Here is a 54,845-nt window from a genome sequence, read left to right as displayed (position 1 = left end):
AAAAGTACGTACGTATGAATCGTAAAGATGGAACGGAAATCGATCAGTGCCACATTCTGCTGCATCTCAATCCAACTACTTAGTATGATTCCACTGATTGCAAGTAAGATGAGTACTCCGACCTGTCGACGTGTCAGTGAGACATACGTCAAAACGCGCATGCCTTCACGGATCACGAATGGTAGGAGAACGAGGAGTGCTGCGACCGGTAAGATGACCGGGTCACCGCCTTGCTGAATCGGCATCGACCGGGTCAAATAGCCAAACAGAAAAAAGAAACCACATACGAACAACAATAATCCGAACGCGATACTCGCATTCACCGCTTTGTTCATCTTACTTCCCTCACTTTTTAGAATAATGAATTATGAAGAAACGGTACTTTGATGCCAAATACCCGCTGCATCAAGTCGGACCCGATGTCTGCCGTCGAGTTCCATCTCGATCGGACTGATCTTCGCCGTCTTCGGTGAGAACAACCATGTCCGTCCTTCTGGGACGAGCAAAATATGCGTTCCATCCACGACCGGTCCGAGGAAGTTGAGTGACGCGCCATTGAGCGGACGTTCCCGTCGCTCGAGAACGCCGATTTCTGCTAACTGCTCACCCACTTCAAGCACATCTTTCACCGTCAGACTCATCTCACCGATTCCGAGGATGTCGGATACATCAAACGTCAATTTCGCTTTAGATGGATTGATTTGATGCCGCGCGATCAGTTCCAAGACATTTTCATCTGAATCATAAAAATAGCAGGAATGCGAATCCGTGAAGTCAAAATAAATCTCATCCTGTCCGTCTTCGATCAAGAGTGGTGTCCGCTCTACGAGCCACGCTTTACCTTGTTGGAAGACGTTTTCCGGAATGTTGAACGCCATATGGTACTGCGTATCAACATCGTCCGTCAGTTGATATGTCAGCTGATCGGTACCGATTTGCATCGTAAACGACTCATTCGTTTCCGAGACGAGCGGAAATCCGATCTGGTTTATGTAAAAAGCCTTCATCGCCGGTAGATGGCGTGTCACAAGAATGGTTTTTGAAATGTTCAAGCTGATGACCTTCCTTCATTTGCAGTAAAATTTATCAAAAAGTGATGTACTTTATTTTACCACTAATGGTAAAATCATGACGATATAAAAGTCTGATTTTTCAGATATTTTTATACATGAGAGGATGTTTAGATGAAATTACTAATCGCTCAACCGAAACGCGAGACCGGGCTCGCACAATTCGAACGCGAGATTGCCGCTTATCCTGAAGTCGATCTGATCGTCTATCCGGAAGGATACTGCACGATCGCAGAACTCGATCGCGTACAACATCTTGCCAAACAATTCAGGACAGCCGTTGTCCTCGGTTACAAAGATACGACGAATCTCGATCGCGCCGTCATTATTGATGCGACTGGTACGATTCTTCTTGATCGCGCAAAAACACCAGAAGCTGGACCGCTTTATACACCATCAACAGCAAACGACGGGTCGTTCCGCTATGGATACGTCCTCTGCCGTGAAATCTTCTTAGGAAAAGACGGACTACGCGAGGAATCCGGACTTGATCTCATCTTTAACCCGATTGGCGTCGGCATGTTCAGCGAGGAACAATACGTTGAGTGGTCCGGTGAAGCGCGTATCATCAGTCAGGCGCAACGAGCACTCATGATCGGAACGAGTCATGCCGATGGTTCGTACCGCAACTGTGGTTTTTCGATTCCGATTGCCTTCATCTATGACGAGACCGGTGAACCGTTGCTGTTGTCTCATAACGATACGCGGACACGTCTGTTTGATACGGTCACGCGTCACGTCGAAGTCGTCGGTACACCCTCTTTATCGTAAACGAACACACGCTTCTTCTGACTGGAAGAAGCGTGCTATTCCTTCAGGAGGTGCTCTTATGTCTCAAACAGGTCGTGCGTCATTCTTTTGGAAACGATACTTCTATGTCTTCTTTCCTTTGTTCATCTTAGGCGTTAGTCACGAATCATACCTGGTCGATAATCCGTTAGCTAACCTTGAGGACATCGGCGAGTTCGTCTTCTTCTTTTGCCTTTATCTGTTTAATTTTGCCGTTCTTGCCGCTTTTTTGACGAATCTGTGGTGGTTCTTCCTTCCGACAAAACCCGCTCATTCCGAAACCAATTTTTGATAAGAAACGAGTGTCGCCCGTTCATTGAGCGGTTGACTGACACCGGTCAATCGATAGCCCATCTTCTCATAGAAATAACAGTTACGTGTCTCTTCGCGAATCGTCCGCAGTTCCCATATCGTTGCAGTCGGATAAGCTGCTTCAACGAGCTGTAATGCGCGTTGGGCGATCCCTTCACCTTGACGGGCTGGATCTAAGAACATCGGACTGATCGCGTAGCGACTCGGTGCTTTCGCAACGACACAAATCCCGCCGACGACGACATCGTCGACGATGATTTGATGAAACGTAATACTTGGATGCGTGATCCGGTGAATGACACGATCGATCGATTCGTTCGCCGGATTCGTTGCAAAATCCTGATACCGCTCGAGCGTCTCTGAAAACGCCTCGAGTTGAAGCGTGTGAAGCTTCGGAGCGTCTGTAAGAGACGCTACCTTTAATTGAATATCCACTGAACCTCTTCCTCTCTTACCGGAACCATTCCCAAAATGGCGTGCCTTGCGCGACGATCAAGTAGTCGAGCCATCGCTCGAAGCCAAACGGCATTGCGTCTTCTTCCCATTCCTCGAAATTAAGAAATTCTCCACTCCAGATCCGATTTCCTGCCGGGCGATTCATCTCGTAGACGATCCACTCCCCGTCTGGTCCTGCACCGATCGCTAAGAAGTTTTCGGGACATTCCCACATCTCGCTATACGTCAGGCAATCCTCGATCGAAAAGAGTTCGAATCCATCGTTGTAGGATAACGTTTCGTGCTGGACAGCTTCGCCCCGTTATGTTGACGCAAGAACGCCTGATAGTCGTCTGCCGTCCAGTCAGGTAACAGCGCGAGCTGTTCGTCCGTTGCTCCTCGGTTAAAGATGAAACGTTCTCGGGCAACATATCCTTCTTCTTTTTGGACCTCTAACAAACCGTCGACGAGTCGACCTTTTAATGCTTCTAATGCAATCATGCTCTTCTCCTTAACAATATTCTTTCGTTGGTGTGAACGAGACACCGACATCGTGTCCGCCTAGCTGAACATCCCCTGCTCCCTGTAGCGGTTCAGTTCGCACGGAGGATAAGGCAAGGTGTTTGAATAACAAAGGCTCAAACGTCTCGACGATCGGTTGGAACGTCGCATCGACCGACAAGACGAGATCGATTCGGGCGTCCCGCGATAACGCTTGTGCCTTTCGTTCAGATTGGATATAGCGGACGAGCTCCCGCATCCAGCGTTCCTGCTCCAGTGCTTCCGTGATCCGCGTATCGAGCGTTACGGTGAGTCCACCATTCGTCGTAGCAGCAAAGCCCGTCTTGACGATCGGTTCGACGACGACGTCCGCTTGACGCACTTCGACTTCATCGCCTGATGCGGTCTGATAGATCAATCTTCCGGTCTCGAGCAAGACGGAAGTCTCCTGTGCAGACAATTGTTGTAGCCATTGGTGGATCGCGTTCGCTTGCTGTGCGAATTTCGCTCCGGCTACGCGGAAGTTCAGTTTAAGACGGAACTGTGTCGTCGCTTGCGTCGTCGGGACGATTTGGACGTCTTTTACATTCAGTTCCTCTTGGATGATTGCCGTATAATCCGCCCACGAAAAGGTTTCGCTCGATTGGACGCTTAAGCTAGCAAGCGGTTGTTTTACTTTTAAGGCGTGCGTATTACGTACTTGTCGTCCTAACTCGACAACAGAGACAACCTGTGCCATTTCGTATTCCAGATCAGGTCGGAGCATCGATTGATCGGCAACCGGATAATCCGCTTCATGTACGCTCATTCCTGTTAATCGCTGATAGACATCATCAGCAAGGTACGGCGTGAACGGAGCGAGTAGTCGTGCCGTCGTCGAAAGTGCGAAGTGGAGCGTCGTGTACGCGGCTTGTTTCTCTTGCGACCAGTCAGCTTGCCAGAAACGTTCCCGAGAACGGCGGATGTACCAGTTACTGATCTCATCGACGAGTTGCGCAAGACTCCGCGCTGCTTGAGTCAATTGATAATCGTCCATCGCATCCGTCACGTCTTGCGTCGTCTGTTGGACTCGCGAGAGCAACCATTCGTCGAGACGCGTCCGTTTTTGCGGACGTGAGCTATCAAATCCGTCTAGCTCAGCATACGTCAGATAAAACTGGACGGCATGATCCAGCGTATCGACTAGTTTTGATTTTGCTTCTTGGACGATCCGCTCGGCAAACCGTTTCGCACTCCACGGACTGCTGTCGACGAGTAGCGCCCAGCGTAAGCTATCAGCACTATATGCTTCGATCAATGCCACCGGATCGAGTGCATTCCCACGACTCTTCGACATCTTCTGCCCGTTCTCATCGAGGACATGACCGAGTGCGAGGACACGCTTATAGGCAGGCTGTCCCGTGAAGAGTGTCGAGATCGCTTGCAAGCTGTAGAACCAGCCCCGTGTCTGATCGATGCCTTCGATGACGACATCGGCTGGATAGCGGTTAAGCGTCTGCGTCCGTGACGGATAATGCTGTTGCGCGAACGGCATCGCTCCGCTATCAAACCAGACATCGATGACTTCTGGTGTCCGGTGCATCACTCCCTGACACGTCGGACACGAGACCGATAACGCATCGACGTATGGTTTATGCAACTCGACAGATTCCGTCGATGTCGTCGTCCGGCGTAACAGGTCAGCCTTGTTTTTTGGAACGAACGTCGTGTCACACGCTTCACACTCCCAGACGTTCAGTGGTGTGCCCCAGTAGCGATTACGACTGATGTTCCAGTCGACGAGTTGCTCAAGGAACTTCCCGAACCGCCCTTCCTTGACGTGGTCGGGATACCACGTCACAGACGCATTGTTCGCAAGGAGTTGTTCCTTGACGGCTGTCGTCTCGATGAACCAGTTGTCTTGTGCGTAATAGAGCAGTGGCGAGTCACATCGCCAACAATGCGGATAGCTGTGCGTATAGCGTTTTTTCGCAAACAAGCGTCCCCGTTCAGCGAGCAGCTGGATGATTGCAACGTCTGACTCCTTGACGAATCGACCAACGAGTGGTGGAACGGCATCCGTGTAACACCCAGCAGCATCGACGACATTAACGAATGACAGACCGTTTTCCCGGACGACCCGGTAATCTTCTTCCCCGTACGCTGGAGCAAGGTGGACAAGTCCGGTTCCGCTCGTCGCTTGGACGAAGGACGCCCCGACGACCGTGTGACCGTTCTCTGGCGTCACGAAATCAAACGGTGGTTCATAACGCAAGCCGACGAGTTCCGCACCGAGCTGTTCGGATACGACCTCGACGGATTCTGAGAACAGTTCAGCGACTAACGCTTTTGCGACAATGAATCGCTCTCCTTCAAACGCTACCGTGACATACGTCAATTCCGGATGAACCGCCACCGCGACGTTTGCCGGTAAAGTCCAAGGTGTCGTCGTCCATGCAAGCAGAAATGTCTGCTCCATACCGACGATCGGAAGTTTGACCGTCGCCGATAAGTCCGTCACGTCCTGATAGCCTTGCGCGACTTCATGGGAACTGAGTGATGTCTGACAGCTCGGACAATACGGTGACACACGGTGTCCCTTCGTCAACCAGCCTTTGTCATGGATCGTCCCGAGGATATGCCAGACGCTTTCGATATACTCGTCCTCCATCGTCACGTAAGGATCATCCATATCGACCCAGTAGCCGAGTTTTTCCGTGAAGGAGCGCCACTGTGCTTCGTAGGAGAAGACACTTTCCTTACAGCGTGCGATGAATGCTTCAACACCATAGTCTTCGATCGCTTGTTTGCCGGAGATGCCGAGTTGTTTCTCGACACCGAGTTCGACCGGTAGTCCATGCGTATCCCAGCCAGCTTTTCGCTCGACCCAAAACCCTTTCATCGTCTTATAGCGGGCGACGGTATCCTTGACGGTTCGTCCGAGCGCATGACCGACGTGGGGTAAACCGTTCGCAGTCGGCGGTCCTTCGTAGAATACGAATTCCGCTTCCGTGCGTTGTTCAATCGATCGTGCGAAGACCTGGTCTTGTTTCCATCTGTTTCGGACACGCGCTTCGCGTTGTTGTACGGTTTCTGCTTGATTTTGTGACGTCATCTCTTGTTCGCTCCTTTGTCGGTAACTAAGAGAATACAAAAAAGTCCGCCCCCTTTGACAGGGACGGACTTCACCGCGATACCACCCATATTCCGCCGAGAATGCTTATTCTCGACAGCACTTAGTTGCACACTATCATGCGCATTCCATGTAACGGTGGACACCCGGTCACGCTTACTGAATGGTTCAGCGTGACTTCTCAGAGAGGATCTTCATGATTGATCTGGCTACCGGCTCTCAGCAATCCCGGTTTTCTGTAAGGCAGAGGGACAATCATTACTCTTTCTCGTCAACGAAATGATATGCTCTTGTTGTGGAGAATCTTACCATATGCCTTAAACACTGCACAATAACTTTTTACATTTTCTTGCAAAGGAGTTTTTTGAATGTTACATACTTTCCCAACGCTTAAAACGGATCGTCTCGTCTTACGCGAAGTGTTACCCGAAGATGCTACGAGTGTCCTAGCCTATTTATCAGACGAACACGTCGTCAAACAGATGGGACTCTCCGCCTTTCAATCAGAAGCAGACGCGCTTGAAGAGATTGACTGGTATGCCTCGATTCGTCGCGATGGAACGGGTATCCGGTTCGGGATCGCATTACAAGAAGACGATGTCATCATCGGCAGTTGCGGTTTCTTGAATCAAGCGGAACGCCATCAGCGAGCAGAACTTGGGTTTGAGTTGAGCCCTGCCTATCAGGGACAAGGCATCGCGAAGGAAGCAGCGCTTGCGGTCATCGAATATGGCTTTACAGAACTTTCGCTCAACCGGATCGAAGCACTTGTCCTACCAGCAAACACCGCTTCGCAACGATTGCTTGAACGGCTCGGATTCCAACGTGAAGGGTTGCTTCGTCAATATGAAAACTCGCGTGGTCAGTTCGATGATTTGTATATGTACTCGATTTTGCGGAGTGATTGGTCGTCTTAAAAAGATAATCTGTGAAATATCAAAAGTCGTTTAGATGGGTAAATCCGTCTAAACGACTTTTATACCGTTTTATCGATAAGATCTTGCTTTTAAAAATTCAATGATCGGCAACAGTGTCAGTCCGATTGCGAACAAAACGATCAATAACAGATTCGCTGATTCATGTAAAAAGTAATCGAGACAGATGAATCCAAAAATCAGGACAATCAGGATTTTGTAGCTAACGAAGCCGCTTTCCGTCGTAATCTTTTTGCCGAGCTCATCTTCTGGCACAGGACGCTCGTCTTCTCCTGATCGTGCCCACGTAAAATACGAGAAGAACATGATCAATAGAATCGCCAATTGAACAATCGAGAAGAACGTTACATTATTTTCGATGATCATACTGATGACTGTAAGACTCGCAAGTATCACGAGCGTTACTAAAAATAAAACCGTTTTTTTCTTAGACATCCCATTCCTCCTGTTCTGAAATGAACAGATGATCGACTTGTGTCTGCAAGACTTTGGCGATATTAAACGCTAATTGTAAAGTCGGATCATACTTGTTGTTTTCAATCGCATTAATCGTCTGCCGACTAACCTGACAACGGTCAGCCAGTTCTTGTTGCGATAATTTTGCCGTTAGACGTCGTTCCTTGATGTGGTTTCTCACGTTCATCCCTCCACGACGTGTCAAATTCTTTTTACATATTTACTGTAATGAACTTCCATCATTATGTCAAAAACTTTTGACATAAAAATCATTAAAAAGACACGCTCTCATAACCAGAACGTGTCGTATATGATAGCTCAACCTCGTGGTGGAAATGGATCGTGTCCGTAGGAATCTTTTTCGCGAATCTGCCCTTCTTTGTTATGAATGACAAGCTCCGTCTTCTGTTTTTTCGCAATCCGACGCCCTTCTGCAATCGCTTCTTTCTGTGTAGCAAATCGCTTTGTTGCTCGAGTCGCACCAGCAGCTTTCACTTGATAGCCACCTTTAGGATGTGGCGTGACATGTTGCTCTCGTTTCATCACGTGACCTCCATTTCCTTAATCTATTTCATCTTAATGACACTATTTTAAAGTGCGGTTGCCTCTTCACTTGAATTTTCTACTAGCCTCTCGGGGGATGCAGTATACTAAAAGAAACGTTTGTTGCCTCGAAAGGAGTTGATATCGTGAATCATTTCGTCTGGCAAGTCCGGTTTTTACGCTTTATCGTCTTTGGTATCATCTTCAGTCTGTTCGGTTTAGCTGGTCTTGGTATCCCACTTGTCTGGCATGGTATCACGAAAAACTTGTTACTCGAGCGACCTGGCTACAGTGTTCTATTGACCGCATACCTTATCTTCATCCCGACTCTTTTGATTTTATTCCATGCGCTCCGCATCCTTCGATATATGTCGATGGCTCCTCCGGCTTTTCCGCTCATCACAGCTTCCATTCAATCAATGAAATTGTCTTTTTATATCGTCGCCATTTTAACGGCATGTCTCTTTCCCGTCTTTTTCTATATTGGTCAGATTGACGACGCGCCTGGTCTGATTATCATCGGAATCGGTTTGATTCTTGCTCCGTTGACAATCGGAACGCTACTTGCCTGTATCCAACAATTATTATTACGCTATGTGTTGCCTATGAAATCCTAACGTGAACGACCGAAAAACAAGTGCTCATGATTGTTTTTGTCATTCTAGCCGTTGCTTTTCCTACCTAACACTTTGTTCAATCTCGCTCCTAAGAGCGGGATTTTTTAGTTCGCGTCACATTGATGGCTATCCTGATGTCCCTGTTTCAACAGAATCTTCGATTGGCAACGTAGACATGTCATCAATCGAAATGTAGTTTTTTTTGTGCTGACCGCGTGTCTTCGTAATTCATTTTCATATACATGTCTTGCCTTGATTCGATGATCGACTTCACTTTCCATCTCAATCCCTCTTCCCTCAACTTGTATTTTTTTATCTACTATTTGCCCTGAATCATTCTTAATAAATCCTTTTTTAAGAAAAAACGGTTTTTCTTACGACCTTTTATAAAAAAATCGTCAAAAGGTCCTGTTTAATATGTATTTTAACGACCGATAAATGAATTACAGATAGAAAATATGAGTTGAAAGGACGGTTGCATGTGAAAAACACAACCAAGAACCATTCCATCCGAACACGTCTTTTAGTAATGATCAGTTTGATTTTGATTGCCTTTTTTGTTTTTAGTAGTCTGGCCTTATACTTCAATACGAAACAAACTGCAGTCTCAACGCTAAAAGCGACCGCCGAAAAGGATGCGCTACGCATCAGCAAGACATTCGACACGGCGGCTTACAGCGAATTTCTACAATCGCCTATCACGTCTGAGCAATATGAAACGTTACGAAATGAACTTGATACATTACGTAAGCAAAACGGACTCCTGTATGCATACACAGCACACATCGACCAAAATAAGGTCCGTTTGCTGATTGACGGTCTCCCTAAGAAAGATGCCGCAAAGATTAATGAACCGGCGAGTGGCGCAAAAGTTACTGACATGAAGGACGTATTAAATGGTGGAACACACGCGACGGACATCATTGATGATCCTGTAAATGGACAGTATATGAGTGTCTACGTTCCGTTAAAGGATGCGTCTGGTCAAATCATCGGCATTCTTGGCGTCGACATCGCTGCGAAGGAAGTCGATGCGCTCACAACAGAATTATTAAAACAAAATGCACCGATTTTCATTGGACTTTTACTTCTTCTGTTAACGATCACACTCGTCTTGCTCTACTTCGTCCTCGGTCGAAAATTACGTCCGCTCGAGACGTTACAGAAAGTCGCTGCCTTGATTGCCGAGGGGCGACTGGATCAGGCAAAACAGACGTTGACCGATTTGACGATTGCTTCGAGAGACGAAATCTATGCACTTGCGATCTCGATTCGTGATATGAACGAGATGCTGCGGACGATGATTGTCGACATCAAACAGACGGCCACTCTCGTCTCGACGACGAGTCAATCGATCGACCAAAGTACGTCGGAAGTACTCGACGGTTCCGAACAAATCGCTCATACGATGTCGGAAATCGCGACCGGGACCGAAAGTCAGACCCAAGTCACGCTTTCGTTGAATGACGAGATGAATCGGTTCGCAGCATTGATCGAAACGACCAATCAGTCTGGTGTCGAAATTCAAGGAACGACGGAGCAGATGGCAACACTGACACGAGTCGGACGAGATCAAATGTCCGCTTCCGTCGAACAGATGCGCCACATTCATCAGCACGTCACGCAGTCTGCTGAACAGATTGATCTACTGAAACAGCAATCATCGGATATCCAAACGCTCGTCGGTATCATCCGCGGTATCTCCGAGCAAACGAATCTACTCGCGCTTAATGCCGCGATTGAAGCGGCACGAGCTGGTGAACAAGGAAAAGGATTCGCTGTCGTCGCGACCGAGGTCAAGAATCTCTCAAGCCATGTCGCTAGCAGTGTCAGTGAGATCGCAACAATCGTCACGTCGATTGAAGCCAGTGCGCAGCAGATGCAACATAGCTTCAAGACGACGGTCGAAGCAACTGCAGCCGGTGAACAGATCGTTCTCGATACAGATACGACGTTCGAACGGTTGACGGATCAAGTCACGCACGTCTCAACGGCAACACAGCAGATGACCCAACAGATGGAAGACGTCTTGCAGGCAGAACGGTTCATTCGCAATGCCTTGACGGAAATTGCCGCTGTCGCGGAAGAACATACGGCGAGTAACGAGGAAGTTGCCGCTGCATCTGAACAGATGATCGCGACGATCACGACGCTGCATACGCTCGTCGGTGATTTGAACGATCGGACAGAACACTTAGAACAAGAAGCCCGTCGCTTCGAGATTTAATCTTTCATTTGTTCTTTTCTGGTTATCACTCTATACTGGTGTGAACTTACATTATGAAGGAGTCGAGTCACATGACCCATTATGATGTCATCATCGTCGGTGCCGGATCCATGGGAATGGCAGCCGGCTACTATCTCTCACGGACCGATCAAAACATCTTACTATTAGATGCTCACAATCCGCCGCACGATCAAGCGAGCCACCACGGGGAGACACGAATCATTCGCCATGCGTACGGGGAAGGTGAAGCCTACGTACCGCTCGCGTTAGCCGCACAACGCTTATGGTACGAGTTGGAACAGATCAGCGGTCGGAGCCTGTTTCTGAACACCGGAGTCTTAAACGCTGGTCACCGCTCGTCCCGTTCGATGCAGACGATCATCAGGAGTGCAGCGCAATACAATCTACCGCTTGAGATTCTGACGGCTGAGGAAATGAGAACGCGCTGGTCCGGCTTAACAATGCCCGACGAGTATATCGGTTGTTTTGAACCGACGTCTGGTGTATTGAAGTGCGAGGATTGTATTGAAGCGTATCGCGATCTTGCTGTCGCGAACGGCGTCGACATTCGGACGAATGCGAAAGTGACGACGCTCACTGCCCACGCCACTGGCGTTGACGTGACCGTCGGATCAGACACCTATTCGGCTGACGCGTTGATCGTCGCAGCTGGTGCCTGGTCTGGTCCGTTACTGGAACAGACTGGACTCTCCTTACCGCTGCGACCGGTCCGCAAGACGTTCGCCTGGTTCGAAGCAGCGGAAGAGGTATTTAACGACGCGGTGTTCCCTGCCTTCGCCTTTGATACACCCGCCGGTTATTATTACGGTTTTCCAAGCATCGCTCAAACCGGCCTGAAAATCGGACGCCACGACGGTGGGATTCCCGTTGATCCGAATCAACCACGCCGTCCATTCGGTCAAGAGACGGGTGATCTGGCTGATTTACGACAGTTCACGAATACGTTCATGCCCTCAATCGATACTTTAGCTCACGGCAAAACGTGTCTCTATACGATGACGCCAGATGAGGACTTCATCATCGATTTGCATCCGGACTATCCGCACATCGCGATCGCCGCCGGCTTTTCCGGTCACGGATTCAAGTTCAGCAGCTTAGTCGGAAAAGTACTCAGTGAATTGATCATGGAACGATCGACGACTGAACCAATCGGACCGTTCGCGATTAAACGTTTTACGAAATAAGGCATATGAAACAAAAAAGACCGGCAACGAAAATACGTTGTCGGTCTTTTTTTATCAACGGTATGATGTCACACCGATTCATTCGATTCTTGCTGATTTTTTGAAGCTAGCTTTTCACGCTGTTTTTTCTCATCTTCATTCCACCAGCCGTGGATAAGTAGTACGAGTCCAAGGATCAATGCACTCATCGGGAAATATGTTAAGTAATACTCACCAAGGTTTTCTCCTAGAAATTCTGGAGATAATTCAATATACGCTCGGAACATCTGGACGACGAAGAATAAGAAAAAGCTTGTAATGAGTGCATATGTACCGTAGCGATAACTTGTATTTTTCATATGATGACTCCTTTCTTTATGATGTTCTAGTATAAATCATTCAAGAGACGCATCACATTTCCTCTTTTTTCATTATCATTTTTAAGAATGTTTCCAAAAGCATGATAAGATAGTTTTAGAAACGATTGGATGAAGGAGTGGGACACGACGTGAACTTTAACTTATTCAAAAATCATGTCCGGTTTAAGATTGCGCTCGAATTGATTGATCTCGAAGACGGCTTATCAATCATGCAACTGAATCAACGTTTAACGGATGTACCGCAGTCTACTTTGTACCGGCAAGTCAATGCGATGATGGACGATCAGTTGTTGAAGGTCGTCGCCGTCCAGCGTGTTGGAAAAGTCGAAGAGAAGATCTATGCCTTGAACACAAGCGGCTATCAAATCAGCGAAGCAGACTGGAACAGTGCGACGTACGATGAAAAAGTGAACTTCGTCTCGTTCTACTTCATGTACGTCTTGCAGCAGTACCAGACGTACTTCGAACAGACCGTTCAAACGCAAGGTCAGGACCACTCGACGTTCTCAATCGCGAAATTGCACCTGACAGATGATACCTTCAATGATTTTCAACAGGACATGCGGACACTGCTCGAAAAATATCATCACCTAGAGACAGAAGACCAGGCAACTGAACGGACCGTCTCACTCGTCATCTTGCCGTAAACACGCTCAGTTTCTAGAAGCGTATTTTCACCAAAATGAAACGAGACAACATTGCGAGGGAGAGAAAATAGACCCCATGAAACGGATCAAAGAAAATCTTGATGCAATTGTGCTGGATACGTTGAACGTAAAAGCAGAACAGATTCTAAAGATTGGTGAAGGAGCTTGGCACACTGTATATAAGTTAAAGAGAGTAGATGATCAAGACCTTGTGATTCGCATAAAAAAGAATGAAGCTTATGGGGAGTTGCAACAGATTAATGAACAAGAGCTGACTACAGAGTATGAGTCTACGAAAGCTTACTATTTACACGCCAATACAAGTGATCAAAATGTCTGTCCTGACTTTTATCAGTATTTCATTGAAGATGACACAGTATTTACAGTAGAAACGTTCATGGGTCGTGGAACGGATTTATTGTTACTCGATCAGAATAAAGCCCATTCTTACGGTAAGAAATTAGGGAGAATTTATCACAATATACACAACCAGAAAACCTCTATTGTTGGTTTCGGGGAACTGCACTGGCAAGGGGAAACTTTACGAGGTAGCGATTCAAAAAACAGGGATGAATTATGGCAGGAAGAAAATGAACACGTCTTAACCGCCTTAAATGCTCTCATTCACTCTAGTCTTTGCTTTGATAAAGAAAAAGTCGATAAACATATTCATGCTTTAATTGAGAATAGACGAACTCAGGTTCAAAACATCTCTCTCGTGAATCAAGATGTAACACCAGAAAATTTAATTTTAAGTGATGAACACATTGCAATCATTGACCCGTTTCCAAGATTGGACTTTGATTTGAATTATGCGGCTTACTTCGTTTTTTGTTACAAATTTTTGTTACCAGCCTTTTCAAATGCTCCACGATACATAAATCAAGCGTATCAAGAAAAAAGTAATGTTCTAAACGAAATCGCTGACGGATTCATAAGTGGATATTGCTTTAACGTGGTTGGAGACGAACGCACCATTCAAACTCGACGATTACTGGATGAATATACATTATGGATATTGCAAGAAGCGTATGAGCACTACGACATTCTACATCAGCCTCAACTCACTCATAAAACAACGCAACAGATGGGGAATCGAGAAATGATCACTGCTCGGTTACATCTATGCCTCGAAGAATTAGAAAAATGGTGTATGGAATAAGAATAGAGGCTGACGTAAACTTTAGTCTCTACAAAGATAAAAGAATGATGCTTTACACGCCACTCCTATAGGAAAAGCGCATTTTTGCGCTGTCAGAGACAAACAAGACCCGCTTTCCTGCTTGAATGAAGCAGGAAAACTGGCTTGTGCCTCGCCTGAGGAAAGGGCGTGAGAAAACAAATCATTCTTCTTTTGAGATAGCTTTTTTTATGTATCCCACTTGGTTTCGTCATTTGGAAACGAGTGCTGACGTATCGAGTTCTTCACTTTCGATTACAATCGCCGTTAAACCCGTATCCGTCTTCGTTTCGTGCCATTCTCCTTGATCCCAAAATACGGCTTCCCCACGCTGAACATTTATGTAATAATCCGTTTCTCCTCTCACCCATCCTTCACCCTCTACGATTAACAAAAGTTGCGGCACGACCGCCTGGTGATAACCGACCACGCCATCCTTTTCTAAATGAATGCATCCGATGTGCGTCACTTTTTCCGTCTGCATGATCCGTGACATCACGAAGTTCGAATCGAATTTCGTGATCTTCTTACCAACCTCTTTTTTGAATTGATAAATCTGCATATAATCCTCCTCGACATCATGATTCGTTTGATAGTTCGCCTTTCATCTAAACGATTTGATTCAAATCGCATTTGGAAAATTTTGATAAGAGAAGTTTATCATAGCTCTAACTGATTGAGAACTAACGATGATTCGTCTATGGCATTGACTTTTCTATTTTCATTATTGATAATGGTAATAGAAAAGGAGGGTTTTTCATGAACACAGATTTCTCTGCCTTATCACAAATCGACTGGGAACGATTCCTGCCCCTATTATTGATTTACATCTCCATCAACCTGATTCTACTCAGCTGCGCCTGTATCGATTGGTTTAGACGGAAGGACCGGATCGCGACACCGACTACTTGGTTATTGATCATTCTCCTCGTCCAGCCGATCGGCTCGATTCTCTACTTCGTCCTCGGAAGGAGGATGACAGCATGATTCAGATTTCTCATCTCCAGCTTTCACTTCAACGACGTCTTATCCTAGACGATATTTCCTTTACGATTCACGAACATGAATGTCTTGGACTGATTGGTCCGAATGGTGCCGGAAAGACGACACTCCTGAAATGTCTGAGCGGCATGATCGAGAGTGACCGTGGTTCGATCACGATGTCTTCGCGCTCCATCCGTCAACAGCAGCAATCAATCGGCTACTTATCACAACAGACCGACTTTAAGCCTTGGATGACGTGCGAACAATCATTACGTTTTTTCGGACGCTTGTCGGGGCTTGATCGCGCAACGTTAAATAAGCGGATTCCGGACGTTCTACATGAAGTTGGACTCTACGATCAACAAACAGAAATCATCGAACGCCTGTCCGGCGGCATGCGCCAACGTCTCGGAATCGCCCAAGCCATCTTACATGAACCGACATTTTTGATTCTAGATGAACCAGCTTCTGCCCTTGATCCGAGTGGTCGACATGATATCAATCAATTGATCCTCCGCTTAAAGAAACGGATGACGATCATCGTCTCAACGCACCTCTTAGAAGACGCAAAGACGTGTTGCGATCGCTTCCTCGTCATTAAACACGGAAAATTGCTGGGTCCGCTCGATAATCAACGCAACGTGGATCAATATCGGATTCAAGTCGAGACACTTACAGCTGCCCCTTCGTTTTCTGCGACACTATTTCCACGAGTCGAGATTGATCGAATCAACCCATGCTGCTATCAGTTCTCCGCACAGCAGCCGCTTGACCTCTCACAGTTAGCGACCACTCTGATTCAGCTAGGATGGTCGATTGCTTCGATTGCCTATCAACCGATCGGACTCGAGGAACGGTTCCTCGACATGGTGGCAGACGTATGAGGACGTTTTATACGCTGACATGGACCGAGTGGTTGGAAGCATGGAAAGAATGGAAGATCGTCTGGCTACCGTTATTCTTCATTGCGCTCGGCGTGACGCAACCATTGCTGTTGATGTATATGGATGTCTTGCTTGCACATGTCGGAAGTGCGGACGGAATCATCGTCGATCCGAATCGTCCTGTTCCACAATCGCTTGACGTCTTCAGCGCAACGATCTATGGGCAATTCAATCAGCTTGGCTTGATCGTCCTGATCATGAGCTTCATGGGGCTGCTCGCTTCAGACCGACAAACCGGCATGCAGGATTTCATTTTGACGCGTCCTGTCTCTCGGAATGTCTATCTCCTGTCGAAATGGTTCAGTCACGGGATGATCAGTCTATTCGGGATGCTGATTGGTGCCCTTACGTCCTACTGTTTGACCGTCTATTGGTTCGGATCCCTTTCGCCGCTGCTTGCGCTACGTATCATTCTCGATTTTAGTCTTTGGACGTTGTTCGTCGTCAGTCTGACGCTACTGATCAGCACTTTCTTGCGACGTGCTGTTCCGATTGGTATCCTGTCGCTCGTCGTTTCCTTACTACTTGTTGCACTTCCTTCATTAATGCCAGATGTATTATTTTTCACGCCTGGCGCGCTACTGTCGCTCCCATCGCACACGTCGTTTTTTTCTTCGTCCCATCTAATCGGAATCATTTCTTGTCTCATTTGGATTCTTCTCATACTCGGCTGGTCAGCACTTCGGTTCCGAAAAACGGCTTACTGACCCTCCTCTACAACAAAAAAGGATAACGGAGCCGTTCAGCCGTCCGTTATCCTTTGTTTGGTTGTGTCTTGCGAATCGTTCGTTGCCTTGGATGCACGGCAAGCTTTGCTTGGCGCATCCGTTCGACGGCAGGATCCGTCGCAGCATCAAATGCAACTAGACTCGGGTAATGCCCGACGAGGCGTCCTTGCTCTAAGATCGCGAAGCTGTCGCAAAGTTGCTCGGCAGCTTTAATGTCATGGGTGATGAAGACATATGTTAACCCGTGTAGCCGCTTCAAGTCAGCTAACAATGCGAGAATCAATCGTTTGTTGACCATGTCGAGGCTACTGACTGCTTCGTCTAACACGATCAGACGTGGTTCAGCAGCAATCGCTCGCGCAATCGCGATTCGCTGAAGTTGCCCGCCACTGAACTGCGCCGGATATTTCGTCAGATCCGTCGCCTTGAGCCCGACTTGTTCAATTAGCGTGACGAGACGCTGTTGCCGTGCTTCACCCTTTAAACGAATGAAATTATCAAGCGGTTCGGCGATGATATCGGCAGCCGTAAGCTTCGGATTGACCGCAGCAAACGAGTCCTGGAAGACGACTTGGACGTCACCTTGAAATGGTCGTTTTGTCGCATGGCGATCGACACCATTGAACCAAATCGTTCCGGTCGTTGGGCGTTCGAGTCCGAGCAACAATCGTCCGAGCGTACTTTTCCCGGCACCACTCGACCCGAGCAATCCGAGACAGCGTCCCGCTTCAAGCGTCAATGAGACATCGTGTAAGACGGTCTTTGCTGGTTGAAACCGGCGTTTATAGACGTGTGAGACTTGATCGATCTGCAAGAGACTCATCCGAACGCCTCCCTTCCTAGATGCTGTGCAAGAAGTGACTGAGTATACGGATGTTGCGGTCGATCAAACAATTCAAAAACATCTGCTCGCTCAACGATCCGTCCTTGCTGCATGACGAGGACATCGTCTGCGAGTTCGGCGATCACACCGAGATCATGCGAGATGAGTAACATCGCCGTTCCGTAAGTCGCCCGCATCCGTTCGAGTAATTCAAGAACCGTCTTTTGATTAAAGACATCGAGTGCCGTCGTCGGTTCGTCGGCAATCAAGACGCTTGGGCGCAGGGCAACGACTAAGGCGATCATGATCCGTTGCAACATTCCCCCACTCAGTTCGAATGGATAAGCTTTGAGCAACCGGGCGGCGTCCGTCAGATTGACTTCTTCGAGTGCCGTCATCGCTTGTTGTTTTGCTTCACGTTTTGAACAACGTGTATGGGTCTGAATCGTCTCGATCATCTGGTGCCCGATCGAGTAGACCGGTGTGAAGGCACTCATCGGATTTTGCATGATGAACGCAACCTCACCGCCCCGAATCGTTCGCACTGCGCGTTCTGATAAGGATTGAATTGATGTTCCGTTCAGTCGAATATCGCCAGTGACGTCTGTTGTCTGTGGATTAAGCAGACGCATCAAGGCGAGACTCGTCACCGTTTTTCCGCAACCACTCTCTCCGACAAGACCAAGAATCTGTCCAGCTTGAATTGAGAACGTCACCCCTTCGATCAATGTTACTTGTTGTTTCGTACGGACGGTCAGACCGTCGACAGCTAAGATCGGTTCGATACGGGCACCTCCTCTCATTTCATCGTTTTTGATACACCGAATCGTTCTGCTAACTGTTCTCCTACTAGGTTAAAGCTGATGATGACGAGCATGATCGCAAGTCCCGGATAAATCATCAATTCCGGATTCGTCCGGATGTACGATTTTCCTTCGTGAATCATCGCTCCCCACTCGGCAGTTGGTGACTGAACACCAAGCCCGAGGAACGACATCGCCGAGATATCCATGATCGCCCAGCCCATCTCAAGCGTTCCGATGACGAGCAGCGGTGGTAAGATGTTCGGCAGGATGTGCGTCCGGATGATTTTCCACGAAGACGAACCGTTGACGCGAGCAGCAGCGATGAACGCTTCCGTCTTCAGCGTCATGACCATTCCGCGGAACATCCGCGCGTAGTAGACCCACTGGACGAGCATCAAGGCGATGATGACTTGCTTAAGACCTGGACCGAAGATACCGACGAGCCCGAGGACGAGAATCAAACTCGGAAATGCCATCACACCGTCACACAGTCGCATCAAGAGTTGGTCGACCCAGCCGCCACGGTAACCGGCAAGTGTTCCGACGAACAGTCCGATTGCGAGCGAGGCGATGAAAATCAACACGGCACAGCCGAGTGAAATCCGCGCACCGTAAATCAAGCGCGATAAGAGACAGCGTCCGAGCTGGTCGGTTCCGAGCGGATAGGCTGACGACGGACCATGGAGCTTTTGCGTCAAGTCGACGAGGTTCGGATCATGCGGCGCGATCCATGGCGCGAATAACGTAATGCCTGCCATACCGATTAAGACGAGGGCACAGAGATAAAGAAGCGGCGTATAACGCGACCGGATCATCGTTGCTGGAAGTGGAGTATTCATACCGTCCCTCCTTTTTTCGCTAGGCGTGGATCGAGCACGGCTTGAATGATGTCGACGAGCAAACTGCTACCGATGAAGACGAGGGCCGCGAGAAAGACGTAGCCTTGGATGACCGGCATATCCCGATCAAAGATCGCTTCGATGAAGTAGCGACCGAAGCCTGGCCACGAGAAGACGGTCTCGACGATGATCGTTCCCGTCAGCAACTTCCCGAGGTTCATCCCAAGACCCGTGATCATCGGTGGAATCGCCATCCGGAGAACGTGTTTCCCAAGAATTCGTCCTTCCTTTAAGCCACGTGTACGGGCAAACAAGACGTACGGTTCATTCAATGCTTCAATCACACTGCCACGGAGCAATCGTGTATACAAGGCAATCAACGGAAAGGCGAGCGTCAATGCCGGTAAGATCAAGTGCATCACACTTCCCGTCCCCCCGACCGGGAACCAATCCAGCTTTACGGCAAAGAAGAAGATGAACAGATACCCGAGCCAAAACGACGGAATCGAAGCCCCGATGAAGGCAATTGCCCGACTGAGATGGTCAAAGAAGCCATTCTTCTTGATCCCGGCAAGGAACCCGAGCGGGATGCTGATGACGAGTGCGAGCAGTAGACTCGTTAATGCCAACTCGACCGTCGGTGGTAAGCGGAGCAAGACATCTTCAAGGACCGGTTTTCCGGAAAGATACGATGTTCCGAAATCGAGCTGCGCCAAGCGGATGACGGCATCGAAGTATTGTTTGTAGAACGGTTGATCGAGTCCGAATTCTGCTCGTTTGGCAGCGAGTAGTTCATCCGTCGGTTGGATATGAGCAGCGGATAGATAGGCTTGTGCCGGATCAACCGGTGACAAATGAATTAACACTGTCAGAATCAAGATCGCCAGTAACAAAATCGGGATGACGGATAATATGCGTTTGACGAGGAAGACCCCCATGTCATCCCTCCTTTACTTAATGCCGATCCGAGCAAATGGACTCTCATCCCGGTTCGCCGGGAACTGGAAGTTCGTCACGTCCGACTGATAGATTGCCATCTTCTTCAAGTACGAAATCGGAATCAATGCCCCTTGATCTTGGAGTGATGGCAGAATGTCAGCGTACATCTTCTGACGTTTCGTCTCGTCTGTCGTTTTTAAGACATCTTTGATTTCTTGTAAGAGTTGTTTTTTATTCGGATAAGCCGAAATCGCTTCTTTGAAGCCGAAGCCATCCGTATCAATCAGGTTCACGAACGTATGTGGATCATACGGTGCACCGAAGTTACTGTAGAAGTTGATGTCAAATCGGTTGTCTTTGAAACGCTGGACTTGATCCGGCAGTTCGACAGCTTCCGTCTTCAGCTCGACGCCGATTTTCGACCATTCCGACTGCAACGTTTCGGCCATCGCCTTTTGGACCTGCTCGGCCGCATCATACATCATCCCGATTTGCAGCGGTTGACCATCCTTGACGCGGATCGTTTCACCCTTCGGCAGTTTCCAACCTGCTTCATCAAGGAGACGATTTGCTTCCTTGACGTCATAATCCCGTTGCTTCACTTTCAGGTTCGACGTGTACGGCATGTTCGGTGGCAACAGGTAGTCAGCCGGTGCTTCTATTCCCGACGTGATCCCTTCGACGAGAGCGGCTTTATCAAACCCGTGCTGGAGCGCCTGGCGGACGCGTTCGTCAGACAGACGCTTATTTTTCGTATTCAAGACGAGGAGACGCGTCGCGACTGGTTCGGACATCTCTGTTTTGTAGGATTTATCCGTCTTCAACTGATTGAAGGCATCGATGCTGATCGCCCCTTCACCGTAAATCAGATCAACTTGTCCTTTTTCGAGTGCTAAGACACGTGTCTCTGCATCCGGGATGATGTCGACCTTGATGTGATCGATGTTCGGTTTCGGACCCCAGTAGTTCTTGTTGACCTTAAACGTCGCATACTGATCCGGTTTGTATTCGTCGAGCATCCATGGACCTGTTCCGACTTCTTTTTTGACACCCTTCGACGTATCGCCGTTTTCCGGGAATCCCGCTTCTCCGAGGAAACGGACCGGGCGGACGACCGCGAGCTCTTGAATCGTCGGGTAATAGGCTTCAGATAATGTCAGGCGAAACGTCTTCGCATCGACGGCTTCCGTCTTCTCGATTTTCGTGATGAAGCCAAGCCAGCTATGTAAGGCTTTTTGTTTGAGGATCGCGTCAAAGTTCTTTTTGACGATCGCTGCGTCGAATGTCGAACCGTCCGAGAACTTGATGCCGTCACGGAGCGTGAACGTATACGTTTTTCCGTCTTCAGAAATCTTCCAAGACGAGGCTAAGTATGGCTCGAGCTTTCCACCTTCTCCGTAGTGGACGAGTGGTTCATAGATCATTGACTGTGCGAACAGTTGTGATGGGTTATAAACGTGCGGGTTCATCGTTCCGACGTCGCGTGGCCACGCGAGCGTCAATGTATCTTTATCTTTTCGCTCTCCTGTCGACTCGCCCGGGTTCGAGCAGCCGATCAATAAAGATGTCAAAGACAGGATCGAGACGGTAGAAATTAGTAATTTTTTACGGTTAACGTTCATGGTAGGCAGAACTCCCAACTTGTATTGATAATCATTTTCAATTGTATGAGGGAAAGGGAAGGATTGTCAATGGATAATCCAGATGTTAACTGGACGTATAGGCGCTTTTTGACAGGATTTCCACGCTTAACTGAGTAACATTCTGTGTACGCCTCTTGTTTGTAAATAATTGTAATCAACTGTGTTAAACGGTATCCTAGTTTGTATGCTGCATTTCTTGTCTAACGAAATCAATTGCACGGAAAGGATGATAGGATGTCACGACTGGTTTCCTCCGTCTCGCTTATTTTGCTCAGTCTGCTCTTAGTGTTCCCTTTACTGATGATCGATGGACTGATTTTCTACGTCGGAGATGTGTCCTACGACTCGTTCGTTGGTTGTCTAGTGTTTCTCGTATGTTTCTATCTCGCTAGCCTGGTCGTCAGCGTCGTCTTCGACGGGATGATGCGTGCGCTTGGCGGACTGTTCAAGCGTCGTTTCTCGAACATACTGTTTGCTGTCGTGAACGGTTCCGTCAGTTTGAGCGTTTTACTTTGGATGGATCTATACGTGGAGTCCATTACAATCTCGCTTGCGACAAAAGTCGTGCTGGTATCTGTACATACGGTATTGTTTTACCTGATTCATCAATCGAGCGATTCGACTGCTTCGTCTTCTGAAGTCAGCGCACAACATGAGCCAATCGTCCAAGAAGCCACCCGCTTGTTAGAAGAGGAAGATCCTGTGACATGTGTCGAACAGTTATGTCTCAAGTACCCCGAGCTTCCGAAAAAGGACATCATTCGGATCGTCTATCGTCTTCATGGCAACTAAAAAGACCTGATCGTTTCTGAAGAGATTCAGAAGCGTCAGGTCTTTTGATATTCGTTCATTTCTTCGCCATCTCATAGAACTGATACGTATTCTTTCCTAACGACTTAGCGGCATATAGCGCGGCATCTGCCTGTTGTAACAAGGCTTGCAACTCTGGACGGTACTCACCGTCATACATCACGATCCCGATGCTCGTCGACACCCGGTAGTCCGTTTTCCACTCACTTAACGCGGTGACGATCTGCTCCGCAAGTCGTTCCCAGCCCTCCCTCGAATCAGCATGTCCGAAATGCAAAATGAACTCATCGCCGCCTAGTCGCACGGCTATCGCATCCTCCTGTTCGCGGACGAACTGTCGCAAACGTTGTGCGACTTCTTGCAGGACGATGTCCCCCGTCTCGTGTCCATAGACGTCGTTGACCTGCTTAAAGCCATCGAGATCAAGGAAGAAGACGGCCCCTGTCTGCCCGGGATGCTCCTCGAACTGTTTCGTTAAGTACCTCCGATTGTGCAGTCCTGTCAACGCGTCTTTCCAAGCATGACGCTCGAGCTCCAAATAGTACAAGAAGAGTCGGACGATCCGTTGCAATAACTGGATGTTCTTTTGGTCATACAAGCTAACCCGATTATTGATCGCACATAACGTACCGAACGTCTCCCCGCTCGTTAAGACGATTGGAATACCCAAGTAGGAACGGACGTGAGCCTCCTCCAGACCTTTTCGCCAGTCGCCGAGTTGTTCCGCGTTCGGAATATCTTCGAGGACGACCGGCTGTTTCGTCTCGAAATCAATCAGTTTACATAACTATTGGTTCAATTCAATCTGCATGCCTTCGACCATTGGGATATCCACCTTAGCGTTCGCAATCTTCAGCATCCGTTGTTGTCCTGCTTCGATTGCTGATAAATACAGCATCTGCTCGGGTAGAATCTCTTTCGCGAAATCGAGGACATCATCAGCCAATTCATCAAAATTTTGATACATCTTCAATTCTTCAAATGGTTGATTCATACAGCACCTCATTTCGAAGTCATCTTCTGTAGCGTCTCTGATTTAAAAAACGAAAAGGTTACATTTATTACCACTTTCTCTTTTTTAAGTCACCTAAACCTCTTTTCGTCAAAAGCGTCCAATGTTCCTACTTCCAGTCCTAAATGAGAAAGATTATCATTTTTTTATTTTCGTATAGTTTATAGAAGGTAAAAATTTAGACAGCCATTTGGCTGGAAATTAGCGTTGCGTCTTCCAAAATCGTCTGCTATCATTCTCGGTGAACATGACAATGATAATCATTATCACTTATTGAGAACAGATTAATCACGTAGGTATACATAATCCATCTGCTACTCAATCCGTGATCCATGTTTATCAAATTGAACAAGAGGAGCTGAATCATCATGGGGAAATGGAAAACACCACTCGTCGTGAGTTCGCTTGCTGTCTTATTGGCGGCATGCGGGAACGCAGGAGAAGCAGACACGAAGAAGGACGCAGAAGCACCGAAGACAGTCAAAATCAAGGACGCACACGGAACGGTCAACGTCCCGGTCGATCCGAAGAAGGTCGTCGCACTCGACAACCGAACGTTCGAGACGCTTGCCGCATGGAACGTCGAACTCGCAGCAGCACCAGTCGGACTGCTCCCGGCTGAATCACCATACGCAAAAGACAAGGATATCGTCGATGTCGGCATGCACTTCGAACCGAACCTCGAAGCGATTGCTGGTGTCAATCCAGACGTCGTCATCGTCGGCCAGCGTTTCGCTGATCATTACGAAGACATCAAAAAACTCGTCCCGAACGCCGCTGTCATCGATCTTGACATCGCTTTACCGGAAGACTCCGGTACGCCAGGTGAGTTACTCGTCAAAGGACTTGAAGATACGACTGAGACACTCGGACAGATCTTCGATAAAAAACAAGAAGCGGACCAGCTCGTGACGACGCTTGAGCAATCGATCAAAGACGTTAAAAAATCGTATAACGGACAGGACAGCGTCATGTCGGTCATCGCCTCAGGCGGCGATATCGGATTCTCGGCTCCGATGAGTGGACGTGTCTTCGGACCGATGTATGATCTGTTCGACTGGAAACCAGCCCTCGAAGTCAAACAAAAATCGGGCAACGACCAAGGTGATGAAGTCTCGGTCGAAGCGATTGCTCAAAGTAACCCGGACTGGTTACTCGTCCTTGACCGCGACGCACCACTTGGAAACGCTGAAGGTGCCGTACCGGCGCAAGATGTCATTGACCGTGCGCCTGCCCTGCAGAAAACAAAAGCAATCAAAGACGACAACATCGTTTACGCACCAAAAGACACGTACTTGAATGAATCGATTCAGACGTACTCGGAATTCTTCACTGACATCGCGAAAGCGCTCGAAAAGTAATGGCACACGCACAGCAACAAATGAATGGAAGAGTTGAGCCACCCGCTCGACCTTCCTTTTCTGTCGTTTGGACGAAGCCGTTCGTCTTAACCTTATGTCTCGTCTTAGCGCTCGCGACGGCGTCCCTCTTCACAGGCGTCTATGAACTGCGGAGTGCCGTGAACGATTTCGATATGTTCTGGATCACACGTGTTCCACGGACACTCGCCTTGATGCTGACGGGTGCTGCGATGGCAATGGCTGGACTCGTCATGCAACTGATCACGCAAAACCGCCTCGTTGAACCGACGACGACGGGAACGATCGAATGGGCGGGACTCGGACTGTTAGCCGTTTACTTACTCGTTCCGGCACCGTCGTTGATGATGCGGATGAGCGGTGCTATTCTTTTTGCATTCATCGGAACGATGGTCTTCTTCTGGTTTCTCCGTTCGGTCCGATTACGGTCATCGTTGATCGTTCCAATCATCGGTCTGATGCTCGGAGCCGTCATCTCCGCGATTTCGACGTTCCTCGGGTTGTTTTTCCGTGCCAGCCAAGCAATCGAAGGATGGTTCGTCGGCTCGTTCGCATCCGTTCAGATCGGTCGCTACGAGTATCTCTGGATTATCATCGGAGTCACGGTCTGTATCTTCTTCCTTGCGAGTCGCTTGACGCTCGTTGGGCTTGGCGAAGACATTGCGAAGAGTCTTGGCGTCAACTACAATCGGTTGATGCTGATCGCGACCGGGCTGATTGCCCTATCCGTCGGTGTCGTCGCGACTGTCATTGGCAATCTGCCCTTCCTCGGCTTGATCGTTCCGAACATCGTCTCGATGTTTCGCGGTGACGATCTCCGTAGTAATTTGCCGTGGGTCTGTCTGATTGGGATGGCAACGATTTTAATCAGTGATCTGATTTCACGCACGATCATCCGTCCGTTTGAACTACCGGTCTCGTTGATTCTCGGAACGGTCGGGGCAGCCGTCTTCATCATCATTCTGTTACGTCGACGGAAGACTGGAGGTGTCAGATGAGTACCGCGATTAGACAACAGGAACATACACGAATTCAACCGAACGTTACACGTGAAACCAATCGCCGGGCGTCTGCCTTTCAGTCGAAACGACTCGAGCGCCGCTACTGGATTCTCCTCATCCTGTTCCTTAGCGGCGGGGTGTTCAGCACGATTGGTCTCTTGCTCTACAATAATCCGGTTCCAGTTGATTCTCCGTCCTTTTGGCCGGTCGTCGAACGCCGGATCACGGCAGTCATCACGATGGCGATTGCAGCAATTTGCCAAAGTCTCGCGACCGTCGCCTTTCATTCGATCACGAGCAACCGGATCATCACACCGTCCCTGCTTGGTTTTGATGCCCTTTACTCGACGATCCAGACATCGATGATCTTTTTCTTCGGTGCGGGAGCACTCGTTGGCTTTACCGGCACGAGCGCCTTTTTGACACAGGTCGCGATCATGCTCGCGATGAGCCTCTTGTTATACGGCTGGTTATTGTCTGGTAAGTATGCGAACTTGCAATTGATGTTACTCGTCGGAATCATTCTCGGTACTGGTCTCAACTCGCTATCGTCATTCATGCGAAAGATGCTCGCGCCGTCCGAGTTCGACATCTTACAAGCGCGCCTGTTCGGTTCGGTCACGAATGCCGACGCAGCTTACTTCCCGATCGTCATTCCGGTCGTCCTCGTCGTTGGTCTGTTGCTCTACTTTTCGTCCGGACGACTCAACGTCGTTGCACTCGGAAAAGAGGTCGCGACATCGTTCGGTGTCAATCATCGCGGCAGTGTCATCTACTTCTTGATTTTGATTTCACTCCTGATGTCGATGTCGACGGCATTGATTGGACCGTTGACGTTCTTCGGCTTTTTAGTGGCAACACTCAGTTATCAGGTCGCTGCGACGTACGATCATAAATACGTCTTCCCGATGGCATTCGCGATTGGTTTCTTCGTTTTGACGACTGCCTATTTCTTCATGTATCACATTTTCAACACGCCAAGCGTCGTCTCCGTCATCATCGAACTGTTCGGCGGACTGATTTTCCTTATCGTGTTGCTTAGAAAGAGGTCCCTATGATATCACTTGAACAAGTTAAAAAATCGTATACGGATGAGGTCCGAATCGGTCCAATCGACTTAACGATTCCTAAAGGCGGATTCACGGCGTTGATCGGTCCAAACGGTGCCGGTAAGTCGACGACGTTGATGATGATCGGTCGTTTGCTTGATCTCGATGCCGGACAGATCGAAGTCGCTGGTATGGATGTGACGGGTAGCAAATCGAAAGACTTGGCGAAGATCATCACGATTTTGCGACAGGAAAATCATTTCGTGACCCGATTGACTGTCCGCCAGCTCGTCGGCTTCGGACGTTTCCCCTACGCGAAAGGTCGCTTGACGGCTGACGATGAGACGATCATTTCGAAATACATCGATTTTCTCGAGTTGACGTCGCTTGAGAACCGCTACCTCGACGAATTATCGGGCGGACAGCGGCAACGGGCATATGTCGCGATGGTACTCTGTCAGGAAACGGAATACATTTTACTCGACGAACCCCTCAATAACCTCGATATCGCCCGCTCGGTCCAGATGATGGAGTACCTGCGACACGTCGCTGATACGTTCGGACGGACGATCATCACCGTCTTACACGATATCAATTTTGCCGCGAAATATGCCGATCACATCTGTGCGATGAAGGACGGACAAATCGCCGCCTTCGGAACGGTCGCCGAAGTCATGGATGAAGCGCTATTATCCGAGATCTTTGAGACTCATCTTGAGATTATCGAAGGTCCATACGGTCCGATTGCCGTCTATTGATGCTGATAGCGAGTACCTAATATCTTTTTAAATCAATGAGCAAACGTCACACAGTGATGTTGTTTGCTCATTTTCGTGTATACTCTCCTCTTGAAACCGTCATCCATATTTTGTAACATGAGTTTATGAAAGGGTGACTGAATATGGATGTTTTACTCTACAACTTCATCATGTTTCTCTTCTATTTTCCTTGTTTGATTATTCATGAGTATGGTCATGCGTTCGCTGCACGATGTTATGGTATTCCGATTAAATCCATTGCATTAGGAAAAGGAAAACCATTTTTTCAACTGGGACATTTCTTTATTTCTAGAAAGTACGTTTGGGAAGGGCTATATACTCCGGGCGGCCCTATCAGTACGTTAAATCGCACGCAAAAATCTTTTTATTATCTAGGTGGTGTATTGTTTAACTTCATTTGTGTTGTGATCGGGAGTCTGATCCTTTTTCTATTGCATAATGAAACAATGCATTACATGCTACAAGCTTTCGTACGTATGTCCGCTATATTCGTCATTTTCAATCTATTACCACTTCGTTTATTTAGTGGATTTCCAAGCGATGGATTACAACTGATCTATCTATTTAAACGAAGAGATCATGCACAATGAATTAGGAGGATGATCTCTTCATATTTAATAAAAAAAGACTGGGACTGTGTAGATGTCCTAGTCTTTTTTTATGAGTACATCTAAAACATACCTTGGATTATGATATGCATTTTGATAAAAGATAGTATGTACACATATAGTTACGTTAAGGTATGAGAAACTATAGAAAATCCAAGTGTCTCAAGAAACATTAGATTTATTGAAAAAAGATGGAACATTCGGCATAAACTGATGACTCCCACATACCTTAGTTTATACCACTCCTCAGAATAATTTTGTAAACGCATTCAAAATACTGGTGATTTAGTGGTAACGTACGTCATACTGACTGTAGGTAATAGAAAAGGAGTGTTGAAGATGGAATACAAAAAAGGACTCGAAGGCGTCATTGCCGCTGAAACACAAATCGGTTTAGTCGATGGAACGTTAGGTCACCTTATTTATCGCGGACACTGGGCAAAGGAACTCGCATTATCTTATTCGTTTGAAGAAGTCGCGTATTTCATCTGGAATGGTGAATTCCCGACTGAAGCGGAATTGGTCACGTTCAAAAAGCAGATGACGAGCTACCGTGAACTTCCTTCTTATATTAAGACGATTCTCGATACATTACCGAACGAGATGGATGTCATGAGTACGATGCGAACAGCGATCTCGGCACTCGGTACACCCGCTTTCGCTTGGCCACCGACAATTGATCAAGCGATGCACGTAACAGCACTCTTACCATCGATCATCGCCTATAAATATCAAAAAAATCAAGGTGCTGACTTCATCGAACCGAATCCACAACTTGATCACGTCGCGAATTACATCTATATGATTAAAGGACAATTGCCGAGTGAAGTTGAGATCAAAGCGCTGACGGCGTATCTGATCCTAACGATTGAACACGGTATGAATGCTTCGACATTCGCTTCCCGTGTCGTCGTCTCGACGGAATCGGAAATGATTTCTGGCGTCTGTGCCGCGATTGGTTCCATGAAAGGACCGCTTCATGGTGGAGCTCCGTCAGAAGTCATTGAGATGATTGATGAGATCGGAACAATCGACAACATCGAACCGTGGATCCGAAACAAGTTAGAAAAAGGCGAAAAACTGATGGGCTTTGGTCACCGCGTCTACAAAACACGCGATCCGCGTTCAGAAGCCTTAAAAGTCGTCTCAAAAGATCTCGCGCAAGAGAGCGATTGGTTCAACCTGATTACACAAATGGAGCAAACAGCGATCGATTTACTCGAGGAATACAAACCGGGTAGAAAACTGTATACGAATGTTGAATTCTTCGCGGCAGCCGTCTTAAAAGGACTCGACATTCCGAAAGAACTGTTCACACCGACGTTTACCTCTAGCCGTATCATTGGCTGGACGGCACACATCCTCGAACAATCGCAAGATAACCGGATCTTCAGACCACAATCGTCCTATACAGGACAGATGCCGGAACAAGCAGCTAAGTTTTGATCAGTCTCTAGATACGATCAAAAAATGGACCGATGCCTGACATCGGTCCATTTGCTATGGCGTTTTATTTAACGATTGTCTCTAATGAGAAATCTAGTACTTCCACTTCACACCCTGCCGCTTCTACATCCGGACTACACGCATACGGTCCAATCTTCAAATCCGTCACGGCATGTAAGTGTGCGATCCGGAGTTGCTCTTTGTGCTCTCCTGTCACGTGATACAATGTGACGTCTTGATTGAGGTAATGGAGTTCAAAGACCAGCGGTGCGCCAAACAGCGTATTATCGACGTCCCGACACGACCAATCCGAGTACCCGAAGCTCGTCACGACGGCACCGAGATGTGACGGACCATCCGGAATGAATTCAGCCGACACTTTCACCCAGTGATCATCGTTCACATAAAGCAAAATCCCCGCTTGGTCATATGTCGCATTCGGGTTTAATTTTACTTCGATTCGGCACTTGAATTCCCCGTCCGGAGCATCCTGTAACAACGCATGACCTGTCAGACGGTTAAACTGATAATGGGTATTGCGCCAAAAATCCGTATCCGGATCCGTCATGAAACGTAATGGTGTTTCCTCCTTGATCCGTGTCGGTCGATTGAGCCATTTCATTCATAACACCCTCCTTTTTATCGCCCTCTTAACTTCCGTAACTTTCGATAGCCACGAATGAGCATATCGAGCATACAATCCCTCCTATTTTCGATGAACCCTTAGACGACTGGACGAAGTCGTTGCATATCCTTATATAAAGCTGATCGCTTCAAACGTCTATTCTGTATTAAGTATTGCACATCCGACCGGTTATCGTACATCAGTTGGATATGGAAATAATTAATGTATTCAAGAATCGCAAAGACATACAAAAACAACGTGATTCGTAACCCGTACACTGGAAAATCGGATTGAAAGCGAATCCAATCGAGTCCGAATGCACATGCTGTCAGGACAATCAAAGCCAGATTGAAGACACGACAGTGACGTAATCGTCGGACGACGGGTTTCGGGGTGATCGACGTTCCTTCCTTCTTCAGACGCCTTGACTTGCTGTACCAATACCAAGCTCCTTGAATCAACAACAGCTCAAACAAAAAAAGTGACATCCAAAAGGCACTGAGTTCAAATAACTGCAGTCGAGGAAAGACACGATTACCAAACCAACTCAGCGGTAAAATCGTAATTACTGTGAACAATTCTCCCCGGTACAGATAGGCGAGTCGTTCCGCAACGAGCCGCTTCATGGCGTCACCCATTCGATGCGGAACTTACTTCCTGGACCAATCTGTGCGATCAATGGTTGATCTGCCTCGATCACGCGTCCAAGGACGTTAACTCGCTCATCAGCAGGTAGATTATGTTTCGTGATTTGAACCTCGCCCGCGTATCGCCCGTATTTTTCATTATCGATCGTGATCGTTCCAAGCGGGCGGACAGACGGGTCTTGCGGTGTTAAATCGATCGTCGACGGATTCATCCGCGACTCGACGGACCGAATGACATCCCGCGCTGGATCAAACCGATTCGTTTCTGTCTCTCGTTGTGTCTGCTGTCCGTTCGCTACTGCCCGCAGTACGATGACTCCGGTTTGCTCTGCTTCAAATTGCCGGATCGTTGCCTCCGACAATCGTGGATCTCCGACAAGGATTCGGTCAACGATCGATTGTAAATCGATGTAACTGGCGAATGGTGACGCATGCCGGTGTTCTTCAAGTGTCGGTAACGTCTCAAACAACGGTCCTCGGAGTGTCTCATCACCCGGTATGAACGCTTGGACGCGCAATCCTTGCGCCTGCAACCAGGTATTCTTTTCGTCAAACCACGTCCGGTCGAGTCCCGTTTCCGGTCGCGGATAAAAATTATGCCACGCTTCCGTGTGATCGATTCGCAGACCCTGTGCCTTCATCTCGGTTAATTCATCTGCTGTTAACGTACTGGCGTTCAGCGCAACCATCATTTGGTTCGATAACGTCGCGATTTGCTGCGGACTGATGCCGTAATCAAGACGGAGTCCCGTCACACCCCAGTCCGTTAACGTCGCTGCCGTCTCCCATGTCTTGCCAAGCGTCGCGAGCGACGCTGGTGCGATGTCCGCCACGAGTTCGAAACCGAGCTCACGTGCTAAACGACCGAGCGCTTGCAAGCGTTCGACGTACAGTGAAGAATCGTCTTCGGGAATATGCAGCGATGTAAAGAGCGACGTAAAGCCAACAACACGCATCCGCTGTAGCCACTCGCTCGTCTCGTATGTGATCGGTTCACTTAAATAGATTGATAATCCTTTCATCGACTCACTCCTTCACTTCTCTACTTAGAGAAAAAGCAGCTGATTCCTTCTTTTTGGAAGGATTCAACTGCTGGTTCACACCTTAAATACCGTCTGCCATCTCTTCTTTGAAACCGAACCAGTACGTAAACAGGAATCCTGCCGCGTACGAGATGACGAGACCACCGATGTACGTCAAGTACATACCGTTGTCGATCAACGGTGTCAATGATAACCCGGATACACCGACACCAAGCGCCGTCGTCTTCATCGTTGCTTGGAAGGCACCACCGACTGCTGCGCCGAGACATGCCGTTACGAACGGGCGACCGAGTGGTAACGTAACACCGTATAACAACGGTTCACCGATTCCGAGGAATCCGACCGGAATCGCACCTTTAATGATGTTACGCAGGCGCGGATTGCGCGTCTTGACGAAAATCGCCATTGCCGCCCCGACTTGACCCGCTCCTGCCATCGCAAGAATCGGTAAGAGTGGCGTGTTGCCAATCGTGTTCAAAAACTCGAGATGGATTGGTGTCAATCCATGGTGGAGACCGACCATGACGAGTGGTAGGAAGAAGCCAGCCAGCACGGCTCCGGCGAGTGGTCCACCGACCTCAAGCACGGCATTGATTGCTTTCATGATACCGTCTGACAAGAGTCCAGCAACCGGCATGATCGCATAGAGCGAGGCAAATCCGACAATCAGCACCGTAAACAGTGGCGTAAAGATGATATCGATCGATGCGAACATGAAGCGACGAATGTGTTTCTCAAGATACGTCATCAACCACGCAGCGAAGATGACACCAAACAAGCCGCCCCTGCCTGGAACGAGCGGTTCCCCGTAAATCGTGATGTCCGCAAGCACGGGGTTGAATAGAATCCCACCGGCAATCGCCCCGAGCACCGGTGTTCCGCCGAACTCCTTCGCCGTATTCCAACCGACAAGGATTGCGAGATATGCAAAGACCGTCCCACCGATCAAGAGTAAAATCTGCATCCATGTCTGTGTTGCATCGACACCCGCATTTTTCGCGAAGTTCGCACCACCGTTGATGATACCGGAAGCAACAAGACCCGGAATGAGCGGAATGAAGATGTTCCCGATTCGGCGCAAGAAGCGTTTGAACGGAGATTGTTGTTTTGCTTTTACTTTTTGCCGTTCGACGGCAGCTCGTTCTTCTGGCGTCAAGTTCGGATCAACGGACTCTTCCCCGATTGCGAGTCCCGTCTCGCGACTTAAGTGGTCGGCTACCCGATTGACCGTTCCCGGACCGACGACGATTTGTAACGTCTCGTCATCGATGACCCCCATGACCCCATCAATCCGCTTTAACGCATCGATATCTGCTTGTGTCGGATCCTTTAACGATAAACGAACCCGCGTCATACAGTGCGCAAGCTGCCGGAGATTATCTTTTCCACCGACATGCTCAAGAATCGCGTGTGCCAGCACTTCTTCCTTCTTCATCGTGTTTCCCCCTTAGAGTGCGTCTCGGACGAATCCGTTTGCTTGTTGTAATCGTTCGACGGCTTCCGTATACGAAACATTCGCGAGAATCATGACGATCGCCGTCTTGACGTGCCCGTGCGCTTCACTAAAGATACGCTCCGCCGTTACGGCATCGACTCCTGTTGCCTCACAAATCATCCGCTTCGCCCGGATCTCCAGTTTTTCGTTCGTTGACTGGACGTCGACCATCAGGTTTTGATAGACCTTACCGACACCGATCATCGCTGCTGTCGAAATCATGTTCAAGACGAGCTTTTGTGCCGTTCCAGCCTTTAGTCTTGTTGACCCCGTCAAGACTTCCGGACCTGTTTCGACTTCGATCGCATAACGCGCGTGCCCACTGATGATCGCATCCGTGTTACAAGAAATCGCTGCCGTCACCGCTCCGACTTCCTTCGCGTAATCAAGCCCGCCGATGACATACGGCGTCCGACCGCTTGCTGCGATCCCGATGACCGTATCACTAGCTCCTAGCTGGAGCCCTTTTAAATCGTCGACGGCAAGAGTCCGACTATCCTCTGCTCCCTCGACCGCCTTGATTAACGCGCGTTCGCCGCCTGCAATCAAACCAACGACCATGTCTGGTGAGACCCCGAACGTCGGTACACACTCCGCCGCATCGAGAATACCGAGTCGTCCGCTCGTACCAGCACCGATGTAAATCAAGCGTCCTCCGTTTTTGAATGATGCAATGACATGTTTGACGACTTCCGCGATGACAGGAATTTGTTCCCGAATGACCGTCGCGACCGTTTGATCCTCAGCGTTCATCACCCGTAAGACATCCTCGACTGTCATCTCATCGAGTTGCATCGTCCGTTCATTCCGACGTTCCGTTGCTAATTGATCTAACATCTGCTTCACCCTTTCTCTTCCCTCCCTTTATTATACAATTAAGAAATTTCAATTCAATATTATTTATTTATTTTTGAAATTAAATTTCGGTATATAAAAATAAGGTTTTGTCCTTCTTTTTCAGGCTAAGTCCCTTGATTTCCTGCTTGCTTTAATTTCCTCATTCGAAAAATCCAGTAACGCAGACATTCGCTCACGTCCAATCGTCGCATAGTATCATTAGTAAATAAAAAGCTGATTTTCACCCGTTAGATGCCTAACGGACAAAAACCAGCTTTACATGGACCACTTTTGTACGCCTCATGTTACTCATAACATCATTCGTACTGAAACTTGTATGAGGCTCTAAGAAATTTATTAAAGAAGTCGTTCACTAGAGGCGTAAATCATTTTAATTTCTCTTCCATACTCTCTACTGAACTAGAACTGTCGCTGTACTGTTCTTTCTCCTCAACGAGATATTCGATATCGTATGTACCCGGCTCGATCGTCTCGCTTTGTACCGTTTGTTTGAGAACGACGGTTTCTGATGCTTTGACACGTTTCTTTTGTTGTCTTGTTTTAATCTGTTGTTTTCTTGAATCGAAGACGACATTCCTCGACTTGCTCTAACGAACGACGACATTCAACAAATGTCCAGAACGCGCAACGACATCAAATGCATGGTCTCCTGTGTTCGTCAATTTGTATTCAAAGACGAATCCTTCTTTCGTAGTCCCTGTGAAGGACGTCTCATTCGTCTCACTTCCACTTTGCGGTTGGATCATACAACCGCTTAAACAAAGAATCATGAGGATCAACAACCATTTTTCATTTGTAAAACTCCGTGCTGTGTGAAGAATTTCTAAATCATTCCCACCCTGGGAGTGGGCGTGGTGGCTCCTCGACGAAGGCACGATATCCATTGAATCTCAGTCCTTAACGTTGCGGATTATGATTACGAATCAACGGATCACCTGTCTCGTCCTCGTTCTGCCAAAACCGATGCTCCGTTTGAAAGACCATGATTGACGAATACTGGAATCGCTCTGCCATTAGATATTCTCGAACCGATTGCATCACTTTATCAAAGCGCGAATCCGAGTCGTAGCTACTGCCAAGACGTTCTTTTTCTTGTTTCCCTTCGAAAATCTTAACCGAGAAATACGCATCCCGCTTCGCCATCGGATACTCGATTTCAACGCGAACCGAGTCGACGAAGCGAATCGGTCGTGGTTTGTTCACTTCCTCTTCAGAATTGTGATTCTCTACATAATAAGCATCTGTTGCAATCGAGAAGTCCTTGAACTCCCAGAACATATCGCCTTGCGCAATGATTGCATACTCGAGAAACGTGCCGAAGTTCTGTCCGATCGGGTCTGTCTCCTCTGTCGACAACTCATGAAACATCCAGTGCATATAGGGTGTCTCATCCGTCTTCGCATCTTCCGTCTGAATCAAGACATATCCTTCGTTCATTTCGCCAATCATCAAGAAGTGATCATGGTCTTCATGGATCAGGTCGTCCTCATTAGCTTGGATTGTCATTTCAATGACTTTTTCAAGCGGATAGAGCTCGATGCCGAGACCTTGAATCATGAACAACTCCGCTCCGTCATGTAAACGGAGGAATGTCTTATATTCACTTGGTAACGTTAGGTTGAACTGTGTTTCAAATGACTGAATCGCCTGTTCCGTCACCGGGTCATTCAAATTGAACTGAGCGACTCCAGTGTCGTATCGTCGCTGAATGAAGGTCGACCCGTGATTGATTTTTTGTGATAAGACGTCAAGTACCGCTTCGATTTGGTTCATTTCTTTCATGGGTCCCATCCTTTTCATTTTCGTATTCATGAATGATACGACTTCATCCTATACACCATACCATTTTTTCAATTATTTGGTGTGTTCCATCCTATGCGTTCTGTGGTATTCTCGTTCTAATATCATTTTAAAAAATTGCATTCGAAGAGGTGACCCATGTCTAAATCATCATCGATGTTACTCATATTACTCGCTGCGATCTTTTGGGGCACGACTGGGACCTCACAAGCCTTTGCGCCGAATGATGCACATCCGATTGCAATTGGTGCCGTTCGTCTGGCTGTCGGTGGACTGTTCTTACTCTGTCTCGTTCTCTTCAAAGGAAAGCTGACGTTACACGACTGGCCGTTGCGGACGATTTTACTCGCTGCCGTCAGCATGGCGGCTTACCAGCCGCTGTTCTTCTCGGCTGTTTTGATGACCGGTGTCGCCGTCGGTACCGTCGTCGCAATCGGTAGCGCGCCGATCTTTTCTGGATGTATCGAGTGGCTGTTCCTAAAGAAACGTCCAGCGTTGCTGTGGTGGGCATCGACCGGACTATCGATCACCGGTTGTCTGTTGCTTTTGAACAATCAAGGAACAGTTGCGATTGATCCAAGCGGAATCATCCTTGCACTCGGTGCCGGACTATCGTTTGCCGGGTACACGTTCGTCAGTCGAGACCTCGTCAAGACGCACTCGCCGCTGTCAGTCGTTGCCGTCATTTTCACGACGAGCGCCTTACTGTTATCACCTCTTCTGTTTTTATTCGACCTCTCGTGGTTGTTCACGTCACGTGGTGCCGGAATCAGCCTCCATCTCGGCGTCGTTGCGACCGGAATCGCTTACTGGTTTTTCGCGAAAGGACTATCGAACGTACCATCGTCGACTGCCGTCACGCTCTCGCTCGGTGAGCCGCTGACTGCCGCCTTGCTTGGTGTGTTCGTCCTTGGTGAAGAATTAAGTGGTACGGCTTGGTTCGGAATCTCGTTATTATTACTCGGAATCGCCTTATTGATTGGTTCGTCTCGCCTAGCAGCGCGCCAAACCGTTTTGACAGAAGAACGACAAACTCGGACTGGAGGCTAAATCATGCAAGAAATCACGCTTGAGAAACTACAATTTCGCGAAGATTATCACATCGGACTCAATCAGTTCTTGATGGATGTCGCAAACGGTAACCGATTGATCTTTCATTTTCGTGGGCATACGGAGGAGACGATGGTCATCGTCGGCGACTACAGCTGTAATTACTTCCGATTGACCTTCGAGGTGGATGCGATTCTGCTTCGTTCACCGGACCTCTATGAACTAAAAGAAGATGTCGAGATCAACTCGATTCCACTTCTGACGCTGACCGATTCAAAGCTGCTGACATTCGCACGTGAAATGATGAATCTCGATCCTACAAAAGACTGGGTCCACTACTGGCTCCGAGCATTTGAACAGGATTTTCATGTCTTGTCTCCCCGTCCACCGGTTCTGACCGACCTCGGACATAAACGCAGTGATGCGATTGTCAAGCATTCCTTTGATTCGTTTAGCGTTGAATGACACAAAAAAGCCCTACCTCGCCAAAGGTAGGGTATTCGTTCGTCCCGCCCAACGGCTCGCGCCGGACGATTACTTGGATTATAGATACAAAGATAGCGTTCTTTCAACCGACTGGACGGAATCGACCGGACTGAACCGCTGTACGACACGACCTTGGCGATCGATTAAAAACTTCGTATAGTTCCATTTAATCTTCGACGACAGCAGACCGGAGCGTTCGCGTTTTAGGAATGTATAAAGCGGATGTTCATTTGGTCCATTGACGTCGATCTTCTGAAACATCGGAAACGTCACGCCATAGTTCAGCTGACAGAACTGCATCGTCTCTTCCTGACTCGCGAACTCCTGCTGATTGAATTGATCGCACGGAAAGCCAAGCACCGTGACTCCTTGCTCCTCATATTTATCGTATAATGCCTGTAGTTCGCCAAGTTGTTTGACGAGCCCACATTTGCTTGCCGTGTTGACGATCACGAGGACACGCCCCGCATAGTCACCTAATGAAACAGTCTCGCCCGCTGCGTTTTGTACGGTTGCATCGTATACGGTTTTCATGTTTCCCATCTCCTTTGCCCCGAGTATAAGACAAAACGCGCACCCTGTCGTTTTCAGGCATGCGCGTAATGCTTTACCAGACCGTCTCTTCTTTGTCGCTCAGTTTGATGACGAACTGTAGGATCAAAACGAACAAGAGACTGATATATCCGAGCGATAAGTAATGTTGCGAGTCTTTTGAAATGTATTGCTTCACGCCGCAGTTCGGACATGCTTTCCCATGTTTCGAAAATCCGACAGCGAGCACTTCTTTCGTTTTGAACGTATATTGGCAATTCGTACAATGTACCATCTGACCATCTTCTTCTTCCTTATCTACTGGTGGATTCAGGAAAAAGTTTCATGAAAATAAAAGTAACCGACATCTTACCTCATCGATTCTTCCCGATCGCTCAACCGGATTAGAAATGGCAAGAACAGGACGAACAAGAGACTGATATTCCCGAGTGAAAGATAAAATTGCGACTTCCGCGACATGTATTGTTTCACGCCACAGTTCGGACACGTCTTGCCTTTCCCATGTATCGCAACACTGACAGCGAGCACTTCTTTTGTGCTGAACTTATACTGACAATTCGTACAGCGTGCCATGACATCATCTCCTTTTCTGTTATCTACTTATAGAGTTTGGAAAAGGTTCCGTCGAGTGGATGGGTTGTAAACGCATCTTCAAAAATTCATAGCTTCCACCATTCGTCGCCTGTTGGAACCGTTCGATGGGAAGGAAGCCACTTTTCGTATACAAGCGAATCGCCCGCTCGTTGAATGTCGCGACAGCTAATTCAATTTGTTTAGGTGCATATCGGTCGATGATGAACGCAAGACCGGCTTCTAAAAATGCCACTCCATTTCCTCGGCCCGTCAAGTCTGGTCGCATGCCAAGCCCGACGTCAACGACGTCTGCGTTTGGTTCAAATACATAATAACCAATCAATTCTTCCCGATCCAACACAGCAAAATAATGTTCCGTCCGCTTTGCTGGATCGAGAAATTCTGCTAAATCTTCTTCGTCATTCGGCATATCATAAAATGCAAACGCCCCGTCATATTGCCACTCGTAGGCAATCTGTTCCGCCTGTCGTTGCGTCAGCGGTGAAAATGTATAGCTCATCGGGCGGGATTCAGCTCCTCTTGGATTCCTCAACGAGATCGATTCTTTCGGTAGTCTAACAGTAGCGGCAATACATTTAATCCGATCGAGATGAACGTCAATACCCACAGTGCCCGCTCCATGCCCGGTACGACGTCCTGTAACGCTGCCCAATCCTCCCGCGCCACGAATTCCGCGACGAGTTGGTATTCAGCGCACATAGTCAGTGCCGTAAAACTCAGTCCGAGCACCATCAGGAAACGATAGTCCTTACCGATCAAATAAAAGATGATATTCAGTGCCGTAAATCCAATCGCCAGTAAACCCAGTATGATCCACATCTTTCATTTCCTCCAAAGATAATTCGTTGTGTAATACCGTTCGTTTTGAACGCTTTTCAAGACTATGTGTGCATCATGCTACTTCACTCATAAAACTTTGGTATCATTCATTTACTTTAATAAGACGCGTTATTCAAGCGTGTGTTGAGCGGTATTTATAAATACTCCAGATGCTGAAAACACTTAAAATCGTTCCAATGAACGAAAATAATGTGGTTGTCATCCCATTTGGAATCATGAAGCCAATTGGCATCAATCCGATAAATGTTAGAACAATAAAGGATTGATAGACTACATTGATGATATTGATTAGTGGATGGTTAAAGAACGATAAAATGAGCGGTGGTAAGAACAATACGATGGTCATGATTAACGAAATACGAAAGGCTACCGGCTCGTCTAACGAAATGATGTGATCTCCTACTGCATTTTTCGATGCGATGAATAATAATGCCACTGCGGAGCACATTGTTAAAAACACGAGCAATACTTTTCTAAGCATAATTTGACCTCCTTTTTTCCATCATATCATTCTCTCTAAATAAAATGTTTATATTATACTTTAAATAACATTATTTAACAATTGTCAAAAATTTTATATTTTTATTTTTTATCTTTTTACAAACTAAACAGCATTACTCTCTATACCTTACTCACAAAAAACCCCTTCTTAGACTAAAGTCCATGTAAGAAGGGATTTAATATGCAAAACGATACATTTCTCTTTTTTAGAGTGTTATGGATTTAACTGATCAACAAGAGTATAGTTACCTGCTTCGACATAAGTCGTAAAACGATCCAGAATACTTTGCCATGAAGCACGTTGTGCATCCGGATCATTCACTTGATCGTCTTCAAAAATTTCAATCACTTTCGTTCGATGGCGTAACGGAATGAACATGACTTCGACAAGTCGTCCATCTTCTAATTGATAGCGCAAATGCTCTAAGGGTGAGACCTCCTGATACGTACCCAAATATTCGACATATGTCGGACTTCCTTCGCGTTGCATTCGACTTTTAAAATGTCCCTGTTCCATTAATTCGTTCTCGACATGTGTCGTGTACCAGCCATTCGACGATCGATACCATTGGATCATGTGCTGCGGTTCTGTCCACAGACGCCATACGGTCTCGACTGGAGCTGAAATCGTTGACGATATCATTAAAAAATTATCCAACATGTTCCCTCCACTTCAAAGTCTTTATTAGAGAAGTTAATCCTCTTAGATTTTTTCTAAAGATAACTTTCGATAAACTAGTCTAATTTCCCTACTTATTTATCGAAATAGTTTTAAAGAACTAATTAGGGAGGTCATATAAATTGTTTTTTCAGGAACTTTATGCCTTATTCATAGTAAAACTAGCAATTTAAAAAAATAAAAAAACCGCTCAACCGAGCAGCTCGTGACATTATGGCGAAAAAAATAAAAAAGTGGGAAGTAAGTGGGAACTGACCCCCACTCACCTCCCACAAATCGCTTAAGACTGCGGTCTTTTCCGACGCAAACCATAATATTGATAGAACTGAACTTCGATGTTCCCGTTATAGAGCTTCCGGCGCTTCGTCGCTGGACGACCGTACGCTTTTTCGAACTCAACATACGACGTGATCATGTAAACACTGTAGTATGGGAATTCTTTGTACGCCGTTCCAATCTTACGGTACAACTGATGGACTTCACGTGCGTCCTCCAAACGCTCCCCATACGGCGGGTTCCCGATGATGACACCGAAGTCTTCCTTTGGTTTGAAGTCTGCAGCGTCGCGTTGCATGACGTTGATCGCATCGCGGACGTCTGCGAGTTCTGCGTTTGTTTTCGCGAGTTTGACCATCTCTGGATCGACATCGCTTGCGTAAATCTTCAATGGTTTGTCCCACTCGGCTTTTTCGTTCGCTTCGTTGATCGCATCGAACCACGCCTTCTTCGGAATGCATTTCCATTCCTGTGAGACGAACTCGCGGTTGATGCCTGGTGCGATATTACGCCCGATCATTGCCGCTTCGATCGCCAGTGTACCTGAACCGGTGAAGACGTCGTAGAGCGGCATATCCGGCTTCCAGTTCGTCAGCATCAGCATCGCTGCTGCCATCGTTTCTTTGAGTGGGGCTGCTGAGTGGAATTCACGGTAGCCGCGTTTGTGTAATGCGTCGCCTGACGTATCGATCGTTAATGTTGCGATATCTTTTAACAAAGCAACTTCAATCGGATAACTTGCGCCGGTTTTTGGCAACCATTCCGTTCCTTTGTTGTACTGTTCTTGCATGTGCGAGACGATTGCTTTCTCGGTGATCTTCTGACAGTCACGGATCGAGAACAGCTTCGACTTGACCGAACGACCGTTGACGATGAAGTTCGCATCCCACGGCATCAACTCGTGCCACGGCAGTGCCTTGACTTGATCGAACAATTTTTCGAATGTCGTCGCGCGGAACTCAGCAACGACGAGTTTGATCCGGTCCGCTGTCCGAAGCCACATGTTCAAACGGGGAATGTCCTCCATCTCACAATCGATGTAGACCTTTCCGTCCTCGACCGTACATTCGTATCCTAACGCACGGACTTCTTTTGCGACGAGCGCTTCGATTCCCATCGCCGCTGTCGCGATGACTAAGCGTTTTGCCATATCGCGTTCACTCCTTTATTGTTTCTTCCACTGAATCGTTTCATTGCAATAAAAAAAGAGCCCAGGGTGGACCTGGACTCTCGTTCAACTTAAAAATAACAGCCTATGTGGTCCTGTAAGCCATGTTCTGTTCCTTAGTGTTTCAAACGGTTTGACCCTCACACGCAGGCGACAATCATCTATCTCCGTATTTGCATACGCTCTCCTTCGCGTTCAGTTCCGCTCCGGAAATTCCCCTACCAAATTTGGGTTTCTCGCTCGTGGGGTTTACCTCGTTCCACCTTCATGGTTTCCCATGAAGCTCCGTCACTGTGGCACCTTCAAGAAGTTTCGGCCCTATCCGAAGACTTAGGCGTTCCTTCTGCCGTCAGCTTGACGCTGCCTACACTTATCTTTTTGTGTAGCACGATCACTACAGCCATCGCAGGCTGTGCGAGCATGGACTTTCCTCAAAGCACCGAAATGCCCCGCGATTGTCCGAACCAACATAGTCACTGCTTATGAGTGTAGCGTAGATGCCGCTTTCCTGCAAGAGGCAATTCTCGTTTTATAAACGAAAAAGTTGCGTCCCTGCCTCATTTCACGGTATAGTACAAGAGTTCAGAAGGGGGCATGCAGTATGAAAAAACGACGCTCTGGTACGAACCGGCGAACGGTTCGCAAGTTGACGTTCCTGATCGAGATCGATGAGATCAAGGCACTTCATCTGCGAAACGGCATCTTCGCCTTCTATCGTCAAGGAGAGCTCATCCACGCGTTCGAGCCGTTCAACGTCAAGGCGCCCGATGCACTCTCAAAACGTAGCTATCATTTCGATCAACACGATATCTTGCTTATGAATGAACGTTTCCCTGAGCAAATCCCGTTGTATGATGAAGCAATGACGTTACGCTCTTGGGCCGACCAGGTCGCTTATGGTTTATACCAATTGATCGATTCCAGTCGCTTGTCGTTCGTCCATGAGGATGACACAGGATACAAAATGGAAGCGATGATCACGTGGACTGGAGAGGCATTAACACCTCCGACGCCCGTCTATAAAAAAGGAAAAGACCCGAAGTAACCTTCAGGTCTCGTACAGCGTTTCCCACTCGGTGGGAGGCGTTTTTTTTATTTGACGGTCAGGAGTCGTTCGACCGTTCGCGTATGGCGTCCACCACTCGTCTTGAATACGAGTTTATAGGACCCTTTTTGTTTCAATTGATACGTGAACTTGTGCGTCCCATTTTTTAATTTCGACTGGGTGAACGTTTTAATGACTTTCCCATCTTTATAAAGACGGGTCGTCGTTTTCGCATTCGAATATTCGTCAAAGTAAAACGCGAATAGTTGATTCGGTTTGACTGTTGAAGGGAGCGACACTTTAGAAATTGGCGCTGGAAGCGCCGCTAACATTCCGGCATTCAAGCGACCGACTCCGTAATGTGAACTTGTATCTCCTGTTTTTTTGGTCGCAGCAGCATACAGTTTACTGCGCATCGCTTCATTCGTGACGAATGGATTCTTTGATTTCGCAAGCGCCAATACCCCGCTGACGACCGGTGTTGCCATCGATGTCCCGTCTAAGTAACCATACTTATTCCCAACGATCGTTGAATAAATCCCTTCACCCGGTGCCATGATGTTAAGTCCTTTGCCGTAATTCGAGAACGTCGACGCTCGACCGAGTGTGCCTACAGCCCCAACGGCGACGACTTGACTCATCGAACCTGGGAAGAGCACTTTATTGCGTCCATCATTCCCCGCTGCTCCAACGACAAGGATGTTCTTCGCTTCTGCTTTTTTGATTGCTTCTTCCATGTAGGGATCGAATTCATATTGTCCAAGCGACAGGTTGATGACGTCTGCTCCCTGCTCGATCGCATACAAAATACCGTCACCGATATCAATCGACGCAGCAAAGTCACCATCGAATACGTCGGCTCCGATCAATTTAACACCGGATGCGACACCAATGATCCCTTTCCCGTCTTCCCGTGCCCCGACGATCCCAGCGACGTGCGTTCCGTGATCGTCCGGTTTACGGATGCCCGAGATCGTCGTCGTTTTATAAATGACGTCCTTGAACTCGCGGTGTTTCGTATCGATCGCGTCATCAATGATTGCAACGCGAATATCCGATTTACCACGGCTGTACTTCCAGTAAGTAGGGATCCGTGACTGATCGAGATACGTTTGCTGGAACTGGGCAGAATCCGTCGCTTTCTTGACGTCCGTGATCGGAATCAAGTCGGCATCGATATCCTCTTCTTCGAGATGTGCAAGTGGCTCGACGAGAGAGAATCCTTTTTGTTTCAAGGCACGAATCTCGCTCAGCCCCTGATGCGCCAACCAGTTTTGTTTTTGTTGTTCTGTAAAAGTTGGGTCGTATTGTACGTATTGAGACTGCGCAAAGGCAGACGTTGGCATGGCGACGATTGTCGCTAGTATGAGTAGTGCAAGTTGCTTTTTCATGGGAACCCTGCCCTTCTCTGTTTACGCGCCGACCGAAGAATCGTCTGGACTAAAGCGGAACCGTACCGTCCGGTTCTTCGCTGACTTCAAAAGGAATGATTTTTCCGATCGTCACGTAAGCATAATAGCGTGCAAGGACCGCACGCCAACGCGTTGCATCGATGCCTGTCAGATCTTCACCTAACGGGGACCCGTCGAACGTCTCGAACTGTTGGCAAAAGAACGCTTCCTCTTCTTCATGCCACGTTACTTCTTCGCCGATGAACCCAGTCGAAAAGCGGACGAAGTCCGCAATCGAGGGTCCAATCACTTCTGCCGGCAAGCGTTCGCTCATCCGTCCGACCAGTTCATACCGGTCGCGTTGTGCTTGTTCCGCTTCTTCAATCGAATGACACAGCAGCACTTCACGATTTATTTCTACTAACACGACATAGTCACCACTCGGTAAATTGACGTGAATCATCCCTACACCCCTTGGATTGGATTCGTGCGGCTTCTAGGTGTCATTTTTTCTTCGATAATTTATAATGTCCATTTTCGATCAAATGTTAATTCAATCGGCTCGTTATCTTTCGACTTTAACATAACGACCCGTGTCGTTTCAATTTGATCGACGAGATCCGCTTGACGAAGAGACTGAATTTCCTTCGATGAACCGGCTTCAATCCGGTCTCTGTACGGGGCAAGCAACTCTTGTTGATTGCTTGCGAGTGCGTACCAGGCAAGACGAGCGAATGGTTCATCCTTTGCTGTCTCGAGCGCATAGCTCTCGAAGATATCTGGAAGATAACTGCTAAATTGATCGAGGGCGTCAATCCGTTCTGCGACATCTAAAATCGTCAACCAGCTCGGGAGTGACAGCAAGGATTCACTTGACCACCAGTCGAGTAAATCGACATGTTCTTTAAGTAATTGCTGCGCTTCTGGACGATCAATCATATGTTGTAGGGTCTGGATGAGTTCGTTCCAGGCAAGTGACCAATATTCCTCTGACGGATTAGCTGAGAGGAAGAATTGACGATAAACCGTCAGTAGTTCCGAAACGTCCGTTAATGGTTCGACTTCCAATCGTTGATTAAAACGACTAACTGCTTTTGTAAAATAACTTGGTTCAAGCGTCAATGCCATATAGAGTAATTTCGGTGCATTTTTAATTTCGCCTTGATCGACCGTCTCGAATAATTCTTGAATCCATTCTGGTTGTGGTTGTGTCATAATCCTTTTCCTCCGTTTAGTAAATTTGTTTACTATACCCGAAAAAAGATTAGTTGAATCATGCCCACCTTAAATTGCTCCGATTCTTTGGGCGGTTTCCTCCGAACATAAGACGATCAGCGTACCGTTTTTCGGAATCGGTTCATCAAGACGTTGGTTCAAATCAAGCCGCTTCCCGTCGGATAGAATCGTCACTCCTTCTTCTAGCAAGGCGTGAAACGCATCGCGGTATGTCGCCCATTCCGGTCGTGTCGGAATCGAGAACATTCCCTCACCATCCTTCGTCAATAAGTTCGTCACGACTTTCGTTACGCCAGGATGATGGGACGCGAGGATCGCCATCCGGGCAATCGTCTCGTCACCGAGCAATACCTCATCGATCTTGACCTGTTCAAAGCTGTCGAGGTGTTCTTCGAGCATCATCTCGACGATCGTGTAAATGTTCGGATTCGCCCGTTCGATGCTTGAAGCGATCAACAGTGTTCGTCCGTCCGCATGGACCGGTGGAATCGAATGATCAGCGAGGACGATCGCACGGACCGCCTTTTCGATGTGTGCTCGCTCGAGCGTCGACGTCAGCGCCGGATCACCACAGACGTAATGGAACCGGGGGTGACTGAATGGCTCTCGCTCTAGGTCGTCGACGAGGACGACATCCGTATGTTCGAGCAATGACTCGATGACGTGCTTCGAACGCCGACTGTAACCGAAGACGACCGTATGCCCTGTTTCCTTCACTTGTAACAACCCTCTTTCCTTTTGATTACGAATCAACTGGACACCGTCGACCAGTTTTGAGATCAATCCCCCGACGATCCCAATTCCGAAGATGAACACGAAGATCGTCAGAATCCGACCGGTATCCGAGTTCGGGAAGAAGTCACCGTATCCGACCGTGACGACGGTCGTCATCGTCCAGTAGACGGCGCGGAAGTAGGACCCGAACGTCTCCGGCTCAAGCGCATACATGATGCCCGCGACACCGAAGACGAAAATTAAGGACGCATACCCGAGCGTCCGCATCCGTAGAAACGAGACTCTTCGTAAAAAACGTAACCAGACCATGTTTTTTCATTCCTTTCGAACAATCCGGTCTCTTCCCCTGTCAATAAGGGCGAAGGAGGTGATACACATGACACAAGCAGAAGAGATCAAGACGAGTCTCGTCATCGTCTTCGAGCGTAAGGACAAGGTGACAGCGAACGGTGATGCCGTCGTCGCTCGCCGCCGCTACAACGGCTTACGTTCGAATCTTCCAGCAGACGTCGTCGCTTCGATCGGGCAATCGATCGGTAGCTTACTCGACGGACGCTACGCGCTGACGGAAATCAGCCGTGACTACGCTTTACTGAAGGCATGACCCATCCTCTACATTTCATGAAAGGAGTGACCATTGATGGAACATACGATCGTCCTGACGTTCGATACGGTGACGAAAAAACCGTATCGCTTACGGATCGCTGGTGCGAAGGAGAATGCGACCGTGGCTGAGATCAAAGCAATCGGTGACTTGTTCGTCGCCCATGATCCGTTCATGAACGGTGTCACACGTCTCGCGTCCGCCGAATTGCAAAATAGTTCGGAATCGGCATTCGTCTTGTAAGCTTTTTCAGTCCATCGTCACGGGATTACGTGACGATGGCTTTTTTTTGGTATACTAGAAACATCAACCAGCTGAAAGGAAGTCAATTTATGGCCAAACGCCCACTCACTCCTCGCGAATGCGAACTCGTCGTCTGTAGTCTCTACGTAATGGAACTCATCCCGTTCGAAGGCATCATGGAACGTCTCGAATCCATTACGCTCCGAGACATCATCGGCCCCGTCGCACGTGGTGAATCGACGCGGGAGCAAGCTGCTGACGCGCTTGACCAATACATCAAGGTCCGACGTCGCCGGTTCCGCAACGTCCCACCGGAACATCTGTGGTCGCTTGACGACCGGATTGAACAAGAAGCTTTGCGGATGATCCGCAAGCGTTCGCCGCTCTCGGCAGGAGAAAAGCTCCAGCCGAAAGCCATTCCTCATGAAATGGGGGATACGGTCGAGATGAAAGTGACCGAAATTCAGGATCGCAACAACAAAGTGACCTTAATCGGAAAAGTCGGAAATGTCACGGCGAAACTCCCGGTCGCGAACCGTCAAGCCTATAAAGGCAACAAGACGATTTCCGCCTGGATCACGGGTGTCGAAAAGAAACCTGCCTTACTTCATTTGTCGACATCCGATTACGGCAAACACCAGCCGTCAGAAGACGTCAAGGCAGCGTATGCGACTGCCGTCGCCGCTTTACGTCGCTATTTCGAGACGAACGAGCTCCCGACGACCGAAGAAGTCGACCTTGCAAAATCACTGTTCCAACGGATGATCCGTCGCGATCAGAACGATTGGTTCACGGTATACGTCGCGATGGGTCGCCCGCAACTCGATCACGTCCGGCGCTGGGTCAAGGTCATCCAGATGCTCGCCCGCTCCCTACGCGGGGACGAAGAAGCGACACAACAACTTGCTTCGCAGGAAGATCGTTTCTTCAAGGACGCCTTATTGCGTGCCTGTAAAGCAGCAGAGAAAAACTTCACGTCTTGATGCTTTCGCCCTAGAACGTATCGATTCCTAGTCAAAACGAAAAAAACGCTTCGTCCCGGATAAGTTTTTCCGGGACGAAGCGTTTTTTCGTGGATCATTGAACCGCAAAATCATAGATACGCGTTCCTTTTTTACGATTCGCATCTTTGATTTCTCCTTGATACATCAGTTGCTCATTCTTCAGATCGATCACGGACACTTGGAATCCATCGTTTGTCTCGGAAGAGAGATAAAGTTGCATCTCGTCCTTCGAATCCAACCAATCAATCTTTTTCAAAACGAGCGGACTGCTTACGCTATGCTCGGATAATCGTTTCGTTTCCAAGTCGAACATCGACCATTCGATTCGTTTCGTCTCCCCTTCCGGCAGGCGGAAGCCGATGAGATAACGACCGTTCGCATAGGGCGTATAACCGATTTGCTGCTGATTCAACTCCTTGATGGAACGAACGCTCTTCCCGTCATCGAGGAAATAAGATAGTTTAGTGTTCTCCTCATCGCTGTCAGACGGTTGTTCCGTGTAGACGACCTCATTTTGATGAATCGCTAAAAATTGACGAGCGTGTTTAGGCGCTACTGGCTTTTGAAGAACGATCTCTTCAACCCGGTCGCTTGTTAAATCGAGCACAAGCAGTTTCGTTTCCCTTGGCTGATCGACTCGATCGAGTTGAATGTAGACCTTCATCGCCTGTTTATCGACGACACTGGCTTGTATGTCCATCCCCGTCTCAAGTTTTGTATCATACTGAAATGTTTTCTCGAACATCTCCTCCGTCTTAAACGTAAACATCTTAAATTGCAGTTTATTGTGTTTGATCTGAATCGCATACTCTGATTGTCCATCTCCACTTACATTCGTTTCCATATGCGTCGTGAATTCGTAATATTTATCTGGCAAATCCGTCGTGCTATCTTCACGGAATAGTTGTCCGACGTAAGAATTTGACTGTTTTTTGATGTCTCCCTTAGCGTTGACATCATAAATCGTCGAACGCATGCCTTTCGTCTGAAGACGTAAATTAAAATTTTCGATTTGCGAAGGTTTTCCACTGACGGTCTCGAGCGAAAAGTCTGCTCCTTTGATCGACAGCGTGTAGCCGATGTAGCTTCCGATTGTTATGAGAATGATCACTCCATAGATCAGAAGTTGACGATATCGTTTCATGAGATTTCTCCTTTAGACGGATAGACGCGTCTGGACTAACCGCAGATTTTTGTACGACACATATAACGTTAAGAGCACGATGTACCCGAGATAAAATTGCATGTGCAGTTGACTCAAATCGTTCGAAATAACTGACAATGCTAAGCCCAAGATGATATAACCGCCAATCAACGCAATCCCATGTAATCCGACGAGCAAGAACGCTTTTCCCTTTCGGAACGATCGTTCAAGTAATACTGTCATGAAGACGAACGAGATGACGATGAATGTCATCAGTAAGATGAATAAAATATCACTCGGATACATCGTATAGAACAACTTCATATAGATGGAGTATTCATTGATGCTGGCTGTGACCTGTTGAGCATCTGGTAACAACCATAAGTAGAGATTACGACTAAGCAACAACAGCCCCCACTGAATTCCGATCAAACTAGTCACGACAAGTAAGAGTGCCGTCATTTTCGACCCAAAAATCGCCCGTCGTGATCCCGGTAACAATAGCAATCTGTAGATGTACTTCGTCTCACCTATCCAGTCGCGGTACCAAATCCAAAACGCAAACAGGATGATCATCCCCATTGCTAATACAATGATGGAATCGTAAAAATCCGTTGCCTGTGCGAATGTCAACGCACCACCTGCTCGCGCAATTGCGTCCATTTCTGATATCTGTTCAATCCGCATCGTTTTCTCGATCGTGCTTTGATAATCGTAAATTTGATAGAGCAGAGACGCGATTTCCGCGACGATCAAGCCTGAAATCAACAACACCAGTAATTTCGTACTTCGTTTCAGTTCTTCATTCGTTAATAACAACCAACGTTTCATCCTTGATATACCTCCCGCATACGGTCCTGGACCGATTGATGATGACTGCCGCGCAGCTCATCCGTCTCTTTGACTTCGACGATCTTTCCGTCCCGTAAGAACAACACTCGGTCGATCACCTGCTCGACTTCAGCGATTTCGTGAGTCGTCATCAGGATACTCCGTCCTTCCATGAACTCACTTGAGAAAATCCAGGCAATCTGTTCCTTCATGAACAAATCGATTCCCGCGAGCGGTTCGTCGAGTAATATGTACGGTCGATCGAGGGCGAATCCTAAGACGAGATTGAACTTCGCTTTGTTCCCTTTTGATAAGTTCGCCATTTTATCCGTCGTAAACAGCTGGAACGTCTGCAGTAACCGTTCCGCTGTCTCTTGATTCCAGTCTGGATAATGATCTGCTATATATGCGAGCGCTTGTCCGATCGTCATGTAGCTCGGCATCGTCTGAAGATCAGGCACGAACGCAATTTTGTCGCGCGATGTTTTACCGTCGACCGTCACCGTACCGGCATCCACCGGAATCAGACCGAGAATTGCTTTTAGGATCGTCGACTTCCCTTCCCCGTTCAAGCCGATCAAACATGTCACTTCGTTTAGACCGACGGAGAACGTCACGTCAAGTAAGACGTGCTTTTTTCGTCCGTATCGCTTCTGTAACCCTTTTACCTCAAGCATCGGATTCACCCTCCTTGATTATCACCATTGTATTAAGACAATAGTACATCTGTTAACTGTATGGTACATGCCATACAGTCTAGCGTCAACTTGTTTTTTTCCTGCCATCATCCAGAAAATGAAAAAGAGCCGGACAATCCTGTCCGACTCCGCGAGTATTCGACTTCGTTTTTGCTTTTTAATTTATGAAAGAAGAGAGACGTTTTGTTCACTCGAAATCGCTTCCTAAGGAAAAACAAGCAGGAGCGACCTTGCAACGAAGTGAAGCGGCACGATGCTTGTCCCAGGAAAACGATTCGAGATGAACAAAAAAGTGCACGCTGTTTTCACGACGTCGAATTCTCTCGATTCGTTGATTAAAAAAAGAGAGGACATCCTAACGGACGCCCCCTCTGAAAACGTGACTGGTGCTTCAATAAATATCAATCGTTGACTCCAGTGCCCGGCATGTCCGACGCACGGTCGGTAAGAAGTCGGTCCGTTTTGCGACACCGCCTTCAATCTGGACATGCTGAATGCCTTTCGTCCGCTGCATCGCTGTTAAGACGGTGACCAGCTCGATGAACCAATTCGAGATCAGTTCGACGACCTGTTCGTCAAAAGCGGCAGCGCCATACACATCATACCCGTTCTCGCAGAGATGGTTCGGGAAGCGGGCTTTGAACCGATGAATCAAAGTGTCCGTCGTCGGAATTAAAAATTCGTTATAGACGACACGTTGTTCGGCATCAAGCGTTTGTTCTGTCACACCATCCATCATCAAATGTGGCTGATTGCCGATATTCAATGTCCAACTCGTCTTCTTTCGCTCGCCAGTGGAAGTGATCGTTCGCATGGTTTCATCCATCTCCTTTTGATGTGTAAGCGTTTACCTTCTCATTTTACCTGTCATTTGACCTGTTCTGCAACCGTCAACTTGACCATTTTAAACGATGACTTCGCTTGACATTCAGTCTACCAAATTCAACGCTCTTTGACGATGTCAGGAATTAACATCGTCCTTGTAAATGTAGACAGCAACGAGATCGATCAAGACATGGATGATGATCAGCGGCCATAGCGTCTCGAGCGCTAGATACAAGTAGCCGAATCCCGCTCCGATCAGTCCTGTCACGAGAATCGCGAACCACCCTTGATAGCGATGGGCAATCCCGAACAGGATGGCACCGATCCAGACGAAGCTGACTTCTGAGAACGGTAAAAATAATCCGAGCGTATGGAAGAGAAACCCGCGATAAATCAACTCTTCCGTCACTCCTGCCATCAGCGCGACCATCTGAAACCCGGTCCGTTCCTCTTTCGTTCGCGGCAGAATCAGTCGCTCCGCCTCACTTTGATAAAGCGGCAACAATCGTTTGCGAAACGCTGGAACAGTCGCCGTCAAAAGTAAGACGAAGCAGAGAAGGACGATCAGTCCGATCGTCGCGTACCAGACCGGACCACTTGGGACAAAAAACGTCAAGCCGATTTCCGGCAACCGTGTGCCGCTGATCAGCGTTCCGCCGACGAGCAACAGACATAAGATACCACTCGACTGGACCATCGAGGGATAAAATTCCTTGCGTGGGACGATCGTCAAATCGACCGGTCGGACCGCTGCGATGATCGAAAGGACGACGAGTAATCCGAGTAAAAATCCATTTACGAAGAGATACATGACTTCGACTCCTTTTTTGATTCCACACTCCCGTCACAGAAAGTGCTATTAGACCCTACTAAAATATGATACCATTCAGTGGAATCCTAAACAGAGGAGAGAACAATATGCGAAAAGTTTTTCGAATCAGCATCTTGTTCGTACTGTTCGCCCTCATCGTCAGTAGCTTCATCTACTGGCAAAATCGGGAACGTGTTCAAAATGAAATGTATCGTACGTATTATGGACAGCATGGCGTACCTGCCGAGAACATCGACATCTACGAACAAGCCGCGGCACGTTACGGCATCGACTGGAAGCTGCTCGCCTCCATTCATCGCGTCGAGACGATCTTCTCCAACTCGTCAGCGATGCAATCGTCCGTCGGCGCTATCGGTCCATTCCAATTCATGCCGAAAACATGGGTCGGTTGGGGATACAAAGGTGGCACGTCGCTCGGTGACATCGAGCATGACGGCATCGACGTGACGGATCCGGAAGCCATCGAGAAATATGGTGGTCTCGGAGTGGACGCGGACGGCGACGGGAAAGCTGACCCGACGAGTCTCGTCGACAGCGCCCACACGGCAGCGAAATACCTGAAACAACACGATGTCACGAAGACATCCGACCGAGACACGCTCGCAACAGCACTGTTTGAATACAATCGCAGTGAACAATATGTTTCTGACGTGCTCGCCCAATACGATCGTTACCAGCAACACGTCGAGGCGATCGATGCGAACGACCTCGACCTCAAGAAGAAGACACTCGCATTCTTCCTTCGCATCAGCTCACGTTTGACCAATTAAAAGGAGGCACCACCCATGACACCAGCCGATTCTTCCGAACTCTTGATTGAGGAATCGTCGATCCGCGTCCAGACGACGTTTGATCGAGACAAGACGAAACGCTACTTACGCAGCTATATCTTTGACGACATCGCAGAAGGAACGCACGTCGCCGCTTTAATCTACACACCACGGACGACGGACGCCTTTCTCTCCGGAACGACGACACAACGTGCGTACAATTTGATGAAGAAGTATGTCAGTGATCCCGTTAAACAATATGACATCATCAGTTTGATGCCGGACCTGCTCGTCAGCGAGGATCTGCCATTCGCTCAAGCGAGTTTCGATGAGACGAACTATGCGTTCGTCGCGAAGACACTTGCCGATGTCAAAGCGAAAAATGGCGTCGTCCTCTGTGGCTGGGGATCGCCTGGTCGACTGATGCACCATTTACCGGCTTACGAGGATCTATTCAATGAATATGCCGACATCTTGTACTGCTCTGGCATCACGAACAAAGGTGAACCGAACCATCTGCGCTTGACGATGGACGATAGCCCGATGATCACGTATAACGACATGAAACAAAAAGCGAAAAAGTTGCGTCGTAAATGACACAATGGACCCTTCCATAACGGATAGGGTCTTTTTTTGAAACATTTTCCATCAGCTTCGCGTATAATCTAGGTCTACATACTACATAGCAAGGAAGG

68 protein-coding genes, 1 other RNA gene and 1 other annotated feature (1 of these 70 only partly in view) are annotated in these 54,845 nt (G+C 47.9%); of the genes, 26 read left to right on the top strand and 43 right to left on the bottom strand.

The window, feature by feature from the left end; genetic code table 11:
* On the bottom strand, positions 1-335 hold the 5' portion of the coding sequence (locus KNQ12_RS10890; RefSeq protein WP_214748159.1) for a hypothetical protein. 76 nt of this gene lie to the left of the window's left edge; only the first 335 of its 411 coding nucleotides appear in the window; it begins with the start codon at positions 333-335; its stop codon lies beyond the left edge, outside the window.
* Between the two features lie 30 nt (positions 336-365).
* Positions 366-1,052 carry a glyoxalase gene (locus tag KNQ12_RS10885; protein ID WP_251055795.1) on the bottom strand — a complete coding sequence of 229 codons (687 nt, stop codon included), beginning with the start codon at positions 1,050-1,052 and terminating at the stop codon, positions 366-368.
* A gap of 132 nt (positions 1,053-1,184) precedes the next feature.
* Here KNQ12_RS10885 and KNQ12_RS10880 point away from each other — a divergent pair, with 132 nt between their 5' ends.
* Complete coding sequence (locus tag KNQ12_RS10880; protein ID WP_069940478.1) at positions 1,185-1,841, top strand: carbon-nitrogen hydrolase family protein; 657 nt, start codon at positions 1,185-1,187, stop codon at positions 1,839-1,841.
* 58 nt (positions 1,842-1,899) lie between these two features.
* Positions 1,900-2,151 (top strand): hypothetical protein, encoded by a 252-nt coding sequence (locus KNQ12_RS10875; RefSeq protein ID WP_214748156.1) that lies wholly within the window; start codon positions 1,900-1,902, stop codon positions 2,149-2,151.
* Here the strand turns inward: KNQ12_RS10875 and KNQ12_RS17015 are convergent.
* Genes KNQ12_RS17015 through ileS form a run of 4 tightly spaced genes read right to left on the bottom strand, consistent with a single transcriptional unit; the run spans position 2,130 to position 6,201 of the window.
* Positions 2,130-2,606, bottom strand: a complete 477-nt coding sequence (locus KNQ12_RS17015; RefSeq protein WP_214748152.1) for a GNAT family N-acetyltransferase — start codon at positions 2,604-2,606, stop codon at positions 2,130-2,132. The genes KNQ12_RS10875 and KNQ12_RS17015 overlap by 22 nt on opposite strands.
* 16 nt (positions 2,607-2,622) lie before the next feature.
* Positions 2,623-2,841 (bottom strand): hypothetical protein, encoded by a 219-nt coding sequence (locus tag KNQ12_RS17010; protein WP_251055794.1) that lies wholly within the window; start codon positions 2,839-2,841, stop codon positions 2,623-2,625.
* Positions 2,842-2,852: 11 nt separating this feature from the next.
* A complete protein-coding gene (locus tag KNQ12_RS17005; protein WP_251055793.1) occupies positions 2,853-3,107 on the bottom strand; it encodes a hypothetical protein in 255 nt (84 codons plus the stop codon).
* A 10-nt stretch (positions 3,108-3,117) separates the two neighbouring features.
* A complete protein-coding gene (gene ileS, locus KNQ12_RS10860; protein ID WP_214748149.1) occupies positions 3,118-6,201 on the bottom strand; it encodes an isoleucine--tRNA ligase in 3,084 nt (1,027 codons plus the stop codon).
* A 56-nt stretch (positions 6,202-6,257) separates the two neighbouring features.
* Positions 6,258-6,503 (bottom strand) — a binding site (T-box leader).
* Positions 6,504-6,587: 84 nt separating this feature from the next.
* Between ileS and KNQ12_RS10855 the strand changes: the two genes are divergently transcribed.
* A complete protein-coding gene (locus tag KNQ12_RS10855; protein ID WP_214748147.1) occupies positions 6,588-7,136 on the top strand; it encodes a GNAT family N-acetyltransferase in 549 nt (182 codons plus the stop codon).
* Between the two features lie 69 nt (positions 7,137-7,205).
* On the opposite strand, the gene KNQ12_RS10850 is transcribed toward KNQ12_RS10855, so the two are convergent.
* The 3 genes from KNQ12_RS10850 to KNQ12_RS10840 all read right to left on the bottom strand — a co-directional run bounded on the left by KNQ12_RS10850 (position 7,206) and on the right by KNQ12_RS10840 (position 8,153).
* Positions 7,206-7,589, bottom strand: coding sequence for a hypothetical protein (locus tag KNQ12_RS10850; RefSeq protein ID WP_214748144.1), 384 nt, complete (start codon positions 7,587-7,589; stop codon positions 7,206-7,208).
* A complete protein-coding gene (locus KNQ12_RS10845) occupies positions 7,582-7,791 on the bottom strand; it encodes a helix-turn-helix transcriptional regulator (RefSeq protein WP_290757080.1) in 210 nt (69 codons plus the stop codon). Before KNQ12_RS10845 ends, KNQ12_RS10850 begins: the two co-directional genes overlap by 8 nt.
* Positions 7,792-7,928: 137 nt before the next feature.
* Positions 7,929-8,153: a DUF2188 domain-containing protein gene (locus tag KNQ12_RS10840; RefSeq protein ID WP_058265324.1), complete on the bottom strand. Its 225-nt coding sequence runs from the start codon at positions 8,151-8,153 to the stop codon at positions 7,929-7,931.
* A 146-nt stretch (positions 8,154-8,299) separates the two neighbouring features.
* Here KNQ12_RS10840 and KNQ12_RS17000 point away from each other — a divergent pair, with 146 nt between their 5' ends.
* The 3 genes from KNQ12_RS17000 (at position 8,300) to solA (ending at position 12,202) form a co-directional block, all read left to right on the top strand.
* Complete coding sequence (locus KNQ12_RS17000; RefSeq protein ID WP_133208171.1) at positions 8,300-8,770, top strand: DUF2975 domain-containing protein; 471 nt, start codon at positions 8,300-8,302, stop codon at positions 8,768-8,770.
* A gap of 529 nt (positions 8,771-9,299) precedes the next feature.
* On the top strand, positions 9,300-10,997 hold the full coding sequence (locus KNQ12_RS10830; RefSeq protein ID WP_214748270.1) for a methyl-accepting chemotaxis protein: 1,698 nt from the start codon (positions 9,300-9,302) through the stop codon (positions 10,995-10,997).
* 71 nt (positions 10,998-11,068) lie between these two features.
* The gene (solA, locus tag KNQ12_RS10825; RefSeq protein WP_214748138.1) at positions 11,069-12,202 is read left to right on the top strand and encodes an N-methyl-L-tryptophan oxidase; all 1,134 of its coding nucleotides are present in this window, start codon (positions 11,069-11,071) and stop codon (positions 12,200-12,202) included.
* Positions 12,203-12,270: 68 nt separating this feature from the next.
* On the opposite strand, the gene KNQ12_RS10820 is transcribed toward solA, so the two are convergent.
* Complete coding sequence (locus tag KNQ12_RS10820) at positions 12,271-12,540, bottom strand: hypothetical protein (RefSeq protein WP_034785960.1); 270 nt, start codon at positions 12,538-12,540, stop codon at positions 12,271-12,273.
* Between the two features lie 149 nt (positions 12,541-12,689).
* Here KNQ12_RS10820 and KNQ12_RS10815 point away from each other — a divergent pair, with 149 nt between their 5' ends.
* Both KNQ12_RS10815 and KNQ12_RS10810 read left to right on the top strand, forming a co-directional pair.
* The gene (locus tag KNQ12_RS10815; protein WP_133208168.1) at positions 12,690-13,208 is read left to right on the top strand and encodes a transcriptional regulator; all 519 of its coding nucleotides are present in this window, start codon (positions 12,690-12,692) and stop codon (positions 13,206-13,208) included.
* A 76-nt stretch (positions 13,209-13,284) separates the two neighbouring features.
* Entirely contained in the window at positions 13,285-14,370 is a 1,086-nt protein-coding gene (locus tag KNQ12_RS10810; RefSeq protein ID WP_214748133.1) for a hypothetical protein, read from the top strand.
* A 229-nt stretch (positions 14,371-14,599) separates the two neighbouring features.
* On the opposite strand, the gene KNQ12_RS10805 is transcribed toward KNQ12_RS10810, so the two are convergent.
* A complete protein-coding gene (locus KNQ12_RS10805; RefSeq protein WP_214748130.1) occupies positions 14,600-14,950 on the bottom strand; it encodes a cupin in 351 nt (116 codons plus the stop codon).
* Positions 14,951-15,147: 197 nt separating this feature from the next.
* On the opposite strand from KNQ12_RS10805, the gene KNQ12_RS10800 reads away from it, so the two are divergent.
* The 3 genes from KNQ12_RS10800 to KNQ12_RS10790 are packed head-to-tail and all read left to right on the top strand — an operon-like array spanning position 15,148 to position 17,023.
* Positions 15,148-15,375, top strand: a complete 228-nt coding sequence (locus KNQ12_RS10800) for a PLDc N-terminal domain-containing protein (protein WP_058713575.1) — start codon at positions 15,148-15,150, stop codon at positions 15,373-15,375.
* On the top strand, positions 15,372-16,256 hold the full coding sequence (locus KNQ12_RS10795) for an ABC transporter ATP-binding protein (protein WP_214748127.1): 885 nt from the start codon (positions 15,372-15,374) through the stop codon (positions 16,254-16,256). The genes KNQ12_RS10800 and KNQ12_RS10795 overlap by 4 nt, the downstream gene beginning before the upstream one ends.
* Entirely contained in the window at positions 16,253-17,023 is a 771-nt protein-coding gene (locus KNQ12_RS10790; RefSeq protein ID WP_214748123.1) for an ABC transporter permease, read from the top strand. The genes KNQ12_RS10795 and KNQ12_RS10790 overlap by 4 nt, the downstream gene beginning before the upstream one ends.
* A 46-nt stretch (positions 17,024-17,069) precedes the next feature.
* On the opposite strand, the gene KNQ12_RS10785 is transcribed toward KNQ12_RS10790, so the two are convergent.
* The 5 genes from KNQ12_RS10785 to nikA are packed head-to-tail and all read right to left on the bottom strand — an operon-like array spanning position 17,070 to position 22,073.
* A complete protein-coding gene (locus tag KNQ12_RS10785) occupies positions 17,070-17,867 on the bottom strand; it encodes an ATP-binding cassette domain-containing protein (RefSeq protein WP_214748121.1) in 798 nt (265 codons plus the stop codon).
* A complete protein-coding gene (locus KNQ12_RS10780; RefSeq protein ID WP_214748117.1) occupies positions 17,864-18,670 on the bottom strand; it encodes an ABC transporter ATP-binding protein in 807 nt (268 codons plus the stop codon). The genes KNQ12_RS10785 and KNQ12_RS10780 overlap by 4 nt, the downstream gene beginning before the upstream one ends.
* Positions 18,667-19,512, bottom strand: coding sequence for a nickel ABC transporter permease subunit NikC (nikC, locus tag KNQ12_RS10775; protein ID WP_371743341.1), 846 nt, complete (start codon positions 19,510-19,512; stop codon positions 18,667-18,669). The genes KNQ12_RS10780 and nikC overlap by 4 nt, the downstream gene beginning before the upstream one ends.
* The gene (nikB, locus tag KNQ12_RS10770; protein WP_214748114.1) at positions 19,509-20,450 is read right to left on the bottom strand and encodes a nickel ABC transporter permease; all 942 of its coding nucleotides are present in this window, start codon (positions 20,448-20,450) and stop codon (positions 19,509-19,511) included. The genes nikC and nikB overlap by 4 nt, the downstream gene beginning before the upstream one ends.
* Before the next feature lie 12 nt (positions 20,451-20,462).
* Complete coding sequence (gene nikA, locus KNQ12_RS10765; protein WP_214748111.1) at positions 20,463-22,073, bottom strand: nickel ABC transporter substrate-binding protein; 1,611 nt, start codon at positions 22,071-22,073, stop codon at positions 20,463-20,465.
* A 255-nt stretch (positions 22,074-22,328) separates the two neighbouring features.
* Between nikA and KNQ12_RS10760 the strand changes: the two genes are divergently transcribed.
* On the top strand, positions 22,329-22,886 hold the full coding sequence (locus KNQ12_RS10760; protein WP_214748108.1) for a hypothetical protein: 558 nt from the start codon (positions 22,329-22,331) through the stop codon (positions 22,884-22,886).
* Positions 22,887-22,941: 55 nt separating this feature from the next.
* Here the strand turns inward: KNQ12_RS10760 and KNQ12_RS10755 are convergent, their stop codons facing one another.
* The gene (locus KNQ12_RS10755) at positions 22,942-23,679 is read right to left on the bottom strand and encodes a sensor domain-containing diguanylate cyclase (protein ID WP_353047618.1); all 738 of its coding nucleotides are present in this window, start codon (positions 23,677-23,679) and stop codon (positions 22,942-22,944) included.
* Positions 23,680-23,691: 12 nt separating this feature from the next.
* Positions 23,692-23,898, bottom strand: coding sequence for a hypothetical protein (locus KNQ12_RS16995; protein WP_251055792.1), 207 nt, complete (start codon positions 23,896-23,898; stop codon positions 23,692-23,694).
* 386 nt (positions 23,899-24,284) lie between these two features.
* Here KNQ12_RS16995 and KNQ12_RS10750 point away from each other — a divergent pair, with 386 nt between their 5' ends.
* The 6 genes from KNQ12_RS10750 to KNQ12_RS10730 all read left to right on the top strand — a co-directional run bounded on the left by KNQ12_RS10750 (position 24,285) and on the right by KNQ12_RS10730 (position 30,178).
* Positions 24,285-25,277, top strand: a complete 993-nt coding sequence (locus tag KNQ12_RS10750; RefSeq protein ID WP_214748105.1) for a siderophore ABC transporter substrate-binding protein — start codon at positions 24,285-24,287, stop codon at positions 25,275-25,277.
* Between the two features lie 20 nt (positions 25,278-25,297).
* Entirely contained in the window at positions 25,298-26,293 is a 996-nt protein-coding gene (locus tag KNQ12_RS10745; protein ID WP_214748102.1) for an ABC transporter permease, read from the top strand.
* Complete coding sequence (locus KNQ12_RS10740) at positions 26,290-27,354, top strand: iron chelate uptake ABC transporter family permease subunit (RefSeq protein ID WP_214748099.1); 1,065 nt, start codon at positions 26,290-26,292, stop codon at positions 27,352-27,354. The genes KNQ12_RS10745 and KNQ12_RS10740 overlap by 4 nt, the downstream gene beginning before the upstream one ends.
* Positions 27,351-28,103, top strand: coding sequence for an iron ABC transporter ATP-binding protein (locus KNQ12_RS10735; protein ID WP_214748096.1), 753 nt, complete (start codon positions 27,351-27,353; stop codon positions 28,101-28,103). Before KNQ12_RS10740 ends, KNQ12_RS10735 begins: the two co-directional genes overlap by 4 nt.
* A 143-nt stretch (positions 28,104-28,246) precedes the next feature.
* The gene (locus KNQ12_RS17215; protein ID WP_353047615.1) at positions 28,247-28,714 is read left to right on the top strand and encodes a site-2 protease family protein; all 468 of its coding nucleotides are present in this window, start codon (positions 28,247-28,249) and stop codon (positions 28,712-28,714) included.
* A gap of 357 nt (positions 28,715-29,071) precedes the next feature.
* A complete protein-coding gene (locus tag KNQ12_RS10730) occupies positions 29,072-30,178 on the top strand; it encodes a citrate synthase/methylcitrate synthase (RefSeq protein ID WP_214748093.1) in 1,107 nt (368 codons plus the stop codon).
* Positions 30,179-30,242: 64 nt separating this feature from the next.
* On the opposite strand, the gene KNQ12_RS10725 is transcribed toward KNQ12_RS10730, so the two are convergent.
* The 7 genes from KNQ12_RS10725 to KNQ12_RS10695 form a co-directional block, all read right to left on the bottom strand.
* Positions 30,243-30,800, bottom strand: a complete 558-nt coding sequence (locus KNQ12_RS10725; RefSeq protein WP_214748089.1) for a DUF1349 domain-containing protein — start codon at positions 30,798-30,800, stop codon at positions 30,243-30,245.
* 101 nt (positions 30,801-30,901) lie between these two features.
* Complete coding sequence (locus KNQ12_RS10720) at positions 30,902-31,429, bottom strand: general stress protein (protein ID WP_214748086.1); 528 nt, start codon at positions 31,427-31,429, stop codon at positions 30,902-30,904.
* A complete protein-coding gene (locus KNQ12_RS10715) occupies positions 31,426-32,472 on the bottom strand; it encodes a DUF871 domain-containing protein (RefSeq protein WP_214748083.1) in 1,047 nt (348 codons plus the stop codon). The genes KNQ12_RS10720 and KNQ12_RS10715 overlap by 4 nt, the downstream gene beginning before the upstream one ends.
* A gap of 82 nt (positions 32,473-32,554) precedes the next feature.
* Positions 32,555-33,928 (bottom strand): PTS transporter subunit EIIC, encoded by a 1,374-nt coding sequence (locus KNQ12_RS10710; protein WP_149427152.1) that lies wholly within the window; start codon positions 33,926-33,928, stop codon positions 32,555-32,557.
* 12 nt (positions 33,929-33,940) lie between these two features.
* A complete protein-coding gene (gene murQ / locus KNQ12_RS10705) occupies positions 33,941-34,825 on the bottom strand; it encodes an N-acetylmuramic acid 6-phosphate etherase (RefSeq protein WP_214748263.1) in 885 nt (294 codons plus the stop codon).
* Between the two features lie 608 nt (positions 34,826-35,433).
* Positions 35,434-35,616 (bottom strand): hypothetical protein, encoded by a 183-nt coding sequence (locus KNQ12_RS10700; RefSeq protein WP_214748080.1) that lies wholly within the window; start codon positions 35,614-35,616, stop codon positions 35,434-35,436.
* A 127-nt stretch (positions 35,617-35,743) separates the two neighbouring features.
* Complete coding sequence (locus KNQ12_RS10695; RefSeq protein WP_251055791.1) at positions 35,744-36,628, bottom strand: SMI1/KNR4 family protein; 885 nt, start codon at positions 36,626-36,628, stop codon at positions 35,744-35,746.
* Between the two features lie 156 nt (positions 36,629-36,784).
* Here KNQ12_RS10695 and KNQ12_RS10690 point away from each other — a divergent pair, with 156 nt between their 5' ends.
* Both KNQ12_RS10690 and KNQ12_RS10685 read left to right on the top strand, forming a co-directional pair.
* On the top strand, positions 36,785-37,696 hold the full coding sequence (locus tag KNQ12_RS10690; protein WP_214748077.1) for an EamA family transporter: 912 nt from the start codon (positions 36,785-36,787) through the stop codon (positions 37,694-37,696).
* Positions 37,697-37,699: 3 nt separating this feature from the next.
* On the top strand, positions 37,700-38,161 hold the full coding sequence (locus KNQ12_RS10685) for a hypothetical protein (RefSeq protein ID WP_214748074.1): 462 nt from the start codon (positions 37,700-37,702) through the stop codon (positions 38,159-38,161).
* Between the two features lie 78 nt (positions 38,162-38,239).
* Here KNQ12_RS10685 and KNQ12_RS10680 read toward each other — a convergent pair whose 3' ends face one another.
* From KNQ12_RS10680 to rnpB, 9 genes are all read right to left on the bottom strand, one after another.
* Positions 38,240-38,716, bottom strand: coding sequence for a glutathione peroxidase (locus KNQ12_RS10680; RefSeq protein WP_214748071.1), 477 nt, complete (start codon positions 38,714-38,716; stop codon positions 38,240-38,242).
* A gap of 73 nt (positions 38,717-38,789) precedes the next feature.
* On the bottom strand, positions 38,790-39,008 hold the full coding sequence (locus KNQ12_RS10675; protein ID WP_214748068.1) for a hypothetical protein: 219 nt from the start codon (positions 39,006-39,008) through the stop codon (positions 38,790-38,792).
* 74 nt (positions 39,009-39,082) lie between these two features.
* Positions 39,083-39,307, bottom strand: a complete 225-nt coding sequence (locus KNQ12_RS10670) for a hypothetical protein (RefSeq protein WP_174316164.1) — start codon at positions 39,305-39,307, stop codon at positions 39,083-39,085.
* Between the two features lie 19 nt (positions 39,308-39,326).
* The gene (locus KNQ12_RS10665) at positions 39,327-39,827 is read right to left on the bottom strand and encodes a GNAT family N-acetyltransferase (protein ID WP_214748065.1); all 501 of its coding nucleotides are present in this window, start codon (positions 39,825-39,827) and stop codon (positions 39,327-39,329) included.
* Positions 39,828-39,856: 29 nt separating this feature from the next.
* Entirely contained in the window at positions 39,857-40,147 is a 291-nt protein-coding gene (locus KNQ12_RS10660) for a hypothetical protein (RefSeq protein WP_214748062.1), read from the bottom strand.
* Between the two features lie 133 nt (positions 40,148-40,280).
* Positions 40,281-40,514: a hypothetical protein gene (locus tag KNQ12_RS16990; RefSeq protein ID WP_251137747.1), complete on the bottom strand. Its 234-nt coding sequence runs from the start codon at positions 40,512-40,514 to the stop codon at positions 40,281-40,283.
* Between the two features lie 369 nt (positions 40,515-40,883).
* Positions 40,884-41,327 carry an SRPBCC domain-containing protein gene (locus KNQ12_RS10650; RefSeq protein ID WP_214775450.1) on the bottom strand — a complete coding sequence of 148 codons (444 nt, stop codon included), beginning with the start codon at positions 41,325-41,327 and terminating at the stop codon, positions 40,884-40,886.
* A gap of 301 nt (positions 41,328-41,628) precedes the next feature.
* Positions 41,629-42,774 (bottom strand): THUMP domain-containing class I SAM-dependent RNA methyltransferase, encoded by a 1,146-nt coding sequence (locus tag KNQ12_RS10645; protein ID WP_023467925.1) that lies wholly within the window; start codon positions 42,772-42,774, stop codon positions 41,629-41,631.
* Positions 42,775-42,885: 111 nt separating this feature from the next.
* An RNA gene (gene rnpB / locus KNQ12_RS10640) (RNase P RNA component class B) lies at positions 42,886-43,259 on the bottom strand.
* Positions 43,260-43,393: 134 nt separating this feature from the next.
* Between rnpB and KNQ12_RS10635 the strand changes: the two genes are divergently transcribed.
* Positions 43,394-43,837, top strand: coding sequence for a hypothetical protein (locus KNQ12_RS10635; RefSeq protein ID WP_029341396.1), 444 nt, complete (start codon positions 43,394-43,396; stop codon positions 43,835-43,837).
* A 47-nt stretch (positions 43,838-43,884) separates the two neighbouring features.
* Here the strand turns inward: KNQ12_RS10635 and KNQ12_RS10630 are convergent, their stop codons facing one another.
* From KNQ12_RS10630 to KNQ12_RS10615, 4 genes are all read right to left on the bottom strand, one after another.
* Positions 43,885-45,228, bottom strand: coding sequence for a S8 family peptidase (locus KNQ12_RS10630; protein ID WP_214748052.1), 1,344 nt, complete (start codon positions 45,226-45,228; stop codon positions 43,885-43,887).
* Between the two features lie 49 nt (positions 45,229-45,277).
* Positions 45,278-45,691 carry a hypothetical protein gene (locus KNQ12_RS10625; RefSeq protein WP_023467922.1) on the bottom strand — a complete coding sequence of 138 codons (414 nt, stop codon included), beginning with the start codon at positions 45,689-45,691 and terminating at the stop codon, positions 45,278-45,280.
* Between the two features lie 59 nt (positions 45,692-45,750).
* Positions 45,751-46,443 carry a hypothetical protein gene (locus KNQ12_RS10620; protein WP_029341394.1) on the bottom strand — a complete coding sequence of 231 codons (693 nt, stop codon included), beginning with the start codon at positions 46,441-46,443 and terminating at the stop codon, positions 45,751-45,753.
* Between the two features lie 69 nt (positions 46,444-46,512).
* A complete protein-coding gene (locus tag KNQ12_RS10615; RefSeq protein ID WP_251055790.1) occupies positions 46,513-47,508 on the bottom strand; it encodes a potassium channel family protein in 996 nt (331 codons plus the stop codon).
* Positions 47,509-47,575: 67 nt separating this feature from the next.
* On the opposite strand from KNQ12_RS10615, the gene KNQ12_RS10610 reads away from it, so the two are divergent.
* The 3 genes from KNQ12_RS10610 (at position 47,576) to KNQ12_RS10600 (ending at position 49,029) form a co-directional block, all read left to right on the top strand.
* A complete protein-coding gene (locus tag KNQ12_RS10610) occupies positions 47,576-47,803 on the top strand; it encodes a DUF1659 domain-containing protein (protein WP_023467919.1) in 228 nt (75 codons plus the stop codon).
* 36 nt (positions 47,804-47,839) lie between these two features.
* Positions 47,840-48,046: a DUF2922 family protein gene (locus tag KNQ12_RS10605; protein ID WP_029341392.1), complete on the top strand. Its 207-nt coding sequence runs from the start codon at positions 47,840-47,842 to the stop codon at positions 48,044-48,046.
* An 89-nt stretch (positions 48,047-48,135) separates the two neighbouring features.
* Entirely contained in the window at positions 48,136-49,029 is an 894-nt protein-coding gene (locus KNQ12_RS10600) for a hypothetical protein (protein ID WP_023467917.1), read from the top strand.
* A gap of 94 nt (positions 49,030-49,123) precedes the next feature.
* Here KNQ12_RS10600 and KNQ12_RS10595 read toward each other — a convergent pair whose 3' ends face one another.
* From KNQ12_RS10595 to KNQ12_RS10575, 5 genes are all read right to left on the bottom strand, one after another.
* A complete protein-coding gene (locus KNQ12_RS10595) occupies positions 49,124-50,194 on the bottom strand; it encodes a hypothetical protein (RefSeq protein WP_214748049.1) in 1,071 nt (356 codons plus the stop codon).
* A 12-nt stretch (positions 50,195-50,206) separates the two neighbouring features.
* Entirely contained in the window at positions 50,207-51,025 is an 819-nt protein-coding gene (locus KNQ12_RS10590) for a hypothetical protein (protein ID WP_214748046.1), read from the bottom strand.
* On the bottom strand, positions 51,022-51,702 hold the full coding sequence (locus tag KNQ12_RS10585; protein ID WP_214748044.1) for an ATP-binding cassette domain-containing protein: 681 nt from the start codon (positions 51,700-51,702) through the stop codon (positions 51,022-51,024). The genes KNQ12_RS10590 and KNQ12_RS10585 overlap by 4 nt, the downstream gene beginning before the upstream one ends.
* 412 nt (positions 51,703-52,114) lie before the next feature.
* Positions 52,115-52,537, bottom strand: a complete 423-nt coding sequence (locus KNQ12_RS10580; RefSeq protein WP_035408466.1) for a hypothetical protein — start codon at positions 52,535-52,537, stop codon at positions 52,115-52,117.
* A gap of 147 nt (positions 52,538-52,684) precedes the next feature.
* Complete coding sequence (locus KNQ12_RS10575; protein WP_214748041.1) at positions 52,685-53,359, bottom strand: CPBP family intramembrane glutamic endopeptidase; 675 nt, start codon at positions 53,357-53,359, stop codon at positions 52,685-52,687.
* A 107-nt stretch (positions 53,360-53,466) separates the two neighbouring features.
* Between KNQ12_RS10575 and KNQ12_RS10570 the strand changes: the two genes are divergently transcribed.
* Together KNQ12_RS10570 and KNQ12_RS10565 are read left to right on the top strand one after the other, a co-directional pair.
* Positions 53,467-54,150: a lytic transglycosylase domain-containing protein gene (locus KNQ12_RS10570; RefSeq protein ID WP_214748038.1), complete on the top strand. Its 684-nt coding sequence runs from the start codon at positions 53,467-53,469 to the stop codon at positions 54,148-54,150.
* A 15-nt stretch (positions 54,151-54,165) separates the two neighbouring features.
* Entirely contained in the window at positions 54,166-54,747 is a 582-nt protein-coding gene (locus KNQ12_RS10565; protein ID WP_214729802.1) for a DUF1643 domain-containing protein, read from the top strand.
* The last annotated feature ends 98 nt before the right edge of the window (positions 54,748-54,845 follow it).

Source organism: Exiguobacterium sp. s11, assembly GCF_018619015.1.
In the GTDB taxonomy this organism is placed as follows: Bacteria; Bacillota; Bacilli; order Exiguobacteriales; family Exiguobacteriaceae; genus Exiguobacterium_A; species Exiguobacterium_A indicum.
This window is presented reverse-complemented; position numbering and strand designations above follow the sequence as displayed.

Coding starts and splice junctions, on each gene's coding strand:
- KNQ12_RS10880 (WP_069940478.1), top strand. CDS start 1,185: ATGAAATTACTAATCGCTCAACCGAAACGCGAGACCGGGCTCGCACAA.
- KNQ12_RS10875 (WP_214748156.1), top strand. CDS start 1,900: ATGTCTCAAACAGGTCGTGCGTCATTCTTTTGGAAACGATACTTCTAT.
- KNQ12_RS17010 (WP_251055794.1), bottom strand. CDS start 2,841: ATGTGGGAATGTCCCGAAAACTTCTTAGCGATCGGTGCAGGACCAGAC.
- KNQ12_RS17005 (WP_251055793.1), bottom strand. CDS start 3,107: ATGATTGCATTAGAAGCATTAAAAGGTCGACTCGTCGACGGTTTGTTA.
- ileS (WP_214748149.1), bottom strand. CDS start 6,201: ATGACGTCACAAAATCAAGCAGAAACCGTACAACAACGCGAAGCGCGT.
- KNQ12_RS10855 (WP_214748147.1), top strand. CDS start 6,588: ATGTTACATACTTTCCCAACGCTTAAAACGGATCGTCTCGTCTTACGC.
- KNQ12_RS10850 (WP_214748144.1), bottom strand. CDS start 7,589: ATGTCTAAGAAAAAAACGGTTTTATTTTTAGTAACGCTCGTGATACTT.
- KNQ12_RS10840 (WP_058265324.1), bottom strand. CDS start 8,153: ATGAAACGAGAGCAACATGTCACGCCACATCCTAAAGGTGGCTATCAA.
- KNQ12_RS10830 (WP_214748270.1), top strand. CDS start 9,300: ATGATCAGTTTGATTTTGATTGCCTTTTTTGTTTTTAGTAGTCTGGCC.
- solA (WP_214748138.1), top strand. CDS start 11,069: ATGACCCATTATGATGTCATCATCGTCGGTGCCGGATCCATGGGAATG.
- KNQ12_RS10820 (WP_034785960.1), bottom strand. CDS start 12,540: ATGAAAAATACAAGTTATCGCTACGGTACATATGCACTCATTACAAGC.
- KNQ12_RS10810 (WP_214748133.1), top strand. CDS start 13,285: ATGAAACGGATCAAAGAAAATCTTGATGCAATTGTGCTGGATACGTTG.
- KNQ12_RS10805 (WP_214748130.1), bottom strand. CDS start 14,950: ATGCAGATTTATCAATTCAAAAAAGAGGTTGGTAAGAAGATCACGAAA.
- KNQ12_RS10800 (WP_058713575.1), top strand. CDS start 15,148: ATGAACACAGATTTCTCTGCCTTATCACAAATCGACTGGGAACGATTC.
- KNQ12_RS10795 (WP_214748127.1), top strand. CDS start 15,372: ATGATTCAGATTTCTCATCTCCAGCTTTCACTTCAACGACGTCTTATC.
- KNQ12_RS10790 (WP_214748123.1), top strand. CDS start 16,253: ATGAGGACGTTTTATACGCTGACATGGACCGAGTGGTTGGAAGCATGG.
- KNQ12_RS10785 (WP_214748121.1), bottom strand. CDS start 17,867: ATGAGTCTCTTGCAGATCGATCAAGTCTCACACGTCTATAAACGCCGG.
- KNQ12_RS10780 (WP_214748117.1), bottom strand. CDS start 18,670: ATGAGAGGAGGTGCCCGTATCGAACCGATCTTAGCTGTCGACGGTCTG.
- nikC (WP_371743341.1), bottom strand. CDS start 19,512: ATGAATACTCCACTTCCAGCAACGATGATCCGGTCGCGTTATACGCCG.
- nikB (WP_214748114.1), bottom strand. CDS start 20,450: ATGGGGGTCTTCCTCGTCAAACGCATATTATCCGTCATCCCGATTTTG.
- nikA (WP_214748111.1), bottom strand. CDS start 22,073: ATGAACGTTAACCGTAAAAAATTACTAATTTCTACCGTCTCGATCCTG.
- KNQ12_RS10760 (WP_214748108.1), top strand. CDS start 22,329: ATGTCACGACTGGTTTCCTCCGTCTCGCTTATTTTGCTCAGTCTGCTC.
- KNQ12_RS16995 (WP_251055792.1), bottom strand. CDS start 23,898: ATGAATCAACCATTTGAAGAATTGAAGATGTATCAAAATTTTGATGAA.
- KNQ12_RS10750 (WP_214748105.1), top strand. CDS start 24,285: ATGGGGAAATGGAAAACACCACTCGTCGTGAGTTCGCTTGCTGTCTTA.
- KNQ12_RS10745 (WP_214748102.1), top strand. CDS start 25,298: ATGAATGGAAGAGTTGAGCCACCCGCTCGACCTTCCTTTTCTGTCGTT.
- KNQ12_RS10740 (WP_214748099.1), top strand. CDS start 26,290: ATGAGTACCGCGATTAGACAACAGGAACATACACGAATTCAACCGAAC.
- KNQ12_RS10735 (WP_214748096.1), top strand. CDS start 27,351: ATGATATCACTTGAACAAGTTAAAAAATCGTATACGGATGAGGTCCGA.
- KNQ12_RS17215 (WP_353047615.1), top strand. CDS start 28,247: ATGGATGTTTTACTCTACAACTTCATCATGTTTCTCTTCTATTTTCCT.
- KNQ12_RS10730 (WP_214748093.1), top strand. CDS start 29,072: ATGGAATACAAAAAAGGACTCGAAGGCGTCATTGCCGCTGAAACACAA.
- KNQ12_RS10725 (WP_214748089.1), bottom strand. CDS start 30,800: ATGAAATGGCTCAATCGACCGACACGGATCAAGGAGGAAACACCATTA.
- KNQ12_RS10720 (WP_214748086.1), bottom strand. CDS start 31,429: ATGAAGCGGCTCGTTGCGGAACGACTCGCCTATCTGTACCGGGGAGAA.
- KNQ12_RS10715 (WP_214748083.1), bottom strand. CDS start 32,472: ATGAAAGGATTATCAATCTATTTAAGTGAACCGATCACATACGAGACG.
- KNQ12_RS10710 (WP_149427152.1), bottom strand. CDS start 33,928: ATGAAGAAGGAAGAAGTGCTGGCACACGCGATTCTTGAGCATGTCGGT.
- murQ (WP_214748263.1), bottom strand. CDS start 34,825: ATGTTAGATCAATTAGCAACGGAACGTCGGAATGAACGGACGATGCAA.
- KNQ12_RS10700 (WP_214748080.1), bottom strand. CDS start 35,616: ATGATTCTTTGTTTAAGCGGTTGTATGATCCAACCGCAAAGTGGAAGT.
- KNQ12_RS10695 (WP_251055791.1), bottom strand. CDS start 36,628: ATGAAAGAAATGAACCAAATCGAAGCGGTACTTGACGTCTTATCACAA.
- KNQ12_RS10690 (WP_214748077.1), top strand. CDS start 36,785: ATGTCTAAATCATCATCGATGTTACTCATATTACTCGCTGCGATCTTT.
- KNQ12_RS10685 (WP_214748074.1), top strand. CDS start 37,700: ATGCAAGAAATCACGCTTGAGAAACTACAATTTCGCGAAGATTATCAC.
- KNQ12_RS10680 (WP_214748071.1), bottom strand. CDS start 38,716: ATGAAAACCGTATACGATGCAACCGTACAAAACGCAGCGGGCGAGACT.
- KNQ12_RS10675 (WP_214748068.1), bottom strand. CDS start 39,008: ATGGTACATTGTACGAATTGCCAATATACGTTCAAAACGAAAGAAGTG.
- KNQ12_RS10670 (WP_174316164.1), bottom strand. CDS start 39,307: ATGGCACGCTGTACGAATTGTCAGTATAAGTTCAGCACAAAAGAAGTG.
- KNQ12_RS10665 (WP_214748065.1), bottom strand. CDS start 39,827: ATGAGCTATACATTTTCACCGCTGACGCAACGACAGGCGGAACAGATT.
- KNQ12_RS10660 (WP_214748062.1), bottom strand. CDS start 40,147: ATGTGGATCATACTGGGTTTACTGGCGATTGGATTTACGGCACTGAAT.
- KNQ12_RS16990 (WP_251137747.1), bottom strand. CDS start 40,514: ATGACCATCGTATTGTTCTTACCACCGCTCATTTTATCGTTCTTTAAC.
- KNQ12_RS10645 (WP_023467925.1), bottom strand. CDS start 42,774: ATGGCAAAACGCTTAGTCATCGCGACAGCGGCGATGGGAATCGAAGCG.
- KNQ12_RS10635 (WP_029341396.1), top strand. CDS start 43,394: ATGAAAAAACGACGCTCTGGTACGAACCGGCGAACGGTTCGCAAGTTG.
- KNQ12_RS10630 (WP_214748052.1), bottom strand. CDS start 45,228: ATGAAAAAGCAACTTGCACTACTCATACTAGCGACAATCGTCGCCATG.
- KNQ12_RS10625 (WP_023467922.1), bottom strand. CDS start 45,691: ATGATTCACGTCAATTTACCGAGTGGTGACTATGTCGTGTTAGTAGAA.
- KNQ12_RS10620 (WP_029341394.1), bottom strand. CDS start 46,443: ATGACACAACCACAACCAGAATGGATTCAAGAATTATTCGAGACGGTC.
- KNQ12_RS10615 (WP_251055790.1), bottom strand. CDS start 47,508: ATGGTCTGGTTACGTTTTTTACGAAGAGTCTCGTTTCTACGGATGCGG.
- KNQ12_RS10610 (WP_023467919.1), top strand. CDS start 47,576: ATGACACAAGCAGAAGAGATCAAGACGAGTCTCGTCATCGTCTTCGAG.
- KNQ12_RS10605 (WP_029341392.1), top strand. CDS start 47,840: ATGGAACATACGATCGTCCTGACGTTCGATACGGTGACGAAAAAACCG.
- KNQ12_RS10600 (WP_023467917.1), top strand. CDS start 48,136: ATGGCCAAACGCCCACTCACTCCTCGCGAATGCGAACTCGTCGTCTGT.
- KNQ12_RS10595 (WP_214748049.1), bottom strand. CDS start 50,194: ATGAAACGATATCGTCAACTTCTGATCTATGGAGTGATCATTCTCATA.
- KNQ12_RS10590 (WP_214748046.1), bottom strand. CDS start 51,025: ATGAAACGTTGGTTGTTATTAACGAATGAAGAACTGAAACGAAGTACG.
- KNQ12_RS10585 (WP_214748044.1), bottom strand. CDS start 51,702: ATGCTTGAGGTAAAAGGGTTACAGAAGCGATACGGACGAAAAAAGCAC.
- KNQ12_RS10580 (WP_035408466.1), bottom strand. CDS start 52,537: ATGCGAACGATCACTTCCACTGGCGAGCGAAAGAAGACGAGTTGGACA.
- KNQ12_RS10575 (WP_214748041.1), bottom strand. CDS start 53,359: ATGTATCTCTTCGTAAATGGATTTTTACTCGGATTACTCGTCGTCCTT.
- KNQ12_RS10570 (WP_214748038.1), top strand. CDS start 53,467: ATGCGAAAAGTTTTTCGAATCAGCATCTTGTTCGTACTGTTCGCCCTC.
- KNQ12_RS10565 (WP_214729802.1), top strand. CDS start 54,166: ATGACACCAGCCGATTCTTCCGAACTCTTGATTGAGGAATCGTCGATC.